56 protein-coding genes and 1 pseudogene (2 of these 57 running past the window's edge) are annotated in these 55066 nt (G+C 64.1%); 30 read left to right on the top strand and 27 right to left on the bottom strand.

All coding sequences use genetic code 11. The features are described 5' to 3' along the window. The 14 genes and pseudogenes from fabF to nagZ form a co-directional block, all read left to right on the top strand. Positions 1-704 carry the 3' portion of a beta-ketoacyl-ACP synthase II gene (gene fabF, locus F624_RS0114405; RefSeq protein ID WP_031255039.1) on the top strand. Its footprint begins 544 nt before the window's first position, so only the last 704 of its 1248 coding nucleotides appear in the window; its start codon lies off the left edge, out of view; its stop codon occupies positions 702-704. A gap of 557 nt (positions 705-1261) precedes the next feature. Then, entirely contained in the window at positions 1262-1897 is a 636-nt protein-coding gene (gene rpoE / locus F624_RS0114400) for an RNA polymerase sigma factor RpoE (RefSeq protein WP_031255038.1), read from the top strand. Between the two features lie 27 nt (positions 1898-1924). Further along, a complete protein-coding gene (locus F624_RS0114395) occupies positions 1925-2551 on the top strand; it encodes a sigma-E factor negative regulatory protein (protein ID WP_019575018.1) in 627 nt (208 codons plus the stop codon). A 23-nt stretch (positions 2552-2574) separates the two neighbouring features. Continuing rightward, entirely contained in the window at positions 2575-3642 is a 1068-nt protein-coding gene (locus F624_RS0114390) for a MucB/RseB C-terminal domain-containing protein (RefSeq protein WP_043426036.1), read from the top strand. A 92-nt stretch (positions 3643-3734) separates the two neighbouring features. Then, positions 3735-5219, top strand: a complete 1485-nt coding sequence (locus F624_RS0114385) for a DegQ family serine endoprotease (protein WP_019575016.1) — start codon at positions 3735-3737, stop codon at positions 5217-5219. Positions 5220-5722: 503 nt separating this feature from the next. Further along, on the top strand, positions 5723-7531 hold the full coding sequence (gene lepA / locus F624_RS0114380; protein WP_019575015.1) for a translation elongation factor 4: 1809 nt from the start codon (positions 5723-5725) through the stop codon (positions 7529-7531). Between the two features lie 2 nt (positions 7532-7533). Continuing rightward, the gene (gene lepB / locus F624_RS0114375) at positions 7534-8514 is read left to right on the top strand and encodes a signal peptidase I (protein ID WP_019575014.1); all 981 of its coding nucleotides are present in this window, start codon (positions 7534-7536) and stop codon (positions 8512-8514) included. A gap of 52 nt (positions 8515-8566) precedes the next feature. Continuing rightward, entirely contained in the window at positions 8567-8929 is a 363-nt protein-coding gene (locus F624_RS0114370; RefSeq protein ID WP_031255034.1) for a DUF4845 domain-containing protein, read from the top strand. After that, the gene (gene rnc, locus F624_RS0114365; protein ID WP_019575012.1) at positions 8930-9613 is read left to right on the top strand and encodes a ribonuclease III; all 684 of its coding nucleotides are present in this window, start codon (positions 8930-8932) and stop codon (positions 9611-9613) included. It begins immediately after the preceding gene. Continuing rightward, positions 9610-10629 (top strand): GTPase Era, encoded by a 1020-nt coding sequence (gene era, locus F624_RS0114360; protein ID WP_027475744.1) that lies wholly within the window; start codon positions 9610-9612, stop codon positions 10627-10629. The genes rnc and era overlap by 4 nt, the downstream gene beginning before the upstream one ends. 12 nt (positions 10630-10641) lie before the next feature. After that, complete coding sequence (gene recO / locus F624_RS0114355) at positions 10642-11406, top strand: DNA repair protein RecO (protein ID WP_019575010.1); 765 nt, start codon at positions 10642-10644, stop codon at positions 11404-11406. Further along, positions 11403-12176, top strand: a complete 774-nt coding sequence (locus F624_RS0114350) for a pyridoxine 5'-phosphate synthase (RefSeq protein ID WP_019575009.1) — start codon at positions 11403-11405, stop codon at positions 12174-12176. The genes recO and F624_RS0114350 overlap by 4 nt, the downstream gene beginning before the upstream one ends. A gap of 15 nt (positions 12177-12191) precedes the next feature. Then, entirely contained in the window at positions 12192-12608 is a 417-nt protein-coding gene (acpS, locus tag F624_RS0114345) for a holo-ACP synthase (RefSeq protein WP_019575008.1), read from the top strand. 42 nt (positions 12609-12650) lie between these two features. After that, positions 12651-13735, top strand: a pseudogene (nagZ, locus tag F624_RS32530) (beta-N-acetylhexosaminidase). Between the two features lie 51 nt (positions 13736-13786). Here the strand turns inward: nagZ and F624_RS0114335 are convergent. Next, a complete protein-coding gene (locus F624_RS0114335) occupies positions 13787-14803 on the bottom strand; it encodes a GGDEF domain-containing response regulator (RefSeq protein ID WP_051107404.1) in 1017 nt (338 codons plus the stop codon). A gap of 114 nt (positions 14804-14917) precedes the next feature. Beyond that, positions 14918-16453, bottom strand: coding sequence for a lysine--tRNA ligase (gene lysS, locus F624_RS0114330; protein WP_019575006.1), 1536 nt, complete (start codon positions 16451-16453; stop codon positions 14918-14920). 225 nt (positions 16454-16678) lie between these two features. Between lysS and F624_RS0114325 the strand changes: the two genes are divergently transcribed. Then, positions 16679-17233: a YggT family protein gene (locus F624_RS0114325; RefSeq protein WP_031255032.1), complete on the top strand. Its 555-nt coding sequence runs from the start codon at positions 16679-16681 to the stop codon at positions 17231-17233. A gap of 12 nt (positions 17234-17245) precedes the next feature. Here the strand turns inward: F624_RS0114325 and chrA are convergent, their stop codons facing one another. From chrA to grpE, 17 genes are all read right to left on the bottom strand, one after another. After that, positions 17246-18598 (bottom strand): chromate efflux transporter, encoded by a 1353-nt coding sequence (chrA, locus tag F624_RS0114320; protein WP_031255031.1) that lies wholly within the window; start codon positions 18596-18598, stop codon positions 17246-17248. 106 nt (positions 18599-18704) lie between these two features. Next, on the bottom strand, positions 18705-19577 hold the full coding sequence (gene accD, locus F624_RS0114315; protein ID WP_019575003.1) for an acetyl-CoA carboxylase, carboxyltransferase subunit beta: 873 nt from the start codon (positions 19575-19577) through the stop codon (positions 18705-18707). Positions 19578-19605: 28 nt separating this feature from the next. Then, entirely contained in the window at positions 19606-20424 is an 819-nt protein-coding gene (gene trpA / locus F624_RS0114310) for a tryptophan synthase subunit alpha (protein ID WP_019575002.1), read from the bottom strand. After that, on the bottom strand, positions 20421-21704 hold the full coding sequence (gene trpB, locus F624_RS0114305) for a tryptophan synthase subunit beta (protein WP_019575001.1): 1284 nt from the start codon (positions 21702-21704) through the stop codon (positions 20421-20423). Before trpB ends, trpA begins: the two co-directional genes overlap by 4 nt. Continuing rightward, complete coding sequence (locus F624_RS0114300; protein ID WP_019575000.1) at positions 21682-22407, bottom strand: phosphoribosylanthranilate isomerase; 726 nt, start codon at positions 22405-22407, stop codon at positions 21682-21684. Before F624_RS0114300 ends, trpB begins: the two co-directional genes overlap by 23 nt. After that, positions 22404-23237: a tRNA pseudouridine(38-40) synthase TruA gene (gene truA / locus F624_RS0114295; protein ID WP_019574999.1), complete on the bottom strand. Its 834-nt coding sequence runs from the start codon at positions 23235-23237 to the stop codon at positions 22404-22406. Before truA ends, F624_RS0114300 begins: the two co-directional genes overlap by 4 nt. 29 nt (positions 23238-23266) lie before the next feature. Then, positions 23267-24469, bottom strand: a complete 1203-nt coding sequence (locus tag F624_RS36390; protein WP_342663587.1) for a motility hub landmark protein FimV — start codon at positions 24467-24469, stop codon at positions 23267-23269. Next, positions 24466-25812: a type IV pilus assembly protein FimV gene (locus F624_RS36385; RefSeq protein WP_342663586.1), complete on the bottom strand. Its 1347-nt coding sequence runs from the start codon at positions 25810-25812 to the stop codon at positions 24466-24468. Before F624_RS36385 ends, F624_RS36390 begins: the two co-directional genes overlap by 4 nt. Positions 25813-26009: 197 nt before the next feature. Beyond that, positions 26010-27146 carry an aspartate-semialdehyde dehydrogenase gene (gene asd / locus F624_RS0114285; RefSeq protein ID WP_031255030.1) on the bottom strand — a complete coding sequence of 379 codons (1137 nt, stop codon included), beginning with the start codon at positions 27144-27146 and terminating at the stop codon, positions 26010-26012. Between the two features lie 81 nt (positions 27147-27227). Further along, positions 27228-28316, bottom strand: a complete 1089-nt coding sequence (gene leuB / locus F624_RS0114280) for a 3-isopropylmalate dehydrogenase (RefSeq protein ID WP_019574997.1) — start codon at positions 28314-28316, stop codon at positions 27228-27230. Positions 28317-28381: 65 nt separating this feature from the next. Further along, on the bottom strand, positions 28382-29032 hold the full coding sequence (leuD, locus tag F624_RS0114275) for a 3-isopropylmalate dehydratase small subunit (RefSeq protein ID WP_019574996.1): 651 nt from the start codon (positions 29030-29032) through the stop codon (positions 28382-28384). Positions 29033-29053: 21 nt separating this feature from the next. Further along, positions 29054-29182 carry an entericidin A/B family lipoprotein gene (locus tag F624_RS0114270; RefSeq protein ID WP_019574995.1) on the bottom strand — a complete coding sequence of 43 codons (129 nt, stop codon included), beginning with the start codon at positions 29180-29182 and terminating at the stop codon, positions 29054-29056. A gap of 20 nt (positions 29183-29202) precedes the next feature. Continuing rightward, the gene (gene leuC / locus F624_RS0114265) at positions 29203-30624 is read right to left on the bottom strand and encodes a 3-isopropylmalate dehydratase large subunit (protein ID WP_019574994.1); all 1422 of its coding nucleotides are present in this window, start codon (positions 30622-30624) and stop codon (positions 29203-29205) included. Between the two features lie 33 nt (positions 30625-30657). Next, a complete protein-coding gene (locus F624_RS0114260; RefSeq protein ID WP_019574993.1) occupies positions 30658-31647 on the bottom strand; it encodes a LysR family transcriptional regulator in 990 nt (329 codons plus the stop codon). Positions 31648-31843: 196 nt separating this feature from the next. Beyond that, on the bottom strand, positions 31844-32977 hold the full coding sequence (gene dnaJ / locus F624_RS0114255) for a molecular chaperone DnaJ (RefSeq protein ID WP_019574992.1): 1134 nt from the start codon (positions 32975-32977) through the stop codon (positions 31844-31846). 87 nt (positions 32978-33064) lie between these two features. After that, on the bottom strand, positions 33065-35023 hold the full coding sequence (gene dnaK, locus F624_RS0114250; RefSeq protein WP_027475762.1) for a molecular chaperone DnaK: 1959 nt from the start codon (positions 35021-35023) through the stop codon (positions 33065-33067). A 126-nt stretch (positions 35024-35149) separates the two neighbouring features. Then, positions 35150-35710, bottom strand: a complete 561-nt coding sequence (gene grpE / locus F624_RS0114245) for a nucleotide exchange factor GrpE (protein WP_019574990.1) — start codon at positions 35708-35710, stop codon at positions 35150-35152. A 214-nt stretch (positions 35711-35924) separates the two neighbouring features. Between grpE and rpsF the strand changes: the two genes are divergently transcribed. The 6 genes from rpsF to F624_RS0114215 all read left to right on the top strand — a co-directional run bounded on the left by rpsF (position 35925) and on the right by F624_RS0114215 (position 39993). Then, entirely contained in the window at positions 35925-36299 is a 375-nt protein-coding gene (gene rpsF, locus F624_RS0114240) for a 30S ribosomal protein S6 (RefSeq protein WP_019574989.1), read from the top strand. Between the two features lie 38 nt (positions 36300-36337). Continuing rightward, positions 36338-36625, top strand: coding sequence for a primosomal replication protein N (gene priB, locus F624_RS0114235; protein WP_019574988.1), 288 nt, complete (start codon positions 36338-36340; stop codon positions 36623-36625). A 16-nt stretch (positions 36626-36641) separates the two neighbouring features. Beyond that, positions 36642-36923 carry a 30S ribosomal protein S18 gene (gene rpsR / locus F624_RS0114230; RefSeq protein WP_011794373.1) on the top strand — a complete coding sequence of 94 codons (282 nt, stop codon included), beginning with the start codon at positions 36642-36644 and terminating at the stop codon, positions 36921-36923. Positions 36924-36934: 11 nt separating this feature from the next. Beyond that, positions 36935-37387, top strand: a complete 453-nt coding sequence (rplI, locus tag F624_RS0114225; protein ID WP_019574987.1) for a 50S ribosomal protein L9 — start codon at positions 36935-36937, stop codon at positions 37385-37387. 178 nt (positions 37388-37565) lie between these two features. Further along, on the top strand, positions 37566-39056 hold the full coding sequence (dnaB, locus tag F624_RS0114220; RefSeq protein WP_019574986.1) for a replicative DNA helicase: 1491 nt from the start codon (positions 37566-37568) through the stop codon (positions 39054-39056). Between the two features lie 16 nt (positions 39057-39072). Next, entirely contained in the window at positions 39073-39993 is a 921-nt protein-coding gene (locus F624_RS0114215) for an alpha/beta hydrolase (RefSeq protein WP_019574985.1), read from the top strand. Positions 39994-40095: 102 nt separating this feature from the next. Here the strand turns inward: F624_RS0114215 and F624_RS0114210 are convergent, their stop codons facing one another. The 3 genes from F624_RS0114210 to F624_RS0114200 all read right to left on the bottom strand — a co-directional run bounded on the left by F624_RS0114210 (position 40096) and on the right by F624_RS0114200 (position 43071). Further along, positions 40096-41889 carry a PhoH family protein gene (locus tag F624_RS0114210; RefSeq protein WP_019574984.1) on the bottom strand — a complete coding sequence of 598 codons (1794 nt, stop codon included), beginning with the start codon at positions 41887-41889 and terminating at the stop codon, positions 40096-40098. 187 nt (positions 41890-42076) lie between these two features. After that, positions 42077-42562 (bottom strand): peroxiredoxin, encoded by a 486-nt coding sequence (locus F624_RS0114205; RefSeq protein WP_019574983.1) that lies wholly within the window; start codon positions 42560-42562, stop codon positions 42077-42079. A 119-nt stretch (positions 42563-42681) separates the two neighbouring features. Further along, on the bottom strand, positions 42682-43071 hold the full coding sequence (locus F624_RS0114200) for an Mth938-like domain-containing protein (RefSeq protein WP_019574982.1): 390 nt from the start codon (positions 43069-43071) through the stop codon (positions 42682-42684). A 124-nt stretch (positions 43072-43195) separates the two neighbouring features. Between F624_RS0114200 and F624_RS0114195 the strand changes: the two genes are divergently transcribed. The 6 genes from F624_RS0114195 to F624_RS0114170 all read left to right on the top strand — a co-directional run bounded on the left by F624_RS0114195 (position 43196) and on the right by F624_RS0114170 (position 49582). After that, positions 43196-44428 (top strand): pyridoxal phosphate-dependent aminotransferase, encoded by a 1233-nt coding sequence (locus F624_RS0114195; RefSeq protein ID WP_019574981.1) that lies wholly within the window; start codon positions 43196-43198, stop codon positions 44426-44428. Positions 44429-44467: 39 nt separating this feature from the next. Next, the gene (locus F624_RS0114190) at positions 44468-45790 is read left to right on the top strand and encodes a homoserine dehydrogenase (protein ID WP_019574980.1); all 1323 of its coding nucleotides are present in this window, start codon (positions 44468-44470) and stop codon (positions 45788-45790) included. 122 nt (positions 45791-45912) lie between these two features. Next, positions 45913-47343, top strand: coding sequence for a threonine synthase (gene thrC, locus F624_RS0114185; protein ID WP_019574979.1), 1431 nt, complete (start codon positions 45913-45915; stop codon positions 47341-47343). A 162-nt stretch (positions 47344-47505) separates the two neighbouring features. Further along, complete coding sequence (gene mobB, locus F624_RS0114180; RefSeq protein ID WP_019574978.1) at positions 47506-48054, top strand: molybdopterin-guanine dinucleotide biosynthesis protein B; 549 nt, start codon at positions 47506-47508, stop codon at positions 48052-48054. Further along, a complete protein-coding gene (locus F624_RS0114175) occupies positions 48051-49322 on the top strand; it encodes a molybdopterin molybdotransferase MoeA (protein ID WP_019574977.1) in 1272 nt (423 codons plus the stop codon). Before mobB ends, F624_RS0114175 begins: the two co-directional genes overlap by 4 nt. Further along, complete coding sequence (locus F624_RS0114170; RefSeq protein ID WP_019574976.1) at positions 49319-49582, top strand: MoaD/ThiS family protein; 264 nt, start codon at positions 49319-49321, stop codon at positions 49580-49582. Before F624_RS0114175 ends, F624_RS0114170 begins: the two co-directional genes overlap by 4 nt. Here F624_RS0114170 and F624_RS0114165 read toward each other — a convergent pair whose 3' ends face one another. Then, positions 49583-49924, bottom strand: a complete 342-nt coding sequence (locus tag F624_RS0114165) for a hypothetical protein (protein ID WP_019574975.1) — start codon at positions 49922-49924, stop codon at positions 49583-49585. 38 nt (positions 49925-49962) lie between these two features. Continuing rightward, positions 49963-50217, bottom strand: a complete 255-nt coding sequence (locus F624_RS0114160) for a hypothetical protein (RefSeq protein WP_019574974.1) — start codon at positions 50215-50217, stop codon at positions 49963-49965. 83 nt (positions 50218-50300) lie between these two features. Between F624_RS0114160 and F624_RS0114155 the strand changes: the two genes are divergently transcribed. Both F624_RS0114155 and F624_RS0114150 read left to right on the top strand, forming a co-directional pair. After that, positions 50301-50543 (top strand): hypothetical protein, encoded by a 243-nt coding sequence (locus F624_RS0114155; RefSeq protein ID WP_245573638.1) that lies wholly within the window; start codon positions 50301-50303, stop codon positions 50541-50543. 48 nt (positions 50544-50591) lie between these two features. After that, positions 50592-51533, top strand: a complete 942-nt coding sequence (locus tag F624_RS0114150; protein ID WP_051107410.1) for a hypothetical protein — start codon at positions 50592-50594, stop codon at positions 51531-51533. On the opposite strand, the gene F624_RS0114145 is transcribed toward F624_RS0114150, so the two are convergent. Then, positions 51511-52824, bottom strand: a complete 1314-nt coding sequence (locus F624_RS0114145; protein ID WP_084679517.1) for a DUF4397 domain-containing protein — start codon at positions 52822-52824, stop codon at positions 51511-51513. The two genes, F624_RS0114150 and F624_RS0114145, sit on opposite strands and share 23 nt — an antisense overlap. Before the next feature lie 192 nt (positions 52825-53016). Next, positions 53017-53952, bottom strand: coding sequence for a dihydrodipicolinate synthase family protein (locus F624_RS0114140; protein ID WP_019574970.1), 936 nt, complete (start codon positions 53950-53952; stop codon positions 53017-53019). A gap of 306 nt (positions 53953-54258) precedes the next feature. Between F624_RS0114140 and F624_RS0114130 the strand changes: the two genes are divergently transcribed. Further along, on the top strand, positions 54259-54747 hold the full coding sequence (locus F624_RS0114130) for a molybdenum cofactor biosynthesis protein MoaE (protein WP_031255025.1): 489 nt from the start codon (positions 54259-54261) through the stop codon (positions 54745-54747). 20 nt (positions 54748-54767) lie between these two features. Here F624_RS0114130 and F624_RS0114125 read toward each other — a convergent pair whose 3' ends face one another. After that, positions 54768-55066, bottom strand: the 3' portion of a protein-coding gene (locus F624_RS0114125; protein ID WP_019574967.1) for a hypothetical protein. It continues 274 nt past the right edge of the window; only the last 299 of its 573 coding nucleotides appear in the window; its start codon lies beyond the right edge, outside the window; its stop codon occupies positions 54768-54770.

Below are 55066 nucleotides of genomic sequence, written 5' to 3'. Positions count from 1 at the left end.
TCGAGTACGGTGATTGCGATGTCATGGTGGCTGGTGGTGCTGAATCGACGGTCTCCCCCCTGGGGATTGGCGGCTTCGCGGCGGCGCGTGCGCTCTCCACTCGAAACGACGACCCCAAGACTGCCTCACGCCCTTGGGACAAGGATCGCGATGGTTTCGTTCTTGGCGAAGGTTCAGGCGTGCTGGTGCTCGAGGAGTATGAGCACGCCAAGGCCCGTGGCGCCCGCATCTACGCTGAAATTACCGGCTTTGGTATGTCCGGTGACGCCTATCACATGACGGCACCCAACGTTGATGGTCCGCGCCGCTCCATGGAAATGGCCTTGCGCAATGCGGGTATCAACGCGGATCAGGTCCATTACCTCAACGCCCACGGCACCTCGACGCCTCTGGGTGACACCAACGAAACCAACGCCATCAAGGCGGCACTCGGTGACCATGCCTACAAGACCGTGGTGAACTCGACCAAGTCGATGACCGGGCACTTGCTGGGTGGTGCGGGGGGGATCGAAAGCGTGTTCACGGCGCTGGCCGTGTATCACCAGAAGAGCCCGCCGACCATCAACATCTTCAATCAAGATCCGGATTGCGATCTGGATTACTGTGCCAATGAGGCCCGTGATCTGAAGATTGATGTGGCCGTCAAGAATAATTTCGGTTTTGGTGGCACCAACGGCTCGCTGGTCTTCAAGCGACTGAGTTGATTTCACTGCATGGGGCTGCTTGCCCTGTGCTTCTGATCAACTTGTTCTGCATGTCGGTTGCTGACTGATGCACGCCGCGCCCCCTGTTCGCTACCCTGTGATGCCCTCGCGGCTTCGATGGGCATGGGAAGGGGGCGTTTTTGTGGCTGCGCTCCTCTGTATCACGCTCTGGGCGTACCAGACGGCGCCCTCGATGCTGCGTGCATGGGTGGCTTTTTGCCTGTGTCTGCCTGCGCTCGTGTTCATCGTTCGGTCCGCCTGGGGCTCCGACGTTGGCGAACTTGTCTGGGATGGCACCACCTGGGCCCTGCATTGCCAAATGCCCGGTGGGTCTGTTTGGGCCGGTGACGGCGCGGTCCGTGTTGTGCTGGACTTGCAGCGGGTGCTGCTGCTCCGTTGGCACACCACGGGTGTTTGGGCTGGTAAATGGATCTGGCTGGAGCGCCGCGGTCATCCATCTCGCTGGCACCTGCTGCGGTGTGCGGTATATTCGCGCGCTGCACACGAGCCGTCGAAAGAGCCCATCGGGTCTTGAGCTTGCTGCTGTCTTCGTTTTCATGACCCAACCCCCCATAACCCTATCGCCAACCCCGGACGACAGTGATCTGCTGTTGGTTCAAAGCGCGGTCGCGGGCAATCAACGTGCTTTTGAACTTCTGGTTCTGAAATATCAGCGGCGCGTGGCTCGGCTGGTGGCGCGCATGGTCAGGGATTCAGACCTGGTCGACGATGTGGTGCAGGAGACCTTTATCCGCGCTTACCGCGCGCTGCATCAGTTTCGTGGCGAGGCACAGTTCTACACCTGGCTGTACAGGATCGCTGTCAACACGGCCAAAAAAGCCTTGGTCGATCTGCGCCGCAATCCGGTGATGAACGAAAGTGCGCTGCGTGGACGTGATGATGACGATGAAACTTCCTCGGTTTCAAACGAACTAAGCAGCGATGAAACCCCGGAAACTGTCCTGGCGGCCAAGGAAATCGGCGAAGCCGTGAACTCGGCCATGGAGGCCTTGCCAGAGGATCTGCGGCAGGCCGTGACCCTGCGAGAGATTGAAGGACTCAGTTATGACGAGATCGCTGAGGTGATGAATTGTCCGATCGGCACGGTGCGCTCCCGGATTTTTCGCGCCCGGGAGGCCATTTCGGCCAAGGTCAAGCCATTGCTGGCCAATCAGACGGGGAAACGTTGGTGATGAACCAAGGGATTGCAAATGGACCGAATGCTTGAAAACCGCGAGTTGATCTCCGATCTGGCCGATGGGCGCCTGGATGATGCCGATGCTGCCAAGTTGCTCGACCAGTTGAGCGCGGACGACGATGCTGCTGTCTCGTGGGAAATCTACCACCTCAGCCGTGATGTGCTCCGCGGTGAGTGGGGCGTAAGCGCTGATGCAACGGCGGGCGCCGTGCACGGCCTGTCCTCTGACTTCATGGTGCGTTTGCGAGCTCGTCTGTCTGAAGAGGAGATTGAACCTTTGGCGCCCGAGTCGCTGCCCCAGCCATTGACACCACAAGCATTTCAAGCAGAAGCCGCCAATCAACCACTTTTCCGTTGGCGCATGGTCGCCGGCTTGGCTTCTGTGGTCGCCGTTGCTGCGGTGGGCTGGGGCTTGGTCGGGCAACAGGATCAGGTGCGCGTGGGTGGACAAATGGCCGCCAATGGGTTGGCACCAGCCGGTGTTCAGGCCGTGGCAGTCTCTCTGCCGGGAGACGAGCGTGCTGTCATGTTGCGCGACCCCCGTCTGGATGAATTGCTGGCCGCGCACAAGCAGGCCGCGGGTGCCTCTGCACTGCAGACGCCCGCTGGTTTTCTGCGCAATGCGACTTTTGAGGGGGCATCACGGTGAGCTTTGCCCCAGTCGCAGACGGCATGCGACGGGTGATCTGCCGTGCATTGCTGCCTCTGGCGGCCTCATGGGGCCTGCAGTTTGGCGCCTTTGCGGCCCAGCCGCAGGCGCCAGTGCAGGCTACCATCGGGCCGGCGCCAGTGGCCAAGCCGGCGGTCCCTGAGCTTGATTTGAACCAGTGGTTGCTGCGCATGCACAACGCGTCGAGCCGAAAGGCCTATGTCGGCACGTTTGTGGTCATGTCGGCTGCGGGTGGCATGTACAGCTCGCGCATCTGGCATGTTTGCGATGGCGATGTTCAGATGGAGCGCATCGATGCCTTGACCGGCCCGCCCCGTTCGACGTTGCGCCGCAACGATCAGGTCATTACGTTTTTGCCTGAATTGCGTGTGGCGCGTGCTGAAAAGCGTGAGTCCTTCGGCGTCTTCCCCAATTTGCGGCGAGGTGGTGACCCGGCGCTGGCCAACCTCTATCAGGCCAGTGCTCAGGGTGTGGACCGTGTTGCAGGCTTTGATGCCGACGTCGTCCTGATTCAGCCCAAAGACGCGCAACGCTTTGGCTATCGCATCTGGAGTGAAAAAAAATCTGGATTGGTGGTCAAGATCCAGACGCTGGATGCAGAGGGGCGTGTGCTGGAGCAGGCCGCTTTTTCGGAGCTTGACCTCGACGCCAGTGTGAAAATGGAAAAGCTCGCCCAGATGATGGCGGCCACCGGCGGGTACCGGGTGGAGCACCCGGACCTGACCAAGACCACAGCTCAGCAGGAGGGGTGGGCCCTCAAGAGCCCGGTGGCGGGTTTTCAGACGGTCAGTTGCTACAGGCGTGGCATGGCTGCCGCGCCCACGGTGGGCCCCAAGGGGGTGCCAGAACCGACACTGCAATGGACCTTCTCTGATGGCTTGGCCACCGTCTCGCTCTTCATTGAACCCTACGACCGTCAGCCTCGCGCTGCCGATGAAGTGCAACTCTCCATGGGCGCTACACAAACCCTGGGCAAGCGGGTGCTTGGCGATTGGTGGGTGACCCTGGTGGGTGAGGTGCCTGCACAGACCTTGAAGTTGTTTGCTCAGAGCCTTGAGCGTCTCAAATAAAACCCCTGCCAGTCTCAATCGACCCGTTGCGAACCCCGCTTCGGGCCTTTGGTGTTTCTGACTTGATGCATGAATTGATTCTTGAAAGGACCATGATGCCAATCGTCCCCTGGAAAAAAAGCCTGAACGCCTGGGTGCTGCTGGCTGCGGTGGGCAGTGCCTCTGCGTTGTCGCTGTTTCCGACACACGCTGCTCAAGCCCAAAGTGCGCCGATGCAGCGGACCTTGCCTGACTTCACGGACCTGGTGGACCAGGTGGGTCCTTCGGTGGTCAACATCCGCACCCTCGAGAAGGTGTCCGGCCGGCAAGGGGCTGGGACTGGCATGGACGAAGACATGCTGGAGTTCTTCCGCCGCTTTGGTCTGCCGGTACCGCAGGTGCCCCGCCAGGCGCCCAAGCAGCAGCGCCCCCAGCCCGAGGAGGAGGCTCAGCCACGGGGGGTGGGCTCCGGCTTCATCCTGACGCCCGATGGCTTCATCATGACCAATGCCCATGTGGTGGAAGAAGCTGATGAAGTGCTGGTCACCTTGACGGACAAGCGCGAGTTCAAGGCCCGCATCGTCGGCTCGGACAAACGCACCGATGTGGCTGTGGTCAAGATCGAAGCCTCCGGATTGCCGGCTGTGAAGCTGGGTGATGTGGCCCGTCTGCGGGTGGGGGAGTGGGTGATGGCCATTGGCTCGCCCTTTGGCCTGGAGAACACGGTCACGGCCGGTATCGTGAGCGCCAAACAACGCGAAACGGGTGATTACCTTCCTTTCATCCAGACCGATGTCGCGATCAACCCTGGCAACTCGGGTGGGCCTCTGATCAACATGCGCGGGGAGGTCATTGGCATCAACAGCCAGATTTACTCCCGTTCGGGCGGCTTCATGGGCATCTCTTTTGCCATTCCGATCGATGAGGCCATCCGGGTGAGCGACCAGTTGCGTGTCAGTGGCCGCGTTTCGCGGGGTCGCATCGGCGTGCAGATTGATCAGGTGACCAAGGAGGTCGCCGATTCGGTGGGGCTGTCCAAGGCTCAGGGGGCCCTGGTCCGAGGGGTTGAGTCTGGATCGCCTGCAGACAAGGCCGGTGTGGAGCCGGGTGACGTGATCTTGCGCTTTGACGGCAAGCCGATCGAGAAGAGCGCTGATCTGCCGCGTTTGGTGGGCAACACCAAGCCCGGCTCGCGCAGCACCCTGACGGTGTTCCGGCGGGGCGCCAATCGCGATCTGCCGATCACGGTGGCGGAGATCGAGCCCGACTCGGCAGTGGCTCGCAAGAGCGATCGCGATGACAAGCCGCGCAGCTCCTCGGCGGCGCAGTCCTTGGGCTTGGTGGTCACCGAGCTGACGGCTGCCCAGAAGAAGGAACTCAAGCTCAAGGGTGGGGTGCGTGTCGATGCCGCGACCGAGGCGGCGGCCCGGGCCGGATTGCGGGAAGGTGACGTGGTCCTCTCCGTGGCCAATGTCGAAACGCTGTCCGTGAAGGATTTCGAGCAAGCATTGGCTAAAGCGGATCGCAGCAAGGTGATCAGTGTGCTGTTCCGCCGTGGCGACTGGACCCAACTCGCCACATTGCGTCCGGCCCGCTGATGGGGATGCCGGCCTTGTTTCAACCCTTCTGCCTGCTCGGATTTGCGGACGCAGATGTCCCGTTTTGGACAAGGTCGGTGCTTTTTTCAAACAGGGGTGGGCTTGGGGATAAAAAGTGTGCAGGTGCTCACGTATTCAGGGCCTAATTCGCCGTTTAGGTAGAATTGCCTTGTTGACCGATGCGCTTCGGCATATCGAGAAGATCAAAAACCACGATACGGGAAGCCAGATCGTCGAAAGATGGTGATCCACAGATCACCCACAAGTTGTCCAGAATTTCCTGGGTTAATTTGTGTATAAGCTGTGGATAAATATCTTGTTGCAGTGTTGCAACGACGAGGTCTTGGTCTTGCTCGGGCTGTACGTCCCAGGCTTTTTGCCTACAATGAAGCTCCAACTATCGCAGTTGCCATAGATTGTTGGTTCAGGGCGCGTCGCCACCAGACGCGCCCTTTTTTCTTGTGCCTCCTCCAGACAATTCAATTACTTAAGCGTTCTCGTTGATGAATCACATCAGAAATTTTTCGATCATCGCCCACATCGACCACGGCAAATCAACGCTGGCCGACCGCTTGATCCAGCGCTGCGGAGGCCTTGAAGAGCGTGAGATGGAGGCACAGGTGCTTGATTCGATGGACATCGAAAAAGAGCGTGGGATAACCATCAAGGCGCAGACCGCTGCGCTGCAGTACAAGGCCAAGGATGGGCAGGTCTACAACCTGAACCTGATCGACACCCCCGGTCACGTCGACTTCTCTTATGAAGTGAGCCGCTCTTTGTCGGCCTGCGAGGGTGCGCTGCTGGTGGTGGATGCTTCGCAGGGTGTCGAGGCCCAGACCGTGGCCAATTGCTACACCGCGCTCGACCTGGGGGTCGAGGTGCTGCCGGTGCTCAACAAGATGGATTTGCCGCAGGCCGATCCCGAGAATGCCAAGGCAGAGGTCGAGGATGTGATCGGCATCGACGCCACCGACGCCATTCCCTGCTCGGCCAAGACCGGCATGGGCATCGACGAAATTCTTGAAGCCATCGTGGCCAAGATTCCTGCCCCCAAGGGCAACCCGAACGCTCCCTTGCGGGCCATGATCATTGACAGCTGGTTCGACAGCTACGTGGGCGTGGTGATGCTGGTGCGTGTGGTGGACGGTCGCCTGGGGCGCGGTGAGCGCTTCAAGATGATGGCCACGGGCACGGTGTACAACGCCGACAACCTGGGCGTGTTCACGCCGGCCAACCTGCCGCGCGAGTCGCTGGAGGCGGGGCAGGTGGGTTACATCATCGCTGGCATCAAGGAGTTGCAGGCAGCCAAGGTGGGCGACACCATCACACTCGAAAAGAAGTTGCCCAACAACCTGGGCCCGGCCACGGAAGCACTGCCCGGCTTCAAGGAAATCCAGCCCCAGGTGTTCGCCGGCCTGTACCCGACCGAGGCCAACCAGTACGACTCGCTGCGTGACAGTCTGGAGAAGCTCAAGCTCAACGATGCCTCGCTGCAGTTCGAGCCCGAGGTGTCACAGGCTCTGGGCTTCGGTTTCCGCTGCGGCTTCCTGGGCTTGCTGCACATGGAGATCGTGCAGGAGCGCCTGGAGCGTGAGTTCGATCAGGATTTGATCACCACCGCGCCCAGCGTGGTCTACGAGGTGGTCAAGGGTGATGGCGAGGTCATCATGGTGGAGAACCCTGCCAAGATGCCTGACCAGGCGCGTATCCAGGAGATCCGCGAGCCCATCGTGACGGTGCACCTGTACATGCCGCAAGACTACGTGGGCGCCGTGATGACGTTGGCCAACCAGAAGCGTGGCGTGCAGATGAACATGGCCTATCACGGCCGCCAAGTGATGCTCACCTACGAATTGCCGCTGGGTGAGATCGTGCTGGACTTCTTCGACAAGCTCAAATCCGTCAGCCGCGGCTACGCCTCGATGGACTACGAGTTCAAGGAGTACCGGGCCTCCGACGTGGTCAAGGTGGACATCCTGCTCAACGGCGAGAAGGTCGATGCGCTGTCCATCATCGTGCACCGCAGCCAGTCCCAGTACCGCGGCCGTGCCGTCGCGGCCAAGATGCGCGAGATCATCAGCCGGCAGATGTTCGACGTGGCCATCCAGGCCGCCATCGGCGCCAACATCATCGCGCGTGAATCCATCAAGGCCTTGCGCAAGAACGTGCTGGCCAAGTGCTATGGCGGCGACGTCAGCCGCAAGCGCAAACTCCTTGAGAAACAAAAGGCGGGTAAGAAACGCATGAAACAGATCGGTTCGGTCGAGGTGCCGCAAGAGGCGTTCCTGGCCATTCTGCAGGTGGAGGATTGAGCATGAACGCCATGTCGACGGTCACGGCCATCATCCTGGCTGGTTTTGCGGCCTACATCGGAGCCTGGTACCTCAACATCGGAGGCATCGAGGGCAATTTTGCGCTGCTGCTGTTCCTGGCCACGCTGGTCACCGGCGCTTACTGGTTGGCCGAGCGCCTGTACTTTCTGCCGCGCCGGCGTCAGGCCGCAGCCGCTGTCGAGTCAGCCCAGGCACAGCGCCGCGAAGAACTCACCCGCATGGGCATCAAGCAGGTCGATGGTGATGTGGAAGACACCAAAGCCCGCCTGCTGATGCAACCCTGGTGGTTGGATTGGACCGCAGGTCTGTTCCCGGTGATCGCTGCGGTGTTTGTGTTGCGTTCCTTTCTGTTTGAGCCGTTCAAAATTCCGTCGGGCTCCATGATCCCGACCTTGCTGGTGGGCGATCTGATCCTGGTGAACAAGTTCACCTATGGCGTGCGTCTGCCGGTGATCAACAAGAAGATCACCGATGGCACGCCGCCCCAGCGCGGTGATGTGATGGTGTTCCGCTACCCGCCCAAGCCGAGCCTGGACTACATCAAGCGTGTGGTGGGGGTGCCGGGCGATGAGGTGGCCTACATCAACAAGCGCCTGACCATCAACGGCAAGCCGCTGGAGACCACGGCCATCCCTGATTTCTTCGATGAAGATGCCGTGCGCTACTTCAAGCAATTCGAGGAGAAGTTGGGTGATCAACCACACCGCCTGCTCAACGACCCGGACCGTCCCGCTTTTGTGCCGGGCGTGGAAGACTTTCCGTTCAAGGCCAACTGCCACTACACCATTGAAGGTGTGACCTGCAAGGTGCCTGAAGGCCATTACTTCATGATGGGCGACAATCGCGATAATTCACTGGACTCACGCTATTGGGGCTTTGTGCCCGATGCCAACATCGTCGGCAAAGCGGTGTTTGTCTGGATGAACTTCGGTAACCTGAAGCGCATTGGGCCCTTCCATTGAAGCAGGCTCGGAAGTGCATGCCTTGGGTCAGTCGCACAAGAGGGATCGAAAAATGAACAGACACATTCCAATGGGCCGCTCGTCTCAGCGCGGCATGTCCTTCATCACGCTGGTGCTCCTGGCAGCGTTGATCATCTCGGTTTTCGTTGTGGGTGCCCAGGTGGTTCCCACGGGCATTGAATATGTCGCGGCCAAGCGTGCCATTGACCGGGCCAAGACAGGCAACACGGTGGCCGAGATCCAGCAGGCGTTTGACCGCTCTGCGGCCATCGACGACATCACATCGATCACGGGCAAAGACCTCGACATTCGAAAGAACGGTGACAAAGTCATCGTCTCTTTCGCCTATGTCCGTGAAATTCATCTCATCGGGCCAGCTTATCTGGTCATGAAATACAGCGCGCAGACCAACTAGGTGGACCCTCGACTTCAAACCCTGCAGCAGAAGCTGCAACACACATTTGCGGACCCGAAGCTGTTTCAGCGGGCGGTGACCCACCGCAGTTTTTCCGCCGACCACAACGAGCGTCTTGAATTCCTGGGCGACTCGGTGCTCAACCTGGCGGTGTCCAGCCTGCTGTACCGGCGCCTGGGCACCTTGGCCGAGGGAGATCTGTCGCGCACGCGGGCCAACCTGGTCAAGCAAGACACGCTGCACCAGTTGGCGCTGGACCTGGACTTGTCCGGCGTGCTGCGCCTGGGCGAGGGGGAAGCCCGTTCCGGCGGGCAGAAACGCCCCTCCATCCTGGCCGATGCCGTGGAAGCCCTGATCGGCGCGGTGTTCCTGGATGCCGGATATGGTCCGGCCGAGGCCCTGGTGCACCGGCTTTACCAGGCCGTGGAGATCAACCCACAGATGCAAGCCATGGGCAAGGATGCCAAGACGGGCTTGCAGGAGTGGTTGCAGGCCCGCAAAATGAAAGTGCCGTCCTACCGCGTGGTGCTCACCACGGGGGTGGCGCATCGCCAGACCTTTGATGTCGAGTGTGAAATTCCCGAACTGGGCCTGACCGAGCGAGGCATCGGCGGCTCCCGGCGTGCCGGCGAGCAGGCCGCCGCAGCAGCGATGCTGCTCACCCTGAAAGCGAAATACAAATGAACGACGCTACAAAGCCTGTAGCCGGCCCGAACGCCGACCTCGAAGCCATGCTGGCTGCCGCCAAGCCCGGCGCTGCCCCCGTGACCGCCGCTGACGTGGTGGCGGGTGCCGCCCCTGTCGAAGGCCAGCGCTGTGGCGTGATCGCCATCGTGGGCAAGCCCAACGTGGGCAAATCCACGCTGCTCAATGCCCTGATCGGCCAGAAGATCAGCATCACCTCGCGCAAGGCGCAGACCACACGCCACCGCATCACCGGCATCCGCACCCTGGGGCAGACCCAGTACGTGTTTGTGGACACCCCCGGCTTCCAGACCCGCCACAGCACGGCACTCAACAAGTCGCTCAACAAGACGGTGATGGGCGCCATCGGTGATGTGGACCTGGTGCTGTTCGTGGTCGAGGCCGGCAATTTCACCCTGGCCGATGCCAAGGTGCTGTCTCTGCTCAAGCCCGGCATCCCGGCGCTGCTGGTGGCCAACAAGCTCGACACCGTGAACCGCCGCGCCGAGTTGGCGCCCTGGCTCAAGAGCATGCAGGAGCGCCATCCCTTCAACGAGTTCGTGCCCATGTCGGCCAAGAACAAGGGCGACATCGAGCGCCTGTTCGGCATCTGCGAGAAATACCTGCCCGAGCAGGCCTGGTTCTATGGCGCCGATGAGCTGACCGACCGCAGCGAGAAGTTCCTGGCCTCCGAAACGGTGCGTGAAAAGCTGTTCCGCTTCACTGGCGATGAGCTGCCCTACACCTCCACCGTGGTCATCGACAAGTTCGACGAGGAAAAGAGCAAGACCCACAACCGCATGCTGCGCATCTCGGCCACCATCGTGGTCGAGCGTGATGGTCACAAGGCCATGGTGATCGGTGACAAGGGCGAGCGCCTCAAGCGCATCGGCACCGAAGCCCGGCAGGAGCTTGAAAAACTCATGGACGCCAAGGTGTTCCTGGAGCTGTGGGTCAAGGTCCGCTCGGGCTGGGCCGACGATGAAGCCCGCGTGCGCAGCTTCGGCTACGAGTAAGCGACCCCCACCGTGGCGCCCCCGAAGCGCATTGCAGACGAACCCGCCTTTGTTCTGCACCGCTACGACTGGAGTGAGTCCAGCCTGATCCTCGAGGTCATGACCCGGCACCACGGCCGTCAGGCCCTGGTGGCCAAGGGCGCCAAGAAGCCCACCTCCAACTTCCGCCCGGTGCTGCTGCCCCTGCAGCCGCTGCGCCTGGGCTACAGCCTGTCGCCCGATGCTCAGGCCGAGATCCACACCCTCAAAGCGGCCGATTGGGTGGGCGGCCACATCATGCCCACGGGCGATGCCCTGCTGTCGGGCTATTACCTCAATGAACTGCTGATGCGCCTGCTCGCGCGCGACGACCCGCATCCGGGCCTGTTCGATGCCTATGCCGCCGTGGTGCGGGTACTGGCCAGTGAACATGGCGAGGCTTTGCAGCCTGTGTTGCGGGCCTTCGAACTGGTGCTGTTGCGCGATTTGGGCCTGCTGCCCGCGCTCGACCAGCAAACAGCGACGCTGACACCCTTGAGCGCCAAGGGGCTGTATGTGCTGGTGCCTGAAGGCGGCCTGCGTGAAGCGCAGGCCCAGGAGCGCGGCGGCCTGCCTGGGGCCTGGTGGCTGGCCTTGCAGCGGGCCCTCGATGAGCCTGCGCCGCTGGCCGCCACCTTGCGCGCCAGTGCCGATGGCACGGCCGAGCTCAAACACCAGCTTCGGGCCTTGCTCCACTACCATTGCGGTTCGCGCATCCTGCGCACCCGGCAACTCATGATCGACCTGCAAAACCTATGAACGCTGCGACCTCTTCCCTGCATCCGCTCACCGCCCTGTCGGTCAACCTCAACAAGGTGGCCCTGGTGCGCAACACCCGGCATCTGGGCATCCCCAGCGTCACCCGGGCCGCCGAGCTCTGCCTGCAGGCCGGTGCCGCCGGCATCACCGTGCACCCGCGCCCTGATGAGCGCCACATCCGCGCCGGTGATGTGGGCGATCTGGCCGCCCTGCTCGAGCAGTGGCCACAAGCCGAGTTCAACATCGAGGGCAATCCTTTCCACAACCTGATGGAGCACGTGCGTGAGTTTCGTCCGCACCAGGCCACTTTTGTGCCCGACAGCGAAGGCCAGTTCACCAGCGACCATGGCTGGAGCTTCCCGCAAGATGCCGGCCGCCTCAAGCCTTTGATTGACGAAGCCCATGCCCTGGGCGTGCGGGTCAGCCTGTTCATGGACCCGATTCCGGAGGCCATGGCGGCCGCCCGTGCCATCGGGGCAGATCGTGTCGAGCTCTACACCGAGACCTGGGCCCGTGCCTTTGGCACCCCGGATGAAGCCCGTGTGCTGGCGCAGTTTGCCGACACGGCGCGGGCTGCGCTTGCGGTCGGCCTGGGGCTCAATGCCGGGCATGATCTGTCACGCGACAACCTCAGCACCTTCCTGCGTGGGGTGCCGGGTGTGCTGGAGGTCTCGATCGGCCACGCCTTGATCGCCGATGCCCTGGAGCTGGGCTACGAGGCCACCGTGCGCGACTACCTGCGCTGCATTGTGGCCGCTCAGCCAAGCTGATCCCCGAGGCTGGCCATGATCTACGGCATCGGGACCGATATCTGCGACGTGCGCCGCATCCAGGCCAGCCTGGAGCGGCATGGCGATCGCTTTGCCGAGCGGGTGCTGGCACCTGCCGAGTTGCAAACCTGGCGCGAACGCACCGAGCGCTGGCCCGAGCGCGGCGTGCGCTACCTGGCCACCCGTTTCTCAGCCAAGGAGGCCTTCAGCAAGGCCGTGGGCATGGGCATGCGCATGCCCATGACCTGGCGCTCGTGCGAGATTGCCAAACTGCCCAGCGGGCAGCCGGTGATCGTGCTGCACGACGAGCTCAAGACCTGGTTTGAGTCGCGTGGCCTGCGCGCCCATGTCACCGTGACCGACGAGACCGACTACGCCGCCAGCTTTGTGGTGGTGGAGCACACCCCGCCAGGCCCTGCCGCCGCGGCCTGAATCCCGCTTCTTTTTCTGTTTTCCGTTGGAAGAACCTGCACCATGTCCGACCATGCCCCTCTGATCCTTGACGTCGCCGGCACCGAACTCAGCGCCGCGGACCGCCGTCGCCTGGCCCACCCCTTGACGGGGGGGGGGTGATCCTGTTCTCGCGCAACTGGCAAAGCCGGGCCCAGTTGCTGGCCCTCACCAGTGCCATCAAGGCGGTGCGCGACGACTTGCTGATCTGTGTGGACCACGAAGGCGGGCGCGTGCAGCGCTTTCGCTCGGATGGCTTCACCCACCTGCCGCCCATGCGCGCCCTGGGCGAGCTGTGGATGAAGGACGGCAAGGGCGGCCCAGGCAGCGGTGCCCTGGCGGCCACCAACGCCGCCACGGCGGCGGGCTACGTGCTGGGCAGCGAGCTGCGTGCCTGCGGTGTGGATTTCAGCTTCACCCCCGTGCTGGACCTGGATTGGGGTGAAAGCGGTGTGATCGGCGACCGGGCCTTCCACCGGGATCCGCGCGTGGTGGCCCTGCTGGCCAAGAGCCTCATGCATGGTTTGCTGCAGGCGGGCATGGCCAATTGCGGCAAGCATTTCCCTGGCCACGGCTTCGTCAAGGCAGATTCGCACACCGAGATCCCGGTGGACAAGCGCAGCCTCAAGGCCATCCTGGCTGACGATGCCGCCCCCTATCCCTGGTTGTCGAGCACGCTCACCAGCGTCATGCCCGCACACGTGATCTACCCCAAGGTGGACCGCCGCCCAGCAGGCTTCTCCAGCCGCTGGCTGCAGGAGATCCTGCGCCGGCAACTGGGCTTTGATGGTGCGATCTTCAGCGACGACCTCAGCATGGCCGGCGCCCGGCTGCTGGATGGCCGCGAGGTGAGCTACACCGAGGCGGGCGTGGCGGCCCTGACTGCAGGCTGCGATCTGGTGCTGTTGTGCAACCAGAGCCTGGGTGATGGCAGCGCCGTGGATGAACTGATCGAGGGCCTGGCCCAGGCGCAGGCTGCAGGCCTCTGGCGCCCCAGCCAGGACAGCGAGTCGCGCCGACTGGCGCTGCTGCCCGAGACCCTGCCGCAGGCCTGGGATGAACTGATGCTTCAGCCGGCCTACCTGAACGCACTGGCCCTGCTGCCTTGAACAGGGCCCGACCGGCCAGCGCGCTCGCCGGCCAGGGGCTGGGCGGCGTTCTCAGCCTTGCAGGTGTTCCACCGTGTCCATCTGGAACTCAAAGCTGAAAAAGCGATTGCGCCCCTGGGCCTTGGCGGCGTAAAGCGCCTCGTCCGCCCGCATCAGCATGCCTTCAGGGCTGGTGGAGTCATCGGGCAGGCAGGTGGTGATACCGCCCGAAATCGTCACCCAGGGTTCGGTGGGCGAGTCGGGGTGGGCCAGCTTCAGGCTGCGCAGCATCTTGGCGCAGGCCCGGGCAAAGGTCATGGCCCCCGATTTGGGGGTGTCGGGCAGGATCAGGGCGAATTCTTCACCACCGTACCGGGCCGCCACATCCGAAGGGCGCTTGCAGATCGTGCTGAGCATGGCCGAGATCTTCTGCAGGCACAGGTCGCCTTCCACATGGCCCAGGCTGTCGTTGTAGCGCTTGAAGTGGTCGATGTCGCACAGCATCAGCGTCAGGGGCTTGTTGTCACGCCGTGCCTGGCGGATTTCGGTGTACAGCAGCCTGTCCAGGCCGCGGCGGTTCACCAGACCGGTCAACGGGTCGCGCTCGACCAGTTCGTTGAGCTTCTGGTTGGCGAGGTTCAGTTCCTCGGTCACTGCGACCAGGCGCCGCTGCATGCCCAGCAGGCGCTGCATGGCCCGCAGCTTGGCGGCCAGCACGGTCGAAGTCACAGGCTTGATCAGGTAGTCATCGCCGCCTGCCTCGATGCCGCGCCACAGGTCTTCATCGCGGTCCATGCCCGACAAAAAGATGATGGGCGTCCAGTTGCCTGGTTCGCTGTCGCGGATTTTCTGGGCGGTCCAGTAGCCGTCGTGCCCGGGCATGCGGATGTCGAGCAGCACCAGGTCGGGGCGCTTGGCGGCGAACACCTCCAGCGCCTCCTCAGCAGACCCGGCTTGCCACACGGTCTGAACGCCCACCTGCCTGAGTTCCAGTGCCAGCGCCAGGCGGATGGCTTCCTGATCGTCGACCACCAGCACCGTGAAAGGGCTTCCGTAAGAAAGAGGCATGTTGGGTCTCGCTTCAAGCATTCGATCTTGGGTGCCATGCTAAAGGGCTTTGTGGCGCCTTCAACTGTCGAATTCGGTATTTCTACCTGCTTTTACTGTCCCGACACTTCTGGGGGGCGTGTTGCCCCCCCGAAATCAAGCCTCGCGGCGCAGCGCCGGGAACAGGATCACGTCCCGGATGCTGGGGCTGTCGGTCAGCAGCATCATGAAACGGTCGATGCCGATGCCGCAGCCACCGGTGGGCGGCAGGCCGTATTCGAGGGCACGCACAAAGTCGTGGTCGAAGAACATGGCTTCGTCGTCACCACCATCCTTGGCGGCCACTTGGGCATGGAAGCGGGCGGCCTGGTCTTCGGCATCGTTGAGCTCGGAGAAGCCGTTGCCGAACTCACGGCCGGTGATGTAGAGCTCGAAGCGCTCTGTCACTTCAGGGCGCTGATCGTTGGCGCGGGCCAGCGGCGAGATCTCGGTCGGGTGCTCCATGATGAAGGTGGGCTGCCACAGCTTCTCTTCGACGGTTTCCTCGAACAGCAGCACCTGCAGGCTGGCCAGGCTGCGGCCGCTGAGCTTGTTCTTCTCTTCCGACAGACCGATCTTCTTCAGGCTCTGGATCAGCCAGGCCGCGTCGTCCACCTGCGCATCGGGGGTGTGCTTGAGGATGGCTTCACGGATGGTCAGGCGCTCGAAGGGCTGGGCCAGGTCCACGGCCTTGCCCTGGTAGGTGAGTTGCAAGGTGCCGACAGACTTCTGGGCCGCGTCGCGGATCAGGGCTTCGGTGAAGCTCATCAGGTCCTGGTAGTTCCAGTAGGCCGCATAGAACTCCATCATCGTGAACTCGGGGTTGTGGCGCACCGAGATGCCTTCGTTGCGGAAGTTTCGGTTGATTTCAAACACGCGCTCGAAGCCACCGACGATCAGGCGCTTGAGGTAGAGCTCGGGCGCGATGCGCAGGTACATCTCCTGGTCCAGCGCGTTGTGGTGCGTCACAAAGGGCTTGGCATTGGCACCACCCGGGATCGGGTGCAGCATGGGGGTTTCCACTTCCAGGAAGCCGTGCTGCACCATGAATTCGCGGATGCCGCTCACGGCCTTGCTGCGCGCCGCAAAACGCTTGCGGGCGTGTTCATCGGTGATCAGGTCGACGTAACGCTGACGGTACTTCTGCTCCTGGTCGCTCATGCCATGGAACTTGTCGGGCAGCGGGCGCAGGCTCTTGGTCAGCAGGCGCAACTGGGTCACGTGGATCGACAGCTCGCCGGTCTTGGTCTTGAACAGGGTGCCCACGGCGCCCACGATGTCGCCCAGGTCCCAGTGCTTGAAGGCGGCGTAATGGGCCTCGCCCAGGGCATCGCGGGTCACGTAGAGCTGGATGCGGCCGGTGGCGTCCTGCACGGTGGCAAAGCTGGCCTTGCCCATGACGCGCTTGAGCATCATGCGACCGGCCACGCTGACCGTCACGGGGCGGGCCGTCAGGTCTTCGGCCTCGGAGTGGCCATAGGCCGCATGCAGGGCGTCGGCGTGGTGTTCGGGCTTGAAGTCGTTGGGGAAGGCCACACCTTCACCGCGGGCCTGGGCTTCGCGCAGGGCTTTGAGCTTTTCGCGGCGCTCTGCGATCAGCTGGTTGTCGTCCTGGGCGGGGTTGGCGTGCGCGGTGTGTTGGTTTTCAGACATGGAATGCGTTCGTTGAACGGGTCAAATGGGGGTCGCTAAGGACCAAACCGCGTATTTTAGTTTTTTGCCGGCGCCTTGGTACAGCTGGATGCGGATTCGAGGGGCCTGGGCCTGCTGCTTGCGGCAGATCCCATGGTTTGCAGGGCTGCTGTCAGGGCGCTGCCGTGCAGCGTTGATAATTCGCTGCGTGCGGCATTGCACGTCACCAAGGGTTCTGCTCCGATCATGCTTTATCAAATCGCTTCACTTTTGCTGGATGTGGTGGCCGGTCTGTTCGGCGGTGCTTGTCTGTTGCGTTGGTACATGCAACTGCAGCGCGTGCCCTTCGGCAACCCGGTGGGTCGGATGGTGTTCGCCCTGTCCGACTGGCTGGTGCTGCCCTTGCGCCGGGTGGTGCCTTCGATCGGGCGCTGGGATGTGTCCAGTCTGCTGGGCGCCTGGTTGATCGAGCTGCTGCAATTTCTGCTGCTGTGGGCCTTGCTGGGCGGGCAGGCCAGCCTGGTCAGCCTGCCGGTGCTGGCTGCCTTCGGGCTGCTCAAGCTGGCCCTCACGGGCATGACGGGGCTGGTGATCGTGTTTGCCATCCTGTCCTGGGTGCAGTCGCCCAATCCGATGTTCCATGTGCTGCAGCGCCTGTGCGACCCCTTGCTGACGCCGTTTCGGCGCTTCATCCCCTTGGTGGGCGGGGTGGATCTGGCGCCGCTGGCCTTGCTGGTGGCCCTGCACATCGGCAACCTGGTGCTGGGTTATGTGCAGGCCTCGGTGCTGATGGGCTTCTGATGGGGTTCTGATTCAGCGCAGCCACTGCAGGGCCAAGCCGGCCAGCAGGGCCGCCCCGACCACGGTCATCACGCCCATCTTGAAGCGGATCAGGGCAGTCAGTGCTGCCAGCCCTATCACGGCGGCAGGCCATTCAAACGGCCCCTGCCAGCCGGCGGGCCACAGCACGTGCCAGGCAAAGAACAGCGCCAGGTTGAGGATCACGCCCACCACCGCCGCGGTGATGCCCGTCAGCGGCGCCGTGAAGTGCAGCTTGCCATGGGTGGATTCGATGAACGGCCCACCCAGGAAAATGAACACGAAGGACGGCAGAAAGGTGAAAAAAGTCACCACGCCAGCCCCCGCCACACCGGCCGCCAGCAGCGCGTCTGAGCCATACAGCGACTGACCCCAGCCGCCCACAAAGCCCACAAAAGACACCACCATGATCAGCGGGCCGGGGGTGCTCTCACCCAGGGCCAGGCCGTCCATCATCTGCGTGGCACTCAGCCAGTGGAATTGCTCGACCGCCCCCTGGTAGACATAGGGCAGCACCGCATAGGCCCCGCCGAAGGTCAGCAGGGCCGCCTTGGTGAAGAACCAGGCCATCTGCGTGAGTGGGCCCTCCCAGCCTTGCAGGGCCACCAGACCTCCCAGCGCCAGCGCCCACAACGCCAGGCCCCCCAGCAGCACGCGCGCGAAGCCGCCCCAACTGAAGCGCGCGTGGGCGGGCGTGGGTGTGTCGTCGTCGATCAGTGCCGGGGCATGCTGTGCCTGCTGGGCACTCGCGTGGCCGCTCCCCAGGCTGAAGGCTGCCGGTGCCCAGCGCCCGCCAAGGTAGCCGACCACCGCTGCGCCCAGCACGATCAGGGGGAAGGGCAGGTTCAGGGCAAAGATGGCAACAAAGGCCGCCAGCGCAATCAGGCGCAAGGGGGTGTTCTTGAGGGCACGCCCGCCGATGCGGTGCGCTGCGGCCAGCACGATGGCGGTCACCGCCGGCTTGATGCCGTACAGGGCGGCTGCCACGGCGGGCGTGCTGCCAAAGCGCATGTACAGCCACGACAGGACCATCAGCAAGAGCAGCGAAGGCAGCACAAACAGCCCGCCTGCCACCAGCCCGCCCCAGCGCCGGTGCAGCAGCCAGCCGATGTAGGTGGCCAGTTGCTGGGCCTCGGGTCCGGGCAGCAACATGCAGTAATTGAGGGCGTGCAGAAAGCGCTGCTCTGAGATCCAGCGCCGTCGCTCGACCAGCTCCTCGTGCATCATCGCAATCTGCCCGGCCGGGCCGCCAAAGCTGATGCAGCCCAGCTTGAGCCAGTACAGCAGGGCTTGCCAGAAGCTGGGCGGGATGGGGCGGTGTGTGTCGGCGTCTGTGGGTTGGTCCATGGCGGCGTTGAGCTCTCGTGCAATGGGCCCCAATAGGGCCTCATGCAGGCCTGAAAAAGCAAAAGGCCTTCAAGAAGGCCTTCTGGATGGGATGGACGTCGCTGGTTCAGAGCACGGCGTCGGCCGGCTGGCGCTGCAGCATGGCCAGCGCGCTGGCCACGGTCTTGCGCAGTTCCCGGCGATCGCAGATGAAGTCGACAGCACCCTTGGATTGCAGGAACTCGGCCCGCTGGAAGCCCTCAGGCAGGGTCACCCGCACGGTGGATTCGATCACGCGCGGGCCGGCAAAGCCGATCAGGGCCTTGGGTTCGGCGATCACGATGTCACCCACAAAGGCGAAACCGGCGCTCACGCCACCCATGGTCGGGTCGGTCAGCACGCTGATGTAGGGCAGGCCCTTCTTGGCCAGCCGCGTCAGGGCAGCGTTGGTCTTGGCCATCTGCATCAGGGACAGCAGGCCTTCCTGCATGCGGGCGCCACCTGTGGCCGTGAAGCACAGGAAGGGCACCTTTTGCTCGATGGCGGTCTCGACACCGCGCACAAAGCGCTCGCCCACCACCGAGCCCATGCTGCCGCCCATGAAGTCGAATTCAAAGCAGGCTGCGACCAGGTTGATGCTGTGCACCGAGCCGCCGATCACCACCAGGGCGTCGGTTTCGCCGGTGTTCTCCAGGGCCTCTTTCAGGCGCTCGGGGTACTTGCGGCTGTCCTTGAACTTGAGGGCGTCGACCGGGATCACCTCCTGGCCGATTTCGTAGCGGCCTTCGGCATCGAGGAAGGCATTGAGCCGGGCCCGGGCGCCGATGCGGTGGTGGTGACCGCAGGTGGGGCAGACGTTCTGGTTGTGTTCCAGATCGGTCTTGTACAGCACCGATTCACAGCTGGGGCACTTGATCCACAGCCCTTCGGGCACACTGCGGCGCTCGCTGGGGTTGGTCTGTTGGATCTTGGCCGGTAGCAGTTTTTCGAGCCAGCTCATGCGTTTCTCCTTGGTGCCAGGGGCTTGTTCAGGCCTGGCTTTGGTTCAGTGCCGATCGGACGCCGGCGAGGAAGCTGCTGCACTGGGCAATCGCTTCTTCGCGTGGCAGGTCTTCGATCAGCTGGATGATCTTGCTGCCGATGACCACGGCATCGGCAACGCGGGACACCGCGACAGCGGTCTGGGCATCACGGATGCCAAAGCCCACGCCAACCGGGATTTTGACATGCTTGCGGATCTTGGGCAGCGCCGCCTCCACCGCGTCGGTGTCCAGGTGGCCCGCCCCCGTCACGCCCTTGAGTGACACGTAGTACACATAGCCGGTGGCCACCTCGGCCACTTGCTGGATGCGTTCGTCGGTGCTGGTGGGGGCCAGCAGGAAGATCAGGTCCAGGCCGGCCGCTTTGAGGCGGGTGGCGAAGTCGCGGCATTCCTCGGGCGGGTAGTCGACGATCAGCACGCCATCCACGCCAGAAGCAGCGGCGTCGCGGATGAAGGCGTTGTCACCGTGCTTCTGGTCGTAGCGCTCCACCGGGTTGGCATAGCCCATCAGCACCACCGGGGTGCGGTTGTCGCGCTCGCGGAAGGTTTTGACCATGGCCAGCACCTGGGCCGTGCCGATGCCGAAGGTCAGGGCCTTCTCACCGGCACGCTGGATCACCGGGCCATCGGCCATCGGGTCCGAGAACGGCACCCCCAGCTCGATGATGTCGGCCCCGGCAGCCGCCATGGCGTGCATCAGGTCGGGGGTGATGTCGGCTTGCGGAAAACCAGCCGTCACATAAGGGATCAGGGCCTTTCGACCTTGGGCCTTCAGGGCCTGGAGGGTTGCTTCGATTCGGCTCATTTCACCACCTGCATGACTTGTTCGGCGCCTTTGACGGATTGGCCGCGGCAGCTGGGGCGGCAGAAGAACTCGGCCTGGCTCAGGTCGGCCACGGTGCCGATGTCCTTGTCGCCACGGCCCGACAGGTTGACCAGGATGGATTGGTCGGGTCGCATGGTCTTGGCCAGCTTCATGGCGTAGGCCACGGCATGGCTGGATTCGAGCGCGGGAATGATGCCCTCGGTGCGGCACAGGTAATGGAAGGCGTCGAGCGCTTCGCGGTCGGTGATGCCCACGTACTCGGCCCGGCCGATGTCCTTCAGGTAGGCGTGCTCCGGGCCCACGCCGGGGTAGTCCAGGCCGGCACTCACGCTGTGGGTTTCGGTGATCTGGCCGTTGTCGTCTTGCAGGATGTAGGTGCGGTTGCCATGCAGCACGCCCGGGCTGCCCTTTTGCAGCGAGGCCGAGTGCTTGCCGCTGTCCAGCCCTTCGCCGGCGGCTTCGACACCGATCAGGCGGGTTTTCTCGTGCGGGATGTAGGGGTAGAAGATGCCCATGGCATTGCTGCCACCCCCCACGCAGGCCACTACCACGTCGGGCTGCTCGGCGGCCATCTGCAGGTGCTTGAACAGGGCCGGCATCTGGGTCAGGCACTCTTCACCGATCACGCTCTGGAAGTCGCGCACCATGGCAGGGTAGGGCGCCGGGCCTGCCACCGTGCCGATGATGTAGAAGGTGTTTTCGACGTTGGTGACCCAGTCACGCATGGCTTCGTTGAGCGCGTCCTTCAGGGTTTTGCTGCCCGAATCGACCGGTACCACCTTGGCACCCAGCAGGTGCATGCGGTACACGTTGGGGCTTTGGCGCTTGACGTCTTCGCTGCCCATGTACACCACGCATTCCAGCCCATAGCGGGCGCAGATGGTGGCGGTGGCCACGCCGTGTTGGCCGGCACCGGTTTCGGCAATCACGCGGGGCTTGCCCATGCGCTTGGCCAGCATGGCCTGCCCGATGGTGTTGTTCACCTTGTGGGCGCCGGTGTGGTTGAGGTCTTCACGCTTGAGGAAGATCTGCGCGCCGCCCATTTCGCGGCTCATGCGGGCTGCGTGGTAGACCGGCGAAGGGCGGCCGACGAAGTGGGCCAGCTCGTAGCGGAATTCGGCCAGGAAGGCCGGGTCGTGCTGGTACTTGGCGTAGGCCTCGCGCAGCTCGGTCAGCGCATGGGTGAGGGTTTCGCTGGCAAAACTGCCGCCATAGGGGCCGAAATGCCCGGAGGCATCAGGTTGTTGGTACTCGAACATGTTGAAAACTCTTTGCAAGTTGCTCGTCGGCCGCACGCACGGCGGTGACGAACTGGAAGATTTTTTCGGGTGACTTGATGCCCTTGGACACCTCGACCCCCGAGCTCACATCAACGGCCAGCGTGGGGCAACGCGGGCGCACTTGCAAGATGCCATCGGTCACGTTTGCAGGCGTGAGTCCACCAGACAAAACGAGGTGAGAGCTGACGTTTGGTGGAAGAAGTGACCAATTGAATGTTTTGCCGCTGCCACCGTAGCCGTCGACATGGGCGTCGAGCAGGATGGCACTGGCTTCTGAGTAATCTGCCGCGTATTTTACGAGGTCGAAGGCCTGGGCCTCCGGTCCGAGAGGAATTCGTGCTGCTTTGACCCAATTGCGCCCGGCGGGGCCTGCAGCGGCCAGGCAGTCTGCCTGGCTTTCATCGCCATGAAACTGCAGCAGTGCGCCGGGCACTTGAGCGCTGGCCGCCTGAACCTCTGCGGCGGGCGCATTGACGAACAGCAGCACCGGGGTCACGAAAGGCGGCAGCCGTCGCGCCAGTTCGGCCGCGCGGGCCGGGCTCACAAAGCGCGGGCTGGGCGGGTAGAGCACAAAGCCCACCGCGTCGGCCCCGGCGGCCACCACGGCATCCAGGTCTTCTTCACGGGTGATGCCGCAGATCTTGATGCGGGTGCGGTGCAGTGGGGGAAGGGGCGGGTTCATGGCAGCCAATCATAGGCGGGGGTGCGCTCGGGCAGGCCCCATTGAGGGCCATAGACCGGCCCTGCGAAGTACAGCCCGTCGGGCGAGAAGGTGGGGGCTGCCGCATCGCGTGAGCGCGCTTCCAGCACCTGGGCCATCCACTCGGGCGGCTTGAGGCCCTGGCCGATCATCAGCAGGCAACCCATGATGTTGCGGATCATGTGGTGCAAAAAGGCATTGCCCTCGAACTCGAAGCGCCAGTAGCAGGGCTCGAAGCTGTGGCGCGTGTCGGCGCTGCCGTCGTCGATGGGGCGCCCGGGGCGGCGGTGAATGTGGACGTGGTAGAGCGTCTTGACAGGGGTCAGCGCCTGGCAGGCCGAGGCCCTGAAGGAGCTGAAATCATGCTCGCCCACCAGCAATTGCGCGGCCTTGTTCATGGCTTCGTGGTCGAGCTTGCGGAACACCCAGCCCACGGCACCGGCTTCCAGGCTGGGCCGCACCGGCGACTGCAGCACCACGTACACGTAGCGTCGCCGCAGTGCGCAGGCCCGGGAGTGGAAGCTCTGCGGCACATGCCGAGCCCATTGCACTGCGATGTCGGACGGCAAAAAGGTGTTGACGCCCCGCACCCAGGAGAAATCAGGCCGGTCGGCATGGGTGTCGAAATGCACCACCTGCATCAGACCGTGCACGCCCGCATCGGTGCGGCCGGCACACAGGGTGACGATGGGGCTGTCCACGAAGCGCGCCAGGGCTTTCTCAAGCGCATCCTGCACGGTGGGCACGGTGGGCTGGCTTTGCCAGCCCGCATAGGCACGCCCCTGGTAGCTCACACCCAGGGCCATGCGCACGGGGGGCCTGGGGTCGGTCGGCTGGGCCTTCAAGCCAGTTGCTCGAGCAGGCGCTCGGCTTTGGTCTTGAGCGCCCCGGTGGCCTCGGCGATCACTTCTTCCACCAAGGCCCGGGCACCGTCGGCGTCGCCAATGGCGTTGAACTCTTCGGCCAGCGCTAGCTTGGTGGCCAGCGGGTCTTCTGGGTGGATGTCGAGTTCGTCATCGTCATCTTCCAGGTCCAGTGTGGGTTCCACCTGGGGCGCGGGATCGGAAATCTCTGGCAGGGGCTCGGGCAACGGGGTGACCTGGGTTGGCTCCACGGTCTTTTCGAGTTCCATCGACAGCGAATCGAGGTCGAACTCGATCATGCCCGAGTCGGGGGCTGCCGCGACCTCGGATTCAACCGGGGTGAGGCGTGCCGGCTCGGTGGCATTGCTGCTGGGAAAATCAAGTTCCTCGGTGAGATCAATGCTGATGTCATCCGATGGGGGCAGAGGCGCGTCCTCGGGCTCCAGAACGGCAGCCGGTGGCGGTTCAAGGTCCAAGTTCAGGTCGCCAAACGGATCATCCGAGGGCAGGGGTGCAGGAGCGGGTTGCGACGGAGCATCGTCCAGTGGCAGGTCCAAATCGAGGTCCAGATCCAGGTCCGGGCTGAGAGGTTGGGTCGGGGCCGAGAACGGCACGGACGTGGGGCCCTCCCGAGGAGCCGTCGCTTCAGGCAAGCCACCATCGGTGTACAGCGGGTTGGTTGGGTCCAACTCATGGCCCAGCTCGCGGATGCGGTCCCATTCGGGGGCATGGCCCTGGGTGAGTTTGAACGCCTCCAGCGCCGTGGCGTTGACCGCCACCACGTCACGCCGCTTGGCATAGATTTCAACGAGCTTGGCGTGGATGGCCGCGCGGTTGGGATTGATCTTCAGGGCTTCCTTGAGGATCTCTTCAGCTTGCAGGTCCCGCCCATAGGCCAAGTAGACATCGGCTTCGGCCACGGGGTCGACGTCACCTGCATCCAACTGACTGGGCGAATACGCCATGGACGAGGAGCCATTGGTCGAGTCATTGGTGTCAATTCGCTGCCCCCCGCTGGCTCCGAAGAACGAGTCAGGTTGCAGCTTGCTTTCCAGGAATGAGCTGTCCACATGGTTGGCGCGGCGCCGCTTGATGAATCGGTAGGCCACCAAGCCCGCCAGCAGGGCCAGGATGCCGCCGCCTGCAGCGGGAATCAAAGGATCATCACCCAGGAAGCTCAAAAGGCCGGCCTCTTCTGGAGGCGCTGGCGCCACCGGGGGGGCTGCAGGTTTGGGGGGGGGCGGCGGAGGTGCTTTCGGTGCCTCGGGGGCTGGGGTGGGTGTGGGTGCCGTGACCGCAGGTGCTGCGGGGGGGGCGGAGCATCTGCGGCAGGTGCAGGTGCAGGTGCAGGTGCAGGTGCAGGTGCAGGTGCAGAGGCGCTGACTTTGTTCAAGTCGGCCAGGTTCTTGTTCAGCTCAGCGGTCCGCTCGGCTTGTGCCTTGGCTTGCTTTTCTTCAGCAATCTTTTGCTCGGCGGCGGCGTCGCCCTTCTTCGCTTCCAGTGCGCCCTTGGACAAAGTGAGCTTGTCGGGTGCGGCCGTGGCAGGTTTTTTTTCTTCGACCTGGGTCTGAACCTGTCCACTGGCACTGCGTTCGGCGGCGGCGACCTTCACCTGAGGGGCCTGATCTGCCAGCTTGCGCCGGAAATCGTTGAAGTCGCGGCTTTGCGCCTGGATGATCTGGCGTGCTTCTGCGGCTGGCACCGACTCGGCACTGGCGTTGTCCGGCAAGGCCAGCACGGCGCCGGCCTTGATGCGATTCACATTGCCGTGCAGGAACGCATCAGGATTGGCCCGCATCAGAGCGACCAGCATCTGGTCGAGAGAGACCTGCGGCTGCTTGATGCTGGCGGCAATGCGCCCGGCAGTGTCGCCCTGCTTGACCGTGAGTGTGTCTGCAGGCGGCGACAGGGGCCGGGCCGGGGAAGGCTTTGCCACCACAGCAGGTGCGATCGGACGATTGGGGGCCGGTGGAGGCGATGCGGGTTGAGGGGCCAGCACCACGGGTGGGGCGGACCGAGCCGGCGGGGCCGAGGCCTGCGCCGGGTTGATCGGGCTGGAGGGGGCCTGGCGTGCTGCCGGCGGATCAAACAACAGGGTGTAGTCGCGCACGATGCGACCCGATGCCCAGTTCGCTTCCAGAATCAGGTCGAGAAACGGATCGTTGATGACGCGGTCGCTTTTGATTTGCAGAAAGGCGCGCCCGTCAGCTCGGCGCACCACGTCGATGTTCATGCCCGAGATGGCAGGGTTGTATTCAAAGCCGGCCGCTCTGAAGGCTGATGAGTTGGCTGGTGTGGCCTTGAGGCTGTCGAATTCCGCGCTGGTGATATCGGGCAGTTCAATGTCGGCGCGCAAGGGTTCGCCCAGGGCGGACTGAACCGTCAGCTTGCCCAGCGTCAGTGCCTGGGCGTCAACGCCCCACAGGCCGGCCGAGCAGAGCAGCAGAGCTGCCAGGGCCGTGCATTGCCAACGATTCTTGCTTGCGGGGTTCTTCATGCCTTGGCGCTCGGGAGCAGGTTGCATGGCAAATCTTTTTTCAACATTTGTAACTTGTCCCGAACTCAAATAGTGAAAAAGCACCATAGCATCAAGGCCTTATGCTGACAAGCTGACGTGCCTTGGAAGCTTGCGGCACGCTTTGAGGTCTGCTAACGGAGCCGCCCGGACGTTGCCAATTGACAACGTCCGGGCGGTTTCGTTTGGTTACCTTTGTAAATAGATCACGCGTCCAACAGGATGCGCAGCATGCGGCGCAGCGGCTCTGCAGCACCCCACAGCAACTGGTCGCCGATGGTGAAGGCGCCCACGTACTCCGGGCCCATGGCGAGCTTGCGCACGCGGCCCACGGGAATCGTCAGGGTGCCGGTCACGGCCACCGGGGTCAGGTCCTTGATGGTGGCTTCACGGGTGTTGGGGACCACCTTGGCCCAGGGGTTGTCGGCGGCGATCATGGCTTCGATGTCGGCCACGGGCACGTCCTTCTTGAGCTTGAAGGTCAGGGCCTGGCTGTGGCAGCGCATGGCACCCACGCGCACGCAGAAACCGTCGACCGGGATGGCGGGGGCGTTGAAGCCTTCACCGATGCCCAGGATCTTGTTGGTCTCGGCCATGCCCTTCCATTCTTCGCGGCTGACGCCGTTGCCCAGGTCCTTGTCGATCCAGGGGATCAGGCTGCCACCCAGGGGCACGCCGAAGTTGGCAGTTTCAGCTTCGCTGAGGCTGCGCTGCTTGGCGATGACCTTGCGGTCGATTTCCAGGATGGCGCTCTTGGGGTCGTCCAGCAGGTTGCGCACTTCGGCGTTCAGGGTGCCGAACTGGGTCAGCAGCTCACGCATGTGCTGAGCGCCGCCGCCCGATGCGGCTTGGTAGGTCTGGGTGGACATCCATTCGACCAGGCCTGCCTTGTACAGCGCGCCCACACCCATCAGCATGCAGCTGACGGTGCAGTTGCCGCCCACCCAGTTGTTGCCGCCCTTGGCGAGCGCGCTCTGGATCACGGGCAGGTTCACCGGGTCCAGGATGATGACGGCGTCGTCCTTCATGCGCAGCGTGGAGGCCGCGTCGATCCAGTGGCCGTTCCAGCCCGCTGCACGCAGCTTGGGGAACACTTCGGTGGTGTAGTCGCCGCCTTGGGCGGTGATGATGATGTCGCAGCGCTTGAGGGCTGCGATGTCGTAGGCGTCTTGCAGAACGGTTTCGTTCTTGGCTTGCGCGGGGGCCTTGCCACCGGCATTCGACGTCGAGAAGAAAACGGGTTCGATCAGGCCGAAGTCGCCTTCAGCCGTCATGCGGTCGATCAGCACCGAGCCGACCATGCCGCGCCAACCCACCAAACCTACAAGATTACCTACCTTCATCACATTGCCCTTTCAGAAAAATGAAATCTTCTTCACCCCGGCTCGTCGGGCCGGGGAGGGCGTGACGAACCGGGCTACTGCTTAGCCTTTAATGGTCGTCTTGGTCATGGCGGCCACCACGGCATCACCCATCTCGCGGGTGCTGACCTTGGTGGTGCCTTCCGAGTAGATGTCAACGGTTCTGAGGCCAGCAGCCAGCACCGATTGCACCGCGGACTCGATTCGGTCGGCGGCTTCGGCTTGGTTGAGGGAGAAGCGGAGCATCATGGCAGCGGACAGTATTGTAGCCAAAGGATTGGCGATGCCCTTGCCCGCGATGTCGGGGGCGCTGCCGTGGCTCGGTTCGTACAGGCCCTGGTTGCTCGAATTCAGGCTGGCCGAGGGCAGCATGCCGATGGAGCCGGTCAACATGGCCGCTTCGTCGGACAGGATGTCGCCGAACATGTTGCCGGTCACCACCACGTCGAATTTCTTCGGCGCCTTGACCAGTTGCATGGCCGCGTTGTCGACGTACATGTGGTCGAGTTCCACGTCGGGGTACTGCTGGCCCACTTCGATCATGATGTCCTTCCAGAACTGGAAGGTTTCGAGCACGTTGGCCTTGTCCACGCTGGTCACGCGCTTGCTGCGCTTGCGGGCCGCCTGGAAGGCCACATGGGCGATGCGTTCCACTTCAGGGCGCGAGTAGCGCATGGTGTCGAAGGCTTCTTCGGCGCCGGGGAAGTGGCCGTCCACCGCGGTGCGGCGACCCCGGGGTTGACCGAAGTAGATGTCGCCCGTCAGCTCGCGGATGATCAGGATGTCCAGACCGGCGATCAGCTCTGGCTTGAGGCTGGAGGCGCCCACGAGCTGCTCGTAGCAGATGGCGGGGCGGAAGTTGGCAAACAGGCCCAGGTTCTTGCGCAGGCCCAGAATGGCCTGCTCAGGGCGCAGGGGGCGGTCGAGCTTGTCGTATTTCCAGTCGCCCACGGCGCCGAACAGGATGGCATCGGCCTCTTTGGCCAGCTTCAGGGTCGATTCGGGCAGCGGGTGGCCGTGGGCCTCGTAGGCGGCGCCGCCCACCAGGGCGGTTTCGGTTTCAAACTGGAGGTCCAGCACGTTCAGGACCTTGACGGCCTCGGCGACGATTTCTGTGCCAATGCCGTCACCCGGCAGGATTGCGATTTTCATGGGATGGATCAGGGTGAGGCCGACCTGGGTCGGCCTGGGTTGAATTCGTTAAATGAGGCGGGCGATCAGCCGATCATGGTCTGGGCCAGCCAGGGCTTCTGGGCCAGGCGTTCGGCCTCGAACAGCTTGATCTTGTCGGCGTGACGCAGGGTCAGGCCAATGTCGTCCAGGCCGTTGAGCAGGCAGTATTTGCGGAAGGCATTGACCTCGAACGGGATTTCTTCGCCTTGCGGGCGCACGATGACCTGGCGTTCCAGGTCGATGGTGAGCTGGTAGCCCGGGAAGGCCAGCACGGCATCGAACAGTTGCGCCACGGTGCTTTCGGGCAACACGATGGGCAGCAGGCCGTTCTTGAAGCTGTTGTTGAAGAAGATGTCGGCAAAGCTGGGCGCAATGATGGCGCGAAAGCCGAACTGGTCCAGGGCCCAGGGCGCGTGCTCGCGTGAGGAGCCGCAGCCAAAGTTCTTGCGGGCCAGCAGCACCGAGGCGCCGGCATAGCGCGGCAGGTTCAGCACGAAGTCGGGGTTGGGCTTGCGGCTGGCCGGGTCCTGGCCGGGCTCGCCGTGGTCCAGGTAGCGCCATTCGTCAAACAGGTTGGGGCCAAAGCCGGTCTTGCGGATCGACTTCAGGAACTGCTTGGGAATGATCGCGTCGGTGTCGACGTTCTCGCGGTCCATCGGGGCCACGATGCCCTTGTGTACGGTGAATTTTTGCATGATGAGTCAGGGCCTTGTGGCTTACTTTTTGGCCGCGTTTTCGATTGCCGAGCCGGCTTTCTGGACGTCTTCGCCCAGGCCCTTGACGGTGTTGCAGCCCATCAGGGCCACCAGGGCAGACAGGGTCAGGAAGGTGGTGATGCGGTTCATGGCAAGGGTCTCCTTCTGGGTCAGGCGAATTGGCGGATGTCGACGAAGTGGCCGTGCACGGCGGCGGCGGCGGCCATGGCCGGGCTCACCAGGTGGGTGCGGCCACCGGCGCCCTGGCGGCCTTCGAAATTGCGGTTGCTGGTGGAGGCGCAGCGCTCGCCGGGCTCCAGGCGGTCGGCGTTCATGGCCAGGCACATCGAGCAGCCGGGTTCGCGCCATTCAAAGCCGGCGGCCTTGAAGATCTGGTCCAGGCCTTCGCGCTCGGCCTGTTCCTTCACCAGGCCGGAGCCGGGCACCACCATGGCCACCAAGATGTTCTTGGCCACTTTCTGGCCCAGCTTCTTCACCACGGCAGCGGCTTCGCGCATGTCTTCGATGCGGCTGTTGGTGCACGAGCCGATGAACACCTTGTCGACAAAGATGTCATTGATCGGCTTGCCGGGCTCCAGCCCCATGTAGGTCAGGGCGCGTTCGATGGCGCCGCGCTTGTTGGCGTCTTTTTCCTTGTCGGGGTCGGGGATGCGGGCGTCCACGCCCAGCACCATTTCGGGCGAGGTGCCCCAGGTGACCTGCGGCACGATCTGCGCCGCATCCAGCTCGACCACGGCGTCGAACGTGGCGTCAGCGTCGGAGTGCAGGGTCTTCCAGTAGGTGATGGCGTGTTCCAGCTCGACGCCCGAGGGCGCCAGCGGGCGGCCCTTGACGTAGTCGATGGTCTTGTCGTCCACCGCCACCAGACCGGCGCGTGCGCCGGCCTCGATGGCCATGTTGCACACGGTCATGCGGCCTTCCATGGACAGGGCACGGATGGCCGAGCCGGCAAACTCGATGGTGTAGCCGGTGCCGCCTGCCGTGCCGATCTTGCCGATGATGGCCAGCACGATGTCCTTGGCGGTGACGCCCTTGGCCACGTTGCCTTCCACCTTGATCAGCAGGTTCTTGGCCTTCTTGGCCAGCAGGGTCTGGGTGGCCATCACGTGTTCGACTTCGCTGGTGCCGATGCCGTGGGCGAGCGCACCGAAGGCGCCATGGGTGGAGGTGTGCGAATCACCGCAGACCACGGTCATGCCCGGCAGGGTGGCGCCGTTTTCGGGGCCGATCACGTGCACGATGCCCTGGCGCTTGGACATGAAGGGGAAGAAGGCCGCAGCACCGAATTCCTTGATGTTGCTGTCCAGCGTGGTGATCTGCTCTTTGCTGATCGGGTCGGTGATGCCGTCGTAGCCCAGCTCCCAGCCGGTGGTGGGGGTGTTGTGGTCGGCGGTGGCCACGATGGAGCTCACGCGCCAGACCTTGCGGCCGGCCTCGCGCAGGCCTTCAAAGGCTTGCGGGCTGGTCACTTCGTGCACCAGGTGGCGGTCGATGTAGAGCACGGCGGTGCCGTCTTCTTCGGTGTGGACGACGTGCTCGTCCCAGATCTTGTCGTAAAGGGTGCGTCCCATGGTGGTCTCTGGTCTTTCGTGAGGAGGGTGATTTTAGGCGGGCAGGGGCTCGGCAGGCAGGGCGGTGCCCACCATGCCGGCCGCATGGGGTAGTGGCGGCGGGCTGCTGGCCCGCAGGTGGTCGGCCAGCAGGCGGGCGGTCATGGGCAGGGCCTGGAAGTCGCGGGCCACGATGCGCAGTTCGCGGTGGGCCCACTCGTCTTTCAGCGCCACGGCCTGCAGCTGGCCAACGCCTTGCATCAGGGCAAAGGCCCGGTCGGGCAACACGCCCACGCCCAGGCCGTTGTCGATCATGCGGTACATGGCATCCAGCCCGGTGACCTGGATGCGCAACTTCAGCGCGCGCCCGGCGCGCGCTGCGGCCTGCTGCATGGCCAGGCTGATGCTGCTGTTGGCGTGCAGGCCCACGATGTCGTGGTCGAGCACGTCGGCGAAGTGGGCGCTGTCCTGTTGGGCCAGCGGGTGATGTTGCGGCACCACCAGCACCAGGCGGTCTTCCCGGTAGGGCAGGGTCTGCAGCGGCGTGCCGGTGCTGGCCTGATCTCGCACGTGGCAGATGCCCAGGTCGGCGGCCCCCTCGGTCACAGCCTGCATGACGTCCGGGCTCAGGTGTTCTTCGAGGTCGATCTTGATCTGCTCGTGCTGGCGGGTGAAGGCGCCCAGGTCTTCGGGCAGAAACTGCACGATGGCTGAAATATTGGCGTGGATGCGCACGTGCCCGCGCACCCCATCGGCGTATTCGCTCAACTCGCCCTGCATCTTCTCCAGGCCATACAACACGGTGCGGGCGTGGTGCAGCAGGCTCTCGCCAGCCGGGGTCAGGCGCACGCCGCGGCTGTGCCGGTACAGCAGCTGGGTGTCGACCGTGGCTTCCAGGTCGCTCAGGCGCTTGCTGACGGCCGAGGCGGCGATGAATTCGCGCTCGGCGGCCTTGCCGATGCTGCCCAACTCGCAGACGGCCACGAACAGCTGCAGCGAGGTCAGGTCGATTCGGCGGGCAAAGTTGCGCTCAGAGCTTTTCATGGGGTGTTTTCATCTCGGATTGAGATGTGATGCGTATTTTCCTTGGGATTTTAGGCCTTTGATATCTCTATCGGCGATGGCTTCCGTCGCTGAGGGTGGGAGCTGAGCTCGTGTTTGGTGAGCCATGCATCGGGTCTTGGGGCGCAAAAAAGCCCGCTGGGTAGCGGGCTTGGGCTTGCGGCGCTGAATGCGGGGTTCAGCTGAAGAAGTTCTTCAGTCGATCCGTCCAGCTGTCGCCGCTGGGGGAGTGCTTGCCGCCGCCCTTCTTCAGCGATTCTTCCAGTTCGCGCAACAGCTTGCGCTGGTACTCGGTGAGCTTGACCGGGGTCTCGACCGCGATGTGGCAGTACAGGTCGCCCGGGTAGCTGGAGCGCACCCCCTTGATGCCCTTGCCACGCAGACGGAACTGCTTGCCGGCCTGGGTGCCTTCAGGGATGTCGATGGCGGCCTTGCCTTGCAGGGTGGGCACTTCGATCTCGCCGCCCAGCGCGGCGGTGATGAAGCTGACCGGCACGGAGCAGTGCAGATCGTCTCCGTCGCGCTCGAAGATGTCGTGCTTCTTGAGCCGGATTTCGATGTACAGGTCACCGGGTGGCCCGCCATTGGTGCCGGGCTCGCCATTGCCGACGCTGCGGATGCGCATGCCGTCGTCGATGCCGGCCGGGATCTTCACTTCCAGCGTCTTCTGCTTCTTGATCTTGCCCTGGCCATGGCAGGCGGTGCAGGGCTCGGGGATCACCTTGCCACTGCCTCGGCAGGTGGGGCAGGTCTGTTGCACGCTGAAGAAGCCCTGGCGCATCTGCACGCTGCCCTGGCCATTGCAGGTGCCGCAGGTCTTGGCACTGGTGCCGGGCTTGGCGCCGGTGCCATGGCAGGTGTCGCAGCTGTCCCAGCTCGGGATGCGGATTTGCGCATCCTTGCCTCGGGCGGCCTCTTCGAGGGTGACCTCCATGGCGTAGCTGAGGTCGCTGCCGCGGTAGACCTGACGCCCACCCGCACGTCCGCCACGCTGCTGACCGAACATGTCGCCGAAGATGTCACCAAAGGCTTCGGCAAAGCCGCCAAAGCCTTCAGCGCCACCGGGGCCGCGCATGTTTGGGTCCACGCCGGCATGGCCGTGCTGGTCATAGGCGGCCCGCTTCTGCGGGTCGCTGAGCATTTCGTAGGCTTCCTTGGCTTCCTTGAATTTCTCTTCGGCAGCCTTGGCCGCATCGCCCTGATTGCGGTCAGGGTGATGCTTCATCGCCAATTTGCGATAAGCCTTCTTGATCTCTTCATCCGAGGCGGTCTTGCCGACGCCCAGGACTTCGTAAAAGTCTCGTTTAGCCATTGGTTTTCCGAGCCGTATTCAACACAAACGCCGCGCAGGTCCCAGGCCTGGGTCCGGCGCGGCGGGCGAAGTGGCCGTAGCCGGGGATCAGCCCTTCTTCACTTCCTTGACTTCAGCGTCCACCACATTGTCGTCGGCGGGCTTGGAGGCAGATTCCGTGCCAGCGGCGCCGGCGGCACCTGCAGCGCCACCGGCGGCGGCTTGCTGCGCGGCCTGCTCGGCTTGCATGTCGGCATACATCTTCTCACCGAGCTTCTGGCTGGCCGTCATGAGCGCGTTGCTCTTTTCTTCGATGGCGGCCTTGTCCTCGCCCTTCAGGACTTCTTCGAGGTCCTTGATGGCGGCTTCGATCTTTTCCTTTTCGCCGGCTTCAAGCTTGTCGCCGTAGTCGGTCAGGCTCTTCTTCACGCTGTGCACGGTGGCTTCGCCCTGGTTGCGGGCTTGCACGATTTCGAGCTTCTTCTTGTCTTCAGCGGCGTTCAGCTCGGCATCCTTCACCATCTTCTGGATTTCCTCCTCGGACAGACCCGAGTTGGCCTTGATGGTGATCTTGTTTTCCTTGCCGGTGCCCTTGTCCTTGGCGCCCACGTGCAGGATGCCGTTGGCGTCGATGTCAAAGGACACTTCGATCTGGGGCAGGCCGCGCGGTGCGGGCGGGATGCCTTCGAGGTTGAATTCGCCGAGCAGCTTGTTGCCCGAGGCCATTTCGCGTTCGCCCTGGAACACCTTGATGGTCACGGCCGGTTGGTTGTCGTCGGCGGTGGAGAAGGTTTGTGCGAACTTGGTCGGGATGGTGGTGTTCTTGCTGATCATCTTGGTCATGACACCGCCCAGGGTCTCGATGCCCAGGGACAGCGGGGTCACGTCCAGCAGCAGCACGTCCTTGCGGTCGCCCGACAGCACCTGGCCCTGGATGGCGGCACCCACGGCCACGGCCTCGTCAGGGTTCACGTCCTTGCGCGGGTCCTTGCCGAAGAATTCCTTCACCTTTTCCTGCACCTTGGGCATGCGGGTCATGCCGCCGACCAGGATCACGTCGTGGATCTCGCCCACGGTCACGCCGGCATCCTTGATGGCGGTGCGGCAGGGGGCGATGGTGCGTTCGATCAGCTCTTCCACCAGCTGTTCCAGCTTGGCGCGGGTCAGCTTGATGTTCAGGTGCTTGGGGCCCGAAGCGTCGGCGGTGATGTAGGGCAGGTTCAGGTCGGTGGCGGCCGAGGATGACAGCTCGATCTTGGCCTTTTCAGCGGCTTCCTTCAGGCGTTGCAGGGCCAGCACGTCCTTGGACAGGTCAACGCCTTGTTCTTTCTTGAACTCGGTGATGATGTAGTCGATGATGCGTTGGTCGAAGTCTTCGCCGCCCAGGAAGGTGTCGCCGTTGGTGGACAGCACTTCAAACTGCTTTTCGCCATCGACGTCGGCGATTTCGATGATGGACACGTCGAACGTGCCGCCACCCAGGTCATACACGGCGATCTTGCGGTCGCCCTTGTCGGTCTTGTCCAGGCCGAAGGCCAGCGCGGCGGCGGTCGGCTCGTTGATGATGCGCTTGACTTCCAGGCCGGCGATGCGGCCGGCGTCCTTGGTGGCCTGGCGTTGCGCGTCGTTGAAGTAGGCGGGCACCGTGATCACGGCTTCGGTCACTTCTTCGCCGAGGTAGTCTTCGGCGGTCTTCTTCATCTTGCGCAGGATGTCGGCCGACACCTGCTGGGCCGACAGGCGCTTGCCGCGCACTTCCACCCAGGCGTCACCGTTGTCGGCGGCCACGATGGAGTAGGGCATCAGGTTGATGTCCTTCTGCACTTCTTTTTCGGTGAACTTGCGGCCGATCAGGCGCTTGATCGCGTAGAGCGTGTTCTTGGGGTTGGTCACAGCCTGGCGCTTGGCCGAGGCGCCGACCAGCACTTCGCCGTCTTCCTGGTAGGCCACGATCGACGGCGTGGTGCGCGCGCCTTCCGAGTTCTCGATCACCTTGGTGGTGTTGCCTTCCATGATGGACACGCAGCTGTTGGTGGTGCCCAAGTCAATACCGATGATTTTTCCCATGATTTACTCCTGTATTTCGATTGCGCGCCGGGCGAGGCGCCAGCGCGTCGTGTTTGGTTTGTCTTGTTGATGAGTTGTGGATAACTGTCGGGGTTTCAAGCCCCGATGGCATCCAGACCCGAAAATTTATTTGGGTGCAGCCACGGTCACCAGGGCGGGGCGCAGCACGCGTTCGGCAATCAGGTAGCCCTTTTGCAGCACGCTGACCACGGTGTTGGCCTCTTGGTCGGCGGGCACCATGCTGATGGCCTGGTGCTGATGCGGGTCGAACTTGGCGCCGGCAGCCGGCGCAATGGCCAGCACCTTGTTGCGTTCGAGGGCGGCGGTCAACTGGCGCAGGGTGGCTTCGGCGCCTTCGCGGATCTGCTCGGGCTTGGCGTCCTTGATCGCCAGGCCGGCTTCCAGGCTGTCGCACACGGGCAGCAGGCTTTCGGCAAAGCTCTCGATACCGAACTTGCGGGCCTTGGCAATTTCTTCCTCGGCGCGGCGGCGGGCGTTCTCGGCCTCGGCCTTGGCGCGCAGGAACTGGTCGGCCAGATCCGCGCTCTTGGCCTTGAGGGCTGCCAGCTCGGCTTGCGCCTGGGCCAGGGCCTCGACGTCGTTGGCCGCCTGGGCGGCTTCTTGCTCTTCGGGGCTCATCGGGCCGCCTGGCATGGCCTGATTCTGGTGTTCTTGGTTTTCAGACATTCGGATTCGGGTCGATAAGTTGACGAAAAGAGGATGTCGCGGCAGATGGGGCCGCTGTTGAACTTTTCAAGGCGTGGATTGTCCACTGGATTCGCCACAGTAAAAAAAGCGATGGGCGCTTGTATTTCAAGAATCAGTGGCGCTATACTCGTGGGCTTTGCCTTGCCGTACTGCTACAGACGCAGCGGACGGCTTCACCCGTAAGGAGTACTCAATGCGTCATTATGAAATCGTTTTGCTGATTCACCCGGATCAGAGCGAACAGGTTCCGGCCATGCTGGAGCGCTACAAGGGCATGATCACCGCCGGCGGCGGCAAGATCCACCGCGTGGAAGACTGGGGCCGTCGTCAACTGGCGTACCTGATCAACAAGCTGGCCAAGGCCCACTACCTGTGCGTCAACATCGAAGCCGACCAGGCTGTGATGGCTGAACTGGAACACGCGTTCAAGTTCAACGATGCCGTGCTGCGTCACCTGACCGTCGTCAAGAAGAAGGCTGACACCGGCCCGTCTTCGATGATGAAGACCGTCGAGCGTGAAGAGGCCCGCAAGGCCCAGCAAGCTGAATTCGCCGCCGCCAACAACTAAGGCCTGCGTCCAGTTCGTTTGACTGATTCAAAGGGGAAGTGAACCACGTCGCTCTGACCGCCGTGATCGTTGAGGCCAAGCCGATGCGATTCACACCTGCCGGTCTGCCCGCCATCGATCTGCGGCTCGAATCCGAGTCGGAGGTCGAAGAAGCTGGGCAGAAACGCAAGGTGCAGGTGGCCATCAGGGCTGTTGCACTCGGTAGCAATGCCGAGCGGCTTGCCAAGCAGGCTCTCGGTTCGGTCTGGAAATTCTCCGGATTTCTGGCCACACCGCGCAACGTCAAGACCGTCGTTTTTCACATCCAGGAATTCCAGCAAGATTAAATTTCAGGAGGCCAACATGGCCACGTTCAAGAAGTTCAACAAAGACAAGCGCCCGAAGCGCAACACCCAGTCCCTGCTGTTCAAGCGCAAGCGCTTCTGCCGCTTCACCGTCGCTGGCGTCGAAGAAATCGACTACAAGGATGTCGACACCCTGCGTGACTTCATCGCTGAAAACGGCAAGATCATCCCCGCTCGCCTGACCGGCACGCGCGCCATCTACCAGCGTCAGCTGAACACCGCCATCAAGCGTGCTCGCTTCCTGGCTCTGGTGCCTTACAGCGACCAGCACAAGATCTAAGGAGAACAACCATGCAAATCATCCTGCTCGAAAAGGTTGTGAACCTGGGTAACCTCGGCGAAATCGTCAAGGTCAAGGACGGCTACGCCCGCAACTTCCTGATCCCGTCGGGCCGCGCCCGTCGTGCCACCGAAGCTGCCAAGGCTGAATTCGAAGCCAAGCGCGCTGAGCTGGAAAAGGCTGCTGCCGCCAAGCTGGCCGAAGCCCAAGCCCAAGGCGAAAAGCTGGCTGGTACGACCGTCAAGGTCACCCAGAAGGCTGGCGTTGACGGCCGTCTGTTCGGTTCCGTCACCAACCACGACATCGCTGAAGAGCTGATCAAGCAAGGCTACCAAGTGGTCAAGGCTCAGATCCGCCTGCCCAACGGCCCCCTGAAGGTGGTTGGCGACAGCACCATCAGCGTGGCTCTGCACACTGATGTGGTCGTTGAAGTGAATGTTTCCGTGTACGGCGAAACCGCCTGATCACCGAAGCCACAGCTTCTGTCAAGCCGCCTTCGGGCGGCTTTTCTTTTGGGGATGTCGCCATGCTCGATGTGCGTTTATCCCCTTGATTTCCCCCTGCCATGCACAGCTTATCCCCAGCCTTGGGGCTGACGGAAGGCGTTGAAACGCTTACGATTTGAGGCTGCCAAGGAAACCCATGTCTGCCATTTTTCCGCCCGTCGATTCTGATTTCGAGCCTGACTTCCATCTTCCTGCCGGGATCGAGATGCCACCGCCGCTGGAGCCGGCGCCGGCTCAGCACGCGATCGAGCGCACGGTGGACCGAGAGGTGGCCAAGCTGCGCGTGCCCCCGCACTCGATCGAGGCCGAGTCCAGTGTGCTCGGGGGCTTGTTGCTGGACAACAGCGCCTGGGATCGCGTGGCCGACGTGGTCAGCGAAGGTGACTTCTACCGCTACGAGCACCGCGTGGTGTTCGGCGTGCTCAGCTCTCTGATCAACTCCGGCAAGCCGGCCGACGTGATCACGGTCTATGAAAGCCTGCAGAACCTGGGCAAGGCCGAAGAGGTGGGTGGCCTGGGCTACCTCAACTCGCTGGCCCAGTATGTGCCGAGTGCGAGCAACATCCGCCGCTATGGCGAGATCGTTCGCGAGCGCTCCATCCTGCGCAAGCTGGTCACCGCCAGCGATGAGATCGCCACCGTGGCGTTCAATCCGCAGGGGCGGGCTGTCGACAAGATCCTGGATGAGGCCGAGCAGAAGATCTTCAAGATCTCTGAAGAAGGCTCGCGCAACAAGCAGGGCTTCCAGTCCATGGATTCGCTGGTGGTCGACCTGCTGGACCGCGTCCAGGAGATGGCCGACAACACCAATGACATCACCGGCGTGCCCACGGGTTTCTATGACCTCGACCGCATGACCTCGGGCCTGCAGGCCGGTGACCTGGTGGTGCTGGCGGCACGTCCCTCGATGGGCAAGACGGCTTTTGCCATCAACATCGCCGAACACGTGGCGTTGAATGAAGGCCTGCCGGTGGCGGTGTTCTCCATGGAAATGGGTGCCGCACAGCTGGCTGTGCGTATCGTGGGTTCCATCGGTCGCATCAACCAGGGCAACCTGCGCACCGGCAAACTCACCGATGACGAATGGCCGCGTCTGACCGAGGCCATCGAGCGCCTGCGCACCGTGTCGCTGCACATCGACGAGACGCCCGGTCTGTCGCCCAGCGAACTGCGGGCCAACTCGCGCCGGTTGGCGCGCCAATGCGGCAAGATGGGCCTGATCGTGGTCGACTACCTGCAGCTCATGAGCGGCTCCGGGTCGGCGGCCAGTGCCGACAACCGGGCCACCGAGCTGGGCGAAATCTCCCGGGGCCTGAAGATGCTGGCCAAGGAGCTGCAATGCCCGGTGATCGCGCTTTCGCAGCTGAACCGAAGCGTGGAGCAGCGCACCGACAAGCGCCCCATGATGAGTGACTTGCGCGAATCTGGCGCCATCGAGCAGGATGCGGACATCATCATGTTCATCTACCGCGACGACTACTACAACAAGGAAAGCAAGGACCAGAACATGGCCGAGGTCATCATCGGCAAGCAGCGTAACGGCCCGACAGGGACCGTGAAGCTGTATTTCCACAAGTCGCAGACCCGTTTCGAAAGCCTGGCCCGCGGCTCGTCGGACGATTTCTGACCTGGCGTTGTATTCCATGAGCTTGAGCGCCTGGGCCTTGGTGAGGCGGTACCCGGTGAGTGCGGGCCTGTGCGTCTTGCTGGCGGCGCTGGTCCTGTTGGCGATCCTGCTGCTGCAGCGCCACGACAAGCTGATGGGGCAGTTGCTGCACCCTGAGCGTCGACACGTCAACGAGCAGGCGCTGGCAGATGCCCGGCAGCGGCTGCCCGGCCTGGAGGTGGTGGTGTTTCGAAGTGCTGATGGGTTGACCTTGCGGGGGTGGTATGTGCCCTCTCGCAACCGCGCCGCTGTGGTGTTGGTGCATGGTGCTGCCGAAAACCGCCTTTGGTGGTTGAGTGAGGCTGAGTTCCTGGCCGGGCAGGGGTTTGGGGTGCTGCTGTATGACAACCGTGCCGCTGGCGAAAGCGATGGTGATCTGCAGACCTGGGGTGATCGTGAGCAGGATGATGTGATCGGCGCCCTCGATTTTCTGCAGCAGCGCCCCGATGTTGATCCTGATCGGCTCGGTGCTGAGGGGTTCTCCATTGGGGCTTCCACTGTGGCGCTGGCGGCAGCGCGTGATCGGCGAGTGCGCACGGTTGTCTTGAAGGCGGTCTGGACGGGCTTGCCTGAAGAGCTCCTTCACATGCTGGGGGGTGGGTGGCAGGCGCGCTGGGTGCTGCGTGACTTTGCTCGCGCTGGTGTGCGGCTTGAGCAGGTCAAGCCATTGGCCAAAATCTCGGCCATCGCGCCCAGGCCGGTGATGGTGGTGGTGGGCAGCCGTGATCACCATGTGCCGATGGAGGTTGCTCGGGCGGTGTTCGAGGCTGCTGGGCAGCCCCGCGTCTGGCGTGTGATCCCGGATGCCGACCATGTTGACTATGAACCTCTGGGGGGTGATCCGTTGCGAGCCGAGGTGGCGGCGTTTTTCGCCGGGGGCTTGCTGGCTGCACCGTGATCGGCTGATCTGTGGTGCTCGAAATGCAAAACGCCCGGCCATGGCCGGGCGTTTTGCATGGGTCGACGGATTGTGGATTCGCCGGCAGAGGCCTGTGCTGCGTCAGAGCACTTCGCTGGCAAAGTCGGCCAGGCGCGAGCGCTCGCCGCGCGCCAGGGTGATGTGGCCGCTGTGCGGCCAGCCCTTGAACTTGTCCACCGCAAAGGTGAGGCCGGACGAGCCCTCGGTCAGATAAGGCGTGTCGATCTGGGCCAGGTTGCCCATGCAGATGATCTTGGTGCCCGGGCCGGCCCGGGTGATCAGGGTCTTCATCTGCTTGGGCGTCAGGTTCTGCGCCTCGTCGATGATCACGTACTTGTTGAGGAAGGTGCGCCCGCGCATGAAGTTCATGCTCTTGATCTTGATGCGGCTGCGGATCAGCTCATTGGTGGCGGCGCGCCCCCATTCGCCGGCGTTGCCGCCATCGCCCTTGGCCAGAAACTCGAGGTTGTCGTCGAGGGCGCCCATCCAGGGGCCCATCTTCTCTTCCTCGGTGCCGGGCAGAAAACCGATGTCCTCGCCCACGCTCACGGTGGCGCGGGTCATGATGATCTCGGTGTAGCGCCGGTCGTCCAGCACCTGGGTCAGGCCTGCGGCCAGGGCCATCAGGGTCTTGCCGGTGCCGGCGGTGCCGGCCAGGGTCACGAAGTCGATCCCGGGATCGGTCAGCAGGTTCATCGCGAAGTTCTGTTCGCGGTTGCGCGTGGTCACGCCCCAGACCGCGTTCTTCGCGTGAGCGAAGTCCTTCAGGGTCTGCAGCACGGCGGTCTTGCCGCGGATCTCGGTCACGCGCGCGTACAGGCTGGGCTCGCCCGGGGCTTCGAAGAACACGAACTGGTTGATCAGCAGATTGGGCACGATGGGCCCCGAAATGCGGTAGTAGGTGTGCGAGCCGCTTTGCCAGCTCTCGACCGACTTGCCGTTCTTGGTCCAGAAGTCGGCGGGCAGTGCCAGGGCGCCGGAGTACAGCAGGTCGCCGTCTTCCAGGGTCTTGTCGTTCTGGTAGTCCTCGGCGGTCAGTCCCAGGGCGCGTGCCTTCACGCGCATGTTGATGTCTTTGGACACCAGCACCACCTCGCGCGTGGGCTGGCCTTCCTGGCCTTGCGGGCTGTGCAGGTGGCGCAGCGCCTCGACCACCCCCAGGATCTGGTTGTCGGCCTTGCCTTGCGGCAGGCTGGTGGGCAGGGTGTAGTTGAGCGGGCGGGTCTGGAAGAACAGCTTGCCGCCGGCCTCGCGGTGGCCGGTGGTGTCGAGCTTCAGGCCGGCCGTGATGTCGGCGCCTTGGGCGGCGGCCAGGGCGTCGAGCGAGCGGCTGGTCTGGCGCGCGTTGCGGGCCACCTCGGTCATGCCCTTCTTGTGGCTGTCGAGTTCTTCCAGCACGATCATCGGCAGGAAGATGTCGTGCTCCTCAAAGCGGAACAGGCACATCGGGTCGTGCATCAGCACATTGGTGTCCAGCACGAACAGCTTGGTCGGGCCGGTGTGCCGCGCCTTGCGGCTGCGCGGTGCGGCTGCCGGCGCCTCGGCGGTGGCTGCCACGGTGGCAGCGGGCGCTGCTGTGGGGGCGGCAGGGGTCAATTTGGCGACGGCGGGCGCCGTGGCTGGCGGGCTCAGCAGGGCTGACACCTGAGTGGAAGCCGTCTTGCGTCGGCTCGGGGTCTTGGCTGGCGTGGGGGCGGCGGGGGCTGCGGGGATGGCCAGCAGCGCCTCGGGGGCCTCGCCTTTGGCCTCGGGGTGGGCTGAGTCGGCAGCGCGGCTGCGTGGGCCGGCCTTGCGCGAATTGCCTTCGCCGGTGCTCGCGTAAGCGCTGGTGGGCAGGATGGTGGCTTTCTTCGATGGGGCGGGCGGCAGGGGCATGGAAGGTCAGACTCCAGAAAAAGCACGGGAAGTGGAAACGTGAGCGGGCTGAGTGGTCCAGGAAGCAAAAAAGCCGCCAGGAGACCTGAGCGGCTTTTGCGGAGGAGGGTGGCGGTGCGAAACCAGCAACATATGCGAGCCATTATGCATGACTCGGCAGGCCCTCCCGGGATTGGGCTGAGGGATCTCAGGCGGCCTTTTTGAGGGCCTTGAGTTCCTTGACCGACTTCAGCACTTCGTCCACGTGGCCCGGCACCTTGAGGCCGCGCCATTCTTCTTTGAGAATGCCGTCTTCGCCAATCAGGAAGGTGCTGCGCTCGATGCCCTTGACCTTCTTGCCGTACATGATCTTGTTCTTGACCACGCCGAACATGTGGCACATCTTTTCTTCGGTGTCGGCGATCAGCTCGAAGGGCAGTTCCAGCTTGAGCTTGAACTCGTCATGCGATTTCATGTTGTCGCGCGACACGCCGAACACGGTGGCGCCGGCCTTCACGAAATCCTTGTATTTGTCGCGGAACTGCATCGCCTCGGTGGTGCAGCCCGGGGTGTTGTCCTTCGGGTAGAAGTACAGCACCAGAATCTGGCCCAGGTGGGTAGAGTTCGACACCTTGATCCCACCCGTGGCGTTCGCTTCGAATTCAGGGATGGACTTGTTGACAACGATCGCCATAGAACTTCAATCTCGTGTGACAGGTGTGACCTAAGATGGTGGGGTCTGGAGGCATTGCACCTCTCTTTTGACTGCCCACACCATCCGCAACCCGAGATTTTACCTCTAAATCGGTCGGTTCAGGGTTGCGCGGGCTCGCCGCCCTCGATCAGCAGTGCTGCAGCCACCTTGCGGCCTTCCTGCGCCAGGATGTTGTAGGTGCGGCACGCGGCCGGGGTGTCCATGGTTTCCAGCCCGATGCGGCGGGCCATCAGGGCCTTCAGCCAGGCCGCCGGCGGAAAGCGGTTGCGTCGGCCGCTGCCAAACACGATCAGTTCGCAATCGATGTCGGCCAACTGCTCGAAGTGGGCTTCGGTCAGGTCTTCGAAGCGGCTCACGGGCCAGCTCAGGCGCTGCCCCTGTGAGCTGATGATCAGGCTTCCGGCGTGTTTCTCGCCGTTGATGGCCACCCAGCCCTCGCCGTAGGCGGTGATGGATTGAACGTCGAATTGGTCGGGTTGCAGCTTCATGGGGCACTGGGTTGGGGCGAAGAGGCGCGCCAATGGTGCGCGCTGCAGGCTGCGATGCAGAACTGTGGTCAAATTATAGGTTTCGCTTCTGACGACTTACCCAGGAGGGGGCTTTCCCGTCACCATGAAAACTGTCCAGAAATCTGCCAAGCTTGCCAACGTCTGCTATGACATCCGCGGTCCCATCATGGATCGAGCGCGTCAGATGGAAGACGAAGGCCAGAAGATCATCAAGCTCAATATTGGCAATCTGGCGGTATTCGGTTTCGACTCGCCCGAGGAAATCCAGCAGGACATGATCCGCAACCTGCCCAATTCGGCAGGCTATTCGGACAGCAAGGGCATTTTTGCCGCCCGCAAGGCGGTGATGCACTACACCCAGCAGCAAGGCATCAAGGGCGTCACACTCGACGACATCTATCTGGGCAACGGCGCCAGCGAGCTCATCGTGATGGCCACCAACGCCTTGCTCGACAACGGCGACGAAGTTCTGCTGCCCTCGCCCGATTACCCGCTGTGGACGGCGGCGGCCAGCCTGTCGGGCGGCACTCCGGTGCATTACCGCTGCGACGAGGCCAACGGCTGGATGCCCGACCTGGACGACATCCGCAGCAAGATCACCTCCCGCACCAAGGGCATCGTGGTGATCAACCCCAACAACCCGACCGGCGCCCTGTACTCCGACGATCTGCTCAAGGCCATCGTGGTGATCGCCCGCGAGCACGGCCTGGTGATCTTCGCCGACGAGGTCTACGACAAGGTGCTGTACGACGACGTCAAGCACACCGCCATCGGCTCGCTCAGCGAAGACGTGCTGACCCTCACCTTCAACTCGCTGTCCAAGAGCTACCGCAGCTGCGGCTACCGGGCCGGCTGGATGGTGGTGTCGGGCGACAAGAAGCCCGCCAAGGACTACATCGAGGGCTTGAACATGCTCTCGAACATGCGCCTGTGTTCCAACGTGCCCGGCCAGTGGGCCATCCAGACCGCCCTCGGCGGCTACCAGAGCATCAATGACCTGGTCTGCGAAGGCGGGCGCCTGCGCCGCCAGCGCGACCTGGCCTATGAGCTGATCACCGCCATCCCGGGCGTCAGCTGCGTCAAGCCCACAGCGGCGCTGTACATGTTCCCGCGCCTGGACCCGGCGGTCTACCCGATCAAGGATGACCAGCAGTTCTTCCTCGAACTGCTGGAAGAAACCCGTGTGATGCTGGTGCAGGGCACCGGCTTCAACTGGCCTGACACCGACCACTTCCGAATCGTGTTCCTGCCCCATGAAGATGACCTGCGTGAAGCCATCGGCCGCATCGCCCGCTTCCTCGAGCAGTACCGCAAGCGCAGCAGCGTCGTGGTCTGAGCCTTTCCCTATCTGTTTCAAACTTCAAACCGTCTCGCTATGAACCCGATCAAAGTTGGCCTGCTGGGCATTGGCACCGTTGGCAGTGGCACCTTCCACGTGCTGCAACGCAACCAGGAAGAAATCCGCCGCCGTGCGGGCCGTGGCATCGAGATCACCATGGTGGCCGATCTGGACGTCGAGCGCGCCCGCGCCGTCGTGGGTGATCAGGTGCAGGTCGTCAATGACGCCCGCGCCGTGATTGCCAACCCCGAGATCGACATCGTGATCGAGCTGATCGGAGGCTACGGCATCGCCAAGGCCCTGGTGCTCGAAGCCATTGCCGCCGGCAAGCACGTGGTCACCGCCAACAAGGCCCTGCTGGCCGTGCATGGCACCGAGATCTTCGCCGCCGCTTCGGCCAAGGGCGTGATGGTGGCCTTCGAGGCCGCCGTGGCCGGGGGCATCCCCATCATCAAGGCGCTGCGCGAAGGCCTGACCGCCAACGCCATCCAGTGGATCGCCGGCATCATCAACGGCACCACCAACTTCATCCTGTCCGAAATGCGTGACAAGGGCCTAGACTTTGAAGTGGTGCTCAAAGAGGCCCAGCGCCTGGGCTACGCCGAAGCCGACCCCACCTTCGACATCGAAGGTGTGGATGCGGCCCACAAGGCCACCCTCATGAGCGCCATCGCTTTCGGCATTCCGGTGCAGTTCGACAAGGCCTACGTCGAAGGCATCACCCGCCTCTCGGCGGCCGACATCCGCTATGCCGAGCAACTGGGCTACCGCATCAAGCTGCTGGGCATCACCAAGCGCGCTGCCAATGGCATCGAGCTGCGCGTGCACCCCAGCCTGGTGCCCGCCAAGCGCCTGATCGCCAACGTCGAAGGCGCCATGAACGCCGTGATGGTGCAGGGTGATGCCGTGGGCACCACGCTGTATTACGGCAAGGGCGCGGGCTCCGAGCCCACCGCCAGTGCCGTGATTGCCGACCTGGTCGACATCACCCGCCTGCACACGGCCGATGCGGCCCAGCGCGTGCCCCACCTGGCCTTCCAGCCTGACGCCATGAGCGACGTGCCGGTGCTGCCGATGAGCGAGGTCATCACCAGCTACTACCTGCGCCTGCGCGTGTCCGACGAGGCTGGCGTGCTGGCCCGTGTGACCGGCATCCTGGCCACCGCCGGCATCAGCATCGATGCGGTGTTGCAGCGCGAGGCCGACGAAGTGGGCGGCGAGGGCTCCACCCAGACCGACCTGATCATCCTCACCCACGACACCCGCGAAGGCATCATGAACACCGCCATGGCCGAAATGCAGGGCCTGCCCACGGTGCTGGCCCCCATCACCCGCATCCGCAAGGAAGAGCTGGCCTGAGGGGCTCAGCCGCCTGTCGCGCTCGGCCACCCATTGATTAGGGTGGCGATCGCGTCAAAAATGGCAGTCTGACCGGTCACCACCGGCGGGTTGCCCTTGAATTGTTGGAACAGGAACTAAACGTGAAGTACCTGAGCACACGAGGTCACGCCGACCGCAAGCGCTTTTGTGAAATCCTGCTGGAGGGCCTGGCGCCCGATGGCGGGCTCTACCTGCCCGAGCACTACCCCCAGGTGGACGACGCCACACTGACGCGCTGGCGTCAGGTCTACCACGAGCAGGGCTATGCCGAGCTGGCCTTCGAGATCCTGTCGCTGTACATCGACGACATCCCGGCGGCCGACCTGCGCGCCCTGTGCCACAAGACCTACACCGCCGAGGTGTTCGGCACGGGCGAGATTGTGCCCCTGCGCCACCTCGAAGACGGCCTGTGGCTCGAAGCCCTGTCCAACGGCCCCACGCTGGCCTTCAAGGACATGGCCATGCAGCTGCTGGGCAACCTGTTCGAGTACGAACTGGCCCGCCGCGGTGAAGAGCTCAACATCCTGGGCGCCACCTCGGGCGACACCGGCAGCGCCGCCGAGTACGCCATGCGCGGCAAGAAGGGCGTGCGCGTCTTCATGACCAGCCCGAACGGCCGCATGAGCCCCTTCCAGCAAGCCCAGATGTTCAGCCTGCAGGACGAGAACATCCACAACCTGGCGGTCGAAGGCGTGTTTGACGACTGCCAGGACATCGTCAAGGCCGTCTCCAACGACCTGGCTTTCAAGCGCAAGTACAAGATCGGCACGGTCAACTCGATCAACTGGGCGCGTCTGCTGGCCCAGGTGGTGTACTACTTTGCCGGCTATGTGCAGGCCACGCAGTCGAACCAGCAGAAGGTGAGTTTCACCGTGCCCTCGGGCAACTTCGGCAACGTCTGCGCCGGCCACGTGGCCCGCATGATGGGCCTGCCGATCGACCGGCTGGTGGTGGCCACCAACGAGAACGACGTGCTCGACGAGTTCTTCCGCACCGGCGTCTACCGCGTGCGCGGCAGCGCCGACACGCACGAGACCTCCAGCCCGTCGATGGACATCTCCAAGGCCAGCAATTTCGAGCGCTTCGTGTTCGATCTGCTGGGCCGGGATGCGGCGCGCACCCAGGATCTGTTCGGTGCCCAGCTGTCCAGCCAGGGCCGTTTCGACCTCAGCGCCGACCCGCTGTTCGCCCAGGCGGCCAGCCGCTACGGCTTCGTCAGCGGCCGCAGCACCCATGCCGATCGCCTGGCCACCATCCGCGACAACTTCCAGCGCCATGGCGTGACCATCGACACCCACACCGCCGATGGGGTGAAAGTGGCCCTGGAGCAGCGCGGAGATGCGTCGGTGCCGATGATCGTGCTCGAGACGGCCCTGCCGATCAAGTTTGCCGCCACCATCGCCGAAGCCCTGGGCCACGAGCCCGAGCGCCCGGCCCGCTTTGAAGGCATCGAACAACTGCCCAAGAAGGTGCTGGTGATCCCGGCCGATGTGGCGGTGGTCAAGGCTTACATCGAACGCCATTGCGACTGATCGCCCGCGCGTGCGCGTCCGTGTGACGTGGCGACGGTGATCCCTGCGCTTTGGCGCTGAAGCAAAAAGCCAGCGTCCTGCGCTGGCTTTTTGCCATCTGACAACCCCCCAACAGGTCTGACCCTTGGCATTCGGCCGGGTGTGCAGACCGAGGAGACTTGCATGAAAGTTGTCGGCTTTGCGGGCTATTCGGGCTCGGGCAAGACCACGCTGCTGGAGCGCGTGATCCCGGCGCTGCGCCAGCGCGGGCTGCGTGTGTCGGTGGTCAAGCATGCGCACCACCGTTTCGACATCGACCACCCGGGCAAGGACAGCTGGCGGCACCGCCAGGCCGGCGCCTTCGAGGTGGTGGTGGCCAGCGAGCACCGCCTGGCCCTGATGCGCGAGTACGAGCAGCCTTACCGGCTCTCGGTGCACCAGATGCTGGCCGAGTTGTACGAGGGCGTGGACTGGGTGCTGGTGGAGGGCTTCAAGGAGAGCGATCTGCTCAAGGTCGAGGTCTGGCGTGCGCCCGAGGGCGACTTCGCGGGCCACCCCGCACGCTACCCTGAAGACGACTTCATCGTGGCCATCGCCACCAATGTGCCCTTGGCCGAATTGCCCGAACCCACCGGGCGCCCCGTGCTCGACCTGAACCAGCCCGAGGCCGTGGCGGCCTGGCTGGTCGACAATGGCGAGCGCTTTGAATACTCCTTCGAGAACCGAACATGAACGCACCCACCGCCGCCCCGCCGCCCGCCAAAGCGCTGCGCCCGCTTGATGACGTGCTGGCCGAGTTGCTCGGCCATGCCCGGCCCTTGAACGGTGCTGCCTGGCCAGATGAGCAGGTCTCCACCTTCGAGGCCGATGGCCGCGTGCTGACCGAATCGGTGATCTCTCCTCTGCAGGTGCCCCCGCACGACAACAGTGCCATGGATGGCTATGCCCTGCGCGCCGCCGATGCCACGGCGGCAGGCACCGTGCTGCCGGTGTCGCAGCGCATCGCCGCCGGTGAGGTGCCCGTTCCCTTGCAGCCCGGCACGGCCGCGCGCATCTTCACCGGGGCGCCAGTGCCGCCCGGTGCCGACACCGTGGTGATGCAGGAAGATTGCGAAGCCCTGGCTGACCCGCAAGGGGCGCCCCAGGTCCGCTTCGCCAAGGCCGTGCGCGCCGGCATGGCCATCCGCCGTTCCGGCGAAGATGTGCAATTGGGCAGCGTGGTGCTCGCCGGCGGGCAGCGCCTGAGCCCGGCCAGCCTGGGCCTGGCCGCCAGCGTCGGGCGGGCCCACCTGCAGGTGGCACGGCGCCCCCGCGTGGCGCTGTTCTCGACCGGCGACGAGCTGGTCATGCCCGGCGAAGTGCCGCCCGAGCAATTGCCGGCCGGCGCCATCTACAACTCCAACCGCTTCTTTTTGCGTGCGCTGCTGCTGCGCATGGGCTGCGAGGTCACCGACTTCGGGATCGTGCCCGACAACCTGGAGCGCACCCGCCAGACCCTGGCCGAGGCGGCCCAGGGGCATGACCTCATCCTCACCAGCGGTGGGGTCAGTGTGGGCGAGGAAGACCACGTCAAGCCGGCGGTGCAGTCGTTGGGTGAACTGCATCTGTGGCAACTGGCCATCAAGCCCGGCAAGCCCTTTGCCTATGGGCGCGTTGCGCAAAGCCACTTTGTGGGGCTGCCGGGCAACCCTGTGTCCAGCTACGTCACCTTCCTGATGCTGGTGCGCCCGTTTCTGCTGCGCCTGCAGGGCGTGCAGGACGTGCGCCCCAAGACGGTGGCCCTGCCGGCCCATTTCACCTGGGGCAAGGCGGACAAGCGCCGCGAGTTCCTGCGGGTGTGGCGCAACCCGCAAGGCGGGCTGGACCTGTTCCCCCACCAGGGCTCGGGCGTGCTGACTTCGGCCGTCTGGGGCGATGGCCTGGTCGACAACCCCGCAGGCACCACCATCGCCCCGGGCGACCTGGTGGCTTTTGTGTCTTTCACGGAGCTGCTGTCATGAGCGCTGAGTTCGAACTGCGCGTGCGCTATTTCGCCTCCATCCGCGAGGCCCTGGGCCGGGGCGACGAAACGGTGCTCACCCGTGCCACCACCCTGGGCGAACTGCGCGATGAGCTGATCGCCCGGGGCGGCGCCTACGCCGAGGTGCTGGCGCGCCAGCGCCCGGTGCGGCTGGCCCTGAACCAGGACCTGCGCGACGAGTCGGCCGCCCTGGTGGCCGGCGCCGAGGTGGCGTTCTTTCCGCCGGTCACCGGCGGCTGATCAGGCGGGTGGGGTGTCTGCCGTGGGCGTGGGCTCCAGCGTCGGGCTGGCCCATTCCAGCAGCTCGGCCAGGCGCAGCACCACCCAGGTGGCTTCGGGGCCCGCAAAGCCGGATTCCGGATTGCTCAGGCCGGCATGGATGCTGCGCAGAATGCCCGCCTCTGAGGGCGCCTCGGCGTGGTACAGGGTCTGGGCATGGCCCACCAGCTGGCAGGCCAGGTCTTCGCACAACTCGTAGCGCTGGCGCACCACGGCCGCCGGCTCGCGCAGGCGCTGCCGGGCATCGCTGAACAAGGCGAGGAACGAGGGCGGGACGATGATCTGGTTGTCGTCTTCGGTCATGGCGTGGGTGGGGCTGGGTGAGGCAGGGGGCGGGCGCCTCAGTCGGGCACGAAGCGGCGTTCAAAGCGCTCCTGATCGGCCGGCAATTCAAAGGTCACCATCTGCCCCATCTTCATGTCGTCGAGCCGGCAGGCCGCAAACAGGCTGTACTTGCCCGTCAGGTCGAAGCTGGGCAGATCGATCAGCGCATAGGGGTAGGGCACGAAAAGCTGGTGCTCAAAGACCACCCGATGCACATTGCGCGGGTTGGGGAACAGCTTGTAGCCGTCGATGGTGATGGTTTGTGTGGCCATGGGGCGTGTGCGCGTTACAGTGCTGCCGAATGCTAAAGCAATCCTGAGTGCCCAGAGCCGCGCTGCAGGAAAGAACTCGATCGATGCGAAAGGAACCCATGGCCAAGAACAACAACGAATGGACCCTCAAAGTGATGGCCTTGCTCAAGAGTGGCAACGCCCAGGCCGCCATCGGCCAGATCAAGGTGGCCCCCACCGTGGCCGACCTCAAGCGCCTGCAGGCCGCCTTGCTGGCCCCCGGCGCTCCACGCCTGCCCAATGTGGCCGAAGTGTTGGTGGAACAGATCGCATTGCAATCGGCGCCGCGCCTGCACCGCGCGCCCTGAACCCGGAGGTGCCCCATGTCCGAATCGTCCTCGATCCAGGCCCGGCCCATGCCGGCCCCGCTGCAGTCCTGGCAGCAGACGGCCGCAGGGCAGCGCCGCTTCGGCCTCATCGCGCATCGCCTGCACCGCCTGGGCAGTGACAGCGCGCTGGCCCAATGGGCGCGCAGCAGCGAAGACCTGGTGCGGCAGTTGGGCCTGCAACTGGTCACGGTGGGGGCGGCTTTCGACGCCTTGCTCAACGAAGAACTGCTGGTTGACTACCCGGGCCTGCACCGCCTGCCCAATGGGCGTGAAGGCGGGCTGATGCGGGTGGTCTCGCGCATTGCCGGGGGGCTGACCCCGGGTGAGGCCCTGGACGGCGTGATCTTTCTGATGGACCCGGTCGACCCCTCGTCCACCTTTCCTGAAGCCCAGGCCCTGAAACGCCAGTGCGTGACCCATGGCAAGCCCTTTGTGCCGACCCTGGCGGGCGCCCTGGAATGGGTGTTGGTCGAGGCGCTGGTGGCCGGGCTGGCGCCCGAGCGACTGGGGGCCGCCGCCGTGGCCGAGCTGGACCCGGCAGACCAGACCCTGGCCCTGATCGCCCACGATGCACGCAAGGCGCAGATGGTCGACTTTGCCGGCCAGCACTTTGACCTGCTGTCACGCTTCGAATCACGCGTGGCCACCGGCACCACCGGCGGGCTGCTCAACGAGCTGGCCTGGTCGCGCGGCTGGCCCGCGGGCCAGCCCTGGGTCACCCGCTACCAAAGCGGCCCCTTGGGCGGCGATGCCCAGATTGCCGAGCTGGTGCTCGATGGCGCCTGCCAGAAGGTGATCTTTTTTGAAGACCCGCACGTGGCCCGCCAGCACGAGGCCGACATCCAGCTGATGGAGCGGGCCGTCTGGAGCGCTGGCGCCCGTTGCAGCTGCCTGAACTCGCCGGCCATGGCGGCGCAATGGGCCCAGGCCCTGGAGCGGGTTGATTTCAGCCGTCCTGACGCATCGTGAACTTGCTGACCGCGCTGGTGCCGAAGGCAAAGGCGGTGTAGACCACGCCGGCCACACTGGTGTAGCTGGCCACCGTCTGGGTGCTGCCGCCGCTGGCGCTGATCACGAAATCGTACTCGCCGGCCGTGAAGCTGGTGTAGCTGGAGGCGCTGTTGGCGGCCGTGTAGTCGGCCAGCAGCGAGCCGCCGTTGTAGGTCAGCTGCGCACTGCCCGCGGTGGCCGCCAGGTTGACCAGGCGGATTTTCGACTTGGTGCTGGAGGTCGATGGGAAGTTGTTGTCCACAAAGCTCACCACGGTGTAGGCCCCGCTGCTGTCCTGGGCCAGCGCCACCGTCATGTCGTCCCCCGCGACCAGCGTCACCTGGCTGCTGACCGAGCTGCCGCCGATGGTGAAGCCCACCAGACGCGAACCCGCCGTCACCTGCGAGTACGACGACACCCCATAGGCGCCGATGGCGGCGCTGGAGACCGCTGTGCCATCCAGCGTGGCCTGGGCCGATGCCGTGGCCGAGGCTGCATTCACAAAGCGCACCCGGGTCAGCGTACAGGCGTAGGTCGTGCTGGTGCCCTGTTGCGGCAGGCGCAGCACGCTGGCCAGGGTGGTGCTGTTGGTGGGGATCAGCACAAAGGTATCGATGCCCTGGTCCGACAGGGTGATGCTGGCCACGTAAGCGCGCAGGTCGCTGGTGTCGCCATTGCCGGTGATCCACAGGCTGTAAGTGCCCTTGCTCACCTTGCTGAACGAGCTGGTGCCGCCTTCGGTCACGTTGCTGATGGCGGCCGACTGGTTGTCCAGGCTGGTGGTGCTGGTGGTGGTGATGTACACGTCCACCCCGTCGCCGGTCTGCAGGCCGTTGATCAGGCGCAGTTTGGCGTAGCCGCTGCTGGGGGTGCTTTCGTTTTCGGTGTAGATGGTGGTGCTGAGAGCGCTTTGCGTGCCCGTCACCACCACCGAGGTGTAGGTGTCCTTGCTGAGGGTGAGCGAGGACTCCAGGCTGTTCACCGCACCGCCTGCACTGCGCAGGCCCAGGGTGTAGGTGTCCGGATCGGCGCCGTAGTAGCTGCTGGCGGCGGCACTGGCCACGCTGCTGGCGATGGAGGTGGTGTCCAGGTAGGCGTCCAGTGCGCTCAGGCCCTGCGTCGCGTTGATCACCCGGATCTTGGCGCTGCCGTCGTCGCCGCTGCCGCAGGCGGTCAGCACCGGTGCGATGCCCAGACTGCCCAGGGCCATCAGCCAGCGGCGGCGGCTCAGTGCTTGGGGGGCGAGGGAAAGGCTTGGAGAGGGTTTCATGCGTAGGCTTCGAAAGAGGGGACACGGTGTCGGCGCCAATGCCCCGAGCTCTGGCTCTGGTTCTGGCCCTGGCGCCTGCGTGTCGCGATCTTCAGCGGGCCCCGTCACAAGCGAATGTCATCATGGTGAGGTTTTGTGAACCCCTGGCCCGCACTGTGTCGCCTGGGTGAAGCTGTGTGAAGCTGCCCCGCTTCAGCCCGCTGCGCGGTCCAGCGTCAGCAGGCGCTGCAGCAAACCGGGCGAGGCCGGGGTCATGGGCTCGCGCAAGTGGGGCAGGAGATGGGGCAGGTGAAGGGTCAGGTCGTGCCCCTGCGCCGCCAGCAAGGCCTTGATGGGGGCCGGGTTGGGCTCGGCGAACAAGGCGTGGATCATCGGCTGCAGGCTGTGCCAGAGACCCCGAGCGGCCGGCAGATCGGCCGCGGCCAACAGGGCCAGCAGGCGGGCAAAGCGCCCGGTTTGCCAATGGGCACTGGCGGCAATGGCGCCGTGGCCGCCCAGGGCCAGGGTGCTGAAGATCTGCGCATCCTCCCCGGCCAGCACCTGCAGCCGGCCATCCTCGATCAGGGCCTGGGTCTTGGCCGGGTCGCCTCCACAGTCCTTGATGGCCTGGATGCGGGGGTGCTCCGCCAGTGCCAGCAGGGTGGACAGGCTCAGTGTGGAGCCGGTGCGGTAGGGGATGTCGTAGACGATCAGAGGCGCCGCGGCCTGGTCGGCGATGCGTTCGAACCAGCCCTGCAGGCCGGCCTGAGAGGGGCGGATGTAGTGCGGGGCCGGCACCAGCCAGCCGGCCAGCGGGTAGCTGGCCAGGGCGGCCAGGCGTTCCAATGTGTGGCCCAGGTGGTAGCCCGACAGCCCCATCACCACCGGCAGCGTGGTGTGGGCCAGCACGGTGTCGAGCACGGCCTGCTGCTCGGCCTCCGCCAGCGATGCGGCCTCGCCGGTCGAGCCACACACCACCAGGCCGCTCAGGCCTTGCGGTGCCTGGCTGTAGTGCTGGGTGAGGGCGGCCAGGCGGGGGTGGTCCACCTGACTTGCGTCATCGAAGGGGGTGATCAGAGGCAGCCACAGGCCCTGGAATGGGCTGGGGGTGGGCTGATTGAGCGTGGTTGGGCTGGTGCGTGATGGCATGCGTGTTTCCTTGGACAAGGTGGAAGACCCGGGGATGAACCGGCCTCGAACACGCAACAGGGACTGGGGCAAAAAAACAGCCGGGGTTGGCTGGGGCTCTTGCCGTGCGGCTCCATCGCTCATCCGAGGACGGAACCGCAGCTCCGGTCAGATGAGCTGGGGTTTTTTGCTTTTGTTCACGCCACAAGCCAGCGCGGGCGAGCCGGGCGCATGGCGCTCGGTGGCTGGCTGGGTTGCGGCGGTGAACATCGGCGCAGTATAAACGCCGCCGCCCGCGGGCATGGCGGCGGTGCCAAAATGCAGCCCATGAGCCGATTACCCCGTGTGGCGATCCAGACCGCCGACTTTGATGTTTCTGCCGAATTGGCCGCGCTGCGCGCCCATGACCGGCGTGTGGGCGCCGTGTGCAGTTTTGTCGGCACCGTGCGTGGCGGCAACGAGGGCAACAACGGCGCGCCCGTGCTGTCCATGGAGCTGGAGCACTACCCCGGCATGACCGAGCGCGCCATCGAGGCCATGATCGATCAGGCCCACCAGCGTTTTGACCTGTATGGCGCCCGGGTGGTGCACCGCGTGGGGCTGTTGCAGCCCGGCGAGCAGATCGTGCTGGTCGCGGTCACCTCGGCGCACCGGGGGCAGAGCTTTCTGGGCTGCGAGTTCCTGATGGACTACCTCAAGACCCAGGCCCCGTTCTGGAAGAAAGAGCAGACCCCGCAGGGCGCGCAGTGGGTGGATGCTCGGGTCAGTGACGACGCCGCGCTGGCGCGCTGGGGCATCGAGGCGCGCAACGCCTGAGGGGCCCGGGCGCTTGCACCTCAGTGCAGGTAGCCTGAGCGGCTGGCTGTGGGGGGCGTGTTGAGTGCTGAGGGGGCCGCTGGCGGCGCCTGGGGCGTGTCGGGCAGGTTCCAGTCGGTCTGGCCCAGCGTCAGGGTCAGCAGTTGGCGCAGGCCCTGCTGCAGGCCCGTCTCGAATTCGACATCCACCGTGCGGCCCGGGGCCTGCGGGTCCAGCCGCTCCAGAAACGAGATGGCCAGCTTGTCGCCACGCCGCTGCTGGCTGACCTCGGTCACCAGCAAGGGGGTTTCGCCCAAAGGCAGGGTGACATAGTCGGCGC

Origin of the sequence: Curvibacter lanceolatus ATCC 14669 (genome assembly GCF_000381265.1) — a bacterium.
Lineage (GTDB): Bacteria > Pseudomonadota > Gammaproteobacteria > Burkholderiales > Burkholderiaceae_C > Curvibacter > Curvibacter lanceolatus.
The sequence above is the reverse complement of the archived record's forward strand: the minus strand, read 5'-3'. Positions and strand labels throughout refer to the sequence as shown.

Excerpts from the sequence above, each read along its gene's own strand:
- rpoE (WP_031255038.1), top strand. The coding sequence starts at position 1,262 with ATGACCCAACCCCCCATAACCCTATCGCCAACCCCGGACGACAGTGAT.
- F624_RS0114395 (WP_019575018.1), top strand. The coding sequence starts at position 1,925 with ATGCTTGAAAACCGCGAGTTGATCTCCGATCTGGCCGATGGGCGCCTG.
- F624_RS0114390 (WP_043426036.1), top strand. The coding sequence starts at position 2,575 with ATGCGACGGGTGATCTGCCGTGCATTGCTGCCTCTGGCGGCCTCATGG.
- F624_RS0114385 (WP_019575016.1), top strand. The coding sequence starts at position 3,735 with ATGATGCCAATCGTCCCCTGGAAAAAAAGCCTGAACGCCTGGGTGCTG.
- lepA (WP_019575015.1), top strand. The coding sequence starts at position 5,723 with ATGAATCACATCAGAAATTTTTCGATCATCGCCCACATCGACCACGGC.
- lepB (WP_019575014.1), top strand. The coding sequence starts at position 7,534 with ATGAACGCCATGTCGACGGTCACGGCCATCATCCTGGCTGGTTTTGCG.
- F624_RS0114370 (WP_031255034.1), top strand. The coding sequence starts at position 8,567 with ATGAACAGACACATTCCAATGGGCCGCTCGTCTCAGCGCGGCATGTCC.
- era (WP_027475744.1), top strand. The coding sequence starts at position 9,610 with ATGAACGACGCTACAAAGCCTGTAGCCGGCCCGAACGCCGACCTCGAA.
- F624_RS0114350 (WP_019575009.1), top strand. The coding sequence starts at position 11,403 with ATGAACGCTGCGACCTCTTCCCTGCATCCGCTCACCGCCCTGTCGGTC.
- acpS (WP_019575008.1), top strand. The coding sequence starts at position 12,192 with ATGATCTACGGCATCGGGACCGATATCTGCGACGTGCGCCGCATCCAG.
- F624_RS0114335 (WP_051107404.1), bottom strand. The coding sequence starts at position 14,803 with ATGCTTGAAGCGAGACCCAACATGCCTCTTTCTTACGGAAGCCCTTTC.
- lysS (WP_019575006.1), bottom strand. The coding sequence starts at position 16,453 with ATGTCTGAAAACCAACACACCGCGCACGCCAACCCCGCCCAGGACGAC.
- F624_RS0114325 (WP_031255032.1), top strand. The coding sequence starts at position 16,679 with ATGCTTTATCAAATCGCTTCACTTTTGCTGGATGTGGTGGCCGGTCTG.
- chrA (WP_031255031.1), bottom strand. The coding sequence starts at position 18,598 with ATGGACCAACCCACAGACGCCGACACACACCGCCCCATCCCGCCCAGC.
- accD (WP_019575003.1), bottom strand. The coding sequence starts at position 19,577 with ATGAGCTGGCTCGAAAAACTGCTACCGGCCAAGATCCAACAGACCAAC.
- trpA (WP_019575002.1), bottom strand. The coding sequence starts at position 20,424 with ATGAGCCGAATCGAAGCAACCCTCCAGGCCCTGAAGGCCCAAGGTCGA.
- trpB (WP_019575001.1), bottom strand. The coding sequence starts at position 21,704 with ATGTTCGAGTACCAACAACCTGATGCCTCCGGGCATTTCGGCCCCTAT.
- F624_RS0114300 (WP_019575000.1), bottom strand. The coding sequence starts at position 22,407 with ATGAACCCGCCCCTTCCCCCACTGCACCGCACCCGCATCAAGATCTGC.
- F624_RS36385 (WP_342663586.1), bottom strand. The coding sequence starts at position 25,812 with ATGCAACCTGCTCCCGAGCGCCAAGGCATGAAGAACCCCGCAAGCAAG.
- asd (WP_031255030.1), bottom strand. The coding sequence starts at position 27,146 with ATGAAGGTAGGTAATCTTGTAGGTTTGGTGGGTTGGCGCGGCATGGTC.
- leuB (WP_019574997.1), bottom strand. The coding sequence starts at position 28,316 with ATGAAAATCGCAATCCTGCCGGGTGACGGCATTGGCACAGAAATCGTC.
- leuD (WP_019574996.1), bottom strand. The coding sequence starts at position 29,032 with ATGCAAAAATTCACCGTACACAAGGGCATCGTGGCCCCGATGGACCGC.
- F624_RS0114270 (WP_019574995.1), bottom strand. The coding sequence starts at position 29,182 with ATGAACCGCATCACCACCTTCCTGACCCTGTCTGCCCTGGTGGCCCTG.
- leuC (WP_019574994.1), bottom strand. The coding sequence starts at position 30,624 with ATGGGACGCACCCTTTACGACAAGATCTGGGACGAGCACGTCGTCCAC.
- F624_RS0114260 (WP_019574993.1), bottom strand. The coding sequence starts at position 31,647 with ATGAAAAGCTCTGAGCGCAACTTTGCCCGCCGAATCGACCTGACCTCG.
- dnaJ (WP_019574992.1), bottom strand. The coding sequence starts at position 32,977 with ATGGCTAAACGAGACTTTTACGAAGTCCTGGGCGTCGGCAAGACCGCC.
- dnaK (WP_027475762.1), bottom strand. The coding sequence starts at position 35,023 with ATGGGAAAAATCATCGGTATTGACTTGGGCACCACCAACAGCTGCGTG.
- grpE (WP_019574990.1), bottom strand. The coding sequence starts at position 35,710 with ATGTCTGAAAACCAAGAACACCAGAATCAGGCCATGCCAGGCGGCCCG.
- rpsF (WP_019574989.1), top strand. The coding sequence starts at position 35,925 with ATGCGTCATTATGAAATCGTTTTGCTGATTCACCCGGATCAGAGCGAA.
- rpsR (WP_011794373.1), top strand. The coding sequence starts at position 36,642 with ATGGCCACGTTCAAGAAGTTCAACAAAGACAAGCGCCCGAAGCGCAAC.
- rplI (WP_019574987.1), top strand. The coding sequence starts at position 36,935 with ATGCAAATCATCCTGCTCGAAAAGGTTGTGAACCTGGGTAACCTCGGC.
- dnaB (WP_019574986.1), top strand. The coding sequence starts at position 37,566 with ATGTCTGCCATTTTTCCGCCCGTCGATTCTGATTTCGAGCCTGACTTC.
- F624_RS0114215 (WP_019574985.1), top strand. The coding sequence starts at position 39,073 with ATGAGCTTGAGCGCCTGGGCCTTGGTGAGGCGGTACCCGGTGAGTGCG.
- F624_RS0114210 (WP_019574984.1), bottom strand. The coding sequence starts at position 41,889 with ATGCCCCTGCCGCCCGCCCCATCGAAGAAAGCCACCATCCTGCCCACC.
- F624_RS0114205 (WP_019574983.1), bottom strand. The coding sequence starts at position 42,562 with ATGGCGATCGTTGTCAACAAGTCCATCCCTGAATTCGAAGCGAACGCC.
- F624_RS0114200 (WP_019574982.1), bottom strand. The coding sequence starts at position 43,071 with ATGAAGCTGCAACCCGACCAATTCGACGTTCAATCCATCACCGCCTAC.
- F624_RS0114195 (WP_019574981.1), top strand. The coding sequence starts at position 43,196 with ATGAAAACTGTCCAGAAATCTGCCAAGCTTGCCAACGTCTGCTATGAC.
- F624_RS0114190 (WP_019574980.1), top strand. The coding sequence starts at position 44,468 with ATGAACCCGATCAAAGTTGGCCTGCTGGGCATTGGCACCGTTGGCAGT.
- mobB (WP_019574978.1), top strand. The coding sequence starts at position 47,506 with ATGAAAGTTGTCGGCTTTGCGGGCTATTCGGGCTCGGGCAAGACCACG.
- F624_RS0114175 (WP_019574977.1), top strand. The coding sequence starts at position 48,051 with ATGAACGCACCCACCGCCGCCCCGCCGCCCGCCAAAGCGCTGCGCCCG.
- F624_RS0114170 (WP_019574976.1), top strand. The coding sequence starts at position 49,319 with ATGAGCGCTGAGTTCGAACTGCGCGTGCGCTATTTCGCCTCCATCCGC.
- F624_RS0114165 (WP_019574975.1), bottom strand. The coding sequence starts at position 49,924 with ATGACCGAAGACGACAACCAGATCATCGTCCCGCCCTCGTTCCTCGCC.
- F624_RS0114160 (WP_019574974.1), bottom strand. The coding sequence starts at position 50,217 with ATGGCCACACAAACCATCACCATCGACGGCTACAAGCTGTTCCCCAAC.
- F624_RS0114155 (WP_245573638.1), top strand. The coding sequence starts at position 50,301 with ATGCGAAAGGAACCCATGGCCAAGAACAACAACGAATGGACCCTCAAA.
- F624_RS0114150 (WP_051107410.1), top strand. The coding sequence starts at position 50,592 with ATGCCGGCCCCGCTGCAGTCCTGGCAGCAGACGGCCGCAGGGCAGCGC.
- F624_RS0114145 (WP_084679517.1), bottom strand. The coding sequence starts at position 52,824 with ATGAAACCCTCTCCAAGCCTTTCCCTCGCCCCCCAAGCACTGAGCCGC.
- F624_RS0114140 (WP_019574970.1), bottom strand. The coding sequence starts at position 53,952 with ATGCCATCACGCACCAGCCCAACCACGCTCAATCAGCCCACCCCCAGC.
- F624_RS0114130 (WP_031255025.1), top strand. The coding sequence starts at position 54,259 with ATGAGCCGATTACCCCGTGTGGCGATCCAGACCGCCGACTTTGATGTT.